We start from the raw sequence: 55,758 nt of genomic DNA on the forward strand, positions 1-55,758 counted from the left end.
CTTTAATGAGGGAGTTTGATTAAAACTCACTTAGAATTCTTTAATCGAAAAGGAATAAAACGTTGTCACTTTTTTTTGCAAACGGTATAACTTTCTTTAAACCGGTACATCTTTTTTATAAACAGTACGACTTTATTTCAAAGCTACAGGAAGTTAAGTTAAACCTTACATATGACTATAACGAGTAGCAATTTAAATATCTCCTTCGTAATTACAATCTTACCATGCAGTTTTATATTGGTATGTCAACACGAAACTAGACAATTTTTTTAAGGTGTTCCTGTCTGTACTGAACAGGACTCAAATAGCCCAGTGTTCCATGGATTCTAATATTGTTAAACCAGTTTACGTAGTCGTTTAATTCTAAGGTCAATTCTTCTAAACTTGCGAAATGACGATCACGAGCGAACTCTGTTTTAAAGATTTTGTAGGTTGCTTCCGCTACTGCATTATCGTATGGACAGCCTTTCGCACTTAATGACCGCTTGATTTTGAAGGTCTCTAACGTGTCATGAATCAGCTTGTTTTTGAACTCATTTCCTCGATCTGTATGAAATAAGATAATCCGATTCAGGTTTGTTTTCACCGTTGCGAAAGCTTGTGAAACAAGTTCGGCATCTTTCTTTTTGCCTACGCTATGTCCTATGATTTCTCGATTAAAGAGATCAACTAATAAACATACGTAATTCCACTTTTTGTTCACACGGACGTATGTTAAATCACTTACGACTACAGCCAGCTCTTCTTTTTGGTTGAACTGACGATTGAATTTGTTTGAAATGTTTTCTTCGTTACAGCTAACTCTCTTCGGCTTAAATTGTGCAATTGTATAGTTAGATACTAAACCTTGGTTCTTCATGATTCGTCCAATACGGTGACGTGAAATCACATATCCTAACTTTTTTAGTTCTACTTTTATCTTTCGTGTTCCGTAGTTCTGACGGCTCTCTCGGAAGATTTCTTTCACGAGTGGTGACAATTCATCTACTGTCTCTTGTGCTTGTTTGGCTCCATGATAATACGTTGCTCTTGATAATTGTAGGACATTGCACATTGCTGATATCGAGTATTTATGTAGGTTATTCTTCACTACTTTTACTTTCGTCCTAGTATCAGCGCTGCTTGCTTTAAAATATCATTTTCCATAAGAAGTTGTTGGTTTTGTTTTCTCAACGCTTCCAATTCTAGTTGTTCAGCGGTCTTATTATCTTTCTCTTTAAACGAGCCAGACGTATGATTTTGATTGATCCACCGATCCAATGATGATGGTGTTAATCCATATTCCCTAATGATGTCTTTCCTTGGTTTACCATTTTGGTACAGTTGAACCATTTGGTGCTTAAATTCCGCTGTAAAGGTTCTTCTTTCTCTTTTATTTTTCGTCATAGTAGATTCTCCTCAAATATATTAGTTGTAGTCTACTTGACCTTAATTTTTTTGTCTAGTTCAGTGTAGCCTATACACTATTTTCTTATGATAAGCAAGAAACATAAAAAAAGACTCCTTTTTGTAGGGGCCTTTTTTCTATGTATGCCAATGCTCCAAAATAGTCTAAAGAGTTACTGCTCGAAAGCGTACCCACATTAAAAAAAGAGATGCATTGGCATTATTATATTTCATATTGTATTTTATCGTCTAATAGTTTTCTAGATAGTTGATTATTCTTATTTTCAAGGTCCTCGATGCTTTACATCTGTGGATACGCCTCCCGCTATGGGCTATGTCCTCCTCCAAAACCAGTTAACCCCTTCTATAATTCCTCTGTTTCATACTCTTTCGCGTATAGTATGTAGTCTTTTATTTTTAACTAATTTATTCTGAAAAGACTACGGAAATAGTCTAATACTTTATTCTATAGTCTAAAACATTTTTTTAATAAAACAATAAAAGAAATTAATAATCTATAAAACAAAAAAGTGAGATAAAATATTTGTTTTGGGGGTACTTCAAAATCTTAGCTTGATGGGCATGTATGGTGACCCCTAATAGCGCATTTCACCGTGCTTATTTTTGTCCATATCCCACTCTACCTTACCCTCAAAGTGAAATTGTGCCATTAAAAATGAAAAGTAAACAAAAAAAAGACCAATGCACCCATTGGTCTTCCCTTACTTCCCTATTCACAAACAAGAATTTGCCGAGAAAAGTTTCCTTTTCTTGTTACACAGCGGTCTGTAATTTCAAATCCAATTTCTTCGATCATGTGATCCATTGTTTCGCTTGTTACAACTACTACTTTTTTTGCAATACGGCGCGCATGTTTTAAAATCGAGAATTGATCTTCTGGTGTTGCGCACGTAAATAGATTGTACGGCATATCGATAATTGCTACATCGTAGTTTGTCTGAATGTCTTCGATAGGTCCTACCGTTACGTCTCCTTCAAAACCAAAATGCGCGATGTTTTCTCTTGATCCGATTACGACAAGCGGGTTAATATCACGGCCAACGATGTCAATGCCCATAGAGAGTGCTTCTACCACTACCGTTCCAATACCACAGCATGGATCGATCGCTTTGACTCCATCAGGATTTGGCACAGCGATATTCGCAACAGCTCTCGCTACACGTGTGCTTAGTGACGTAGAATAGCTGCGTGGTTTTTTCACATGATGGAACCAAACAGCCTCGCTTTCCATATATGTTCCGAAGTACCAACGTCCACCAATGATTACAATGCCAAATACACGCTCTGGATGATGCACATCGGCTTCACCTTCAATATGCATGCCGATATCTCGCTCAATAAGGCGGCGTTCTCCGTATTCTATTTTTTTCGATTTATCAAGATCATTAATTTTAACGAAGATGACTTTGAACGTGGATCCAGACAAATCAATCTGTTCGACCTGCTTCAAAATATCTGGCAGTTCATCTCCTTCATACATTACGTCAATCCGTTCTTTAATAAACGGGCTTCGGCTCGGATCAATTTTGATTGTGCTTTTCAATATATTAGAGTGCGATTCCGTTCCAAAAAGTGAGCGCATCTCCATATAACATAAAGAACGTTCCTCTTCGCGAAATGCATACGTATATATATACGCCGGTGTTTGGCTATGATTATCCAATCTATTCCCATCCTTTATCGTATCAAATTGTTCTTTCTCTCAAATGATATCCGTATCATTGTGCAACGTAACGTTGCAAGCGGTAAAAAAGGACTAATAAGCCGAGGCAAAGTTGTCTCATTTTATTAGTCCTTTTTATGAGCTTTTACTTATTTAAAGAACACTTTGTCTACATTATATTTCGACTTTTGTTTATTAGCGATATATGTTTCATAAATTTCTCTTTCCATCGCGTTTTCTACAAGACAAACATCAATTTTGATTACTTCACCTCTATGGTCTTTGATTACTGATACAGTATCTTCAAAATGTTTTTTTATTCTTGGTCTTAACTTTCTTGCCTTACCAACAAACATTAGTTCATTCTTGTTGTTATAAAACATAAAGATTCCATCTTTATCTCTAGGAATTAAGTGAAAATCAGTAAACTCATACATATTACTTAGTTCCGGATCTTTCTGTTTCGTAATTATAATATCGGGTCTAGGCGCTTTAATTGTAATCACGATTGCTCACGCCCTCTTTCTATATAAAGTTAAATGATATCACAGGCTTCAAGTAAAATCTATTGTAGCTTCCCTCTTCATTGTTGGCATGTTATTTCAAACTAAAACTTATGTATCGATACACTTGGCATGGGGCAGGAAAAGAATCTGACCGCTTCTATGGCCTGATGACAGGGTTCTTGTCACTAACCGCAAAGTAATGGTTTATAAAGTATTACTTTGCGACTCTTTATGGATGTAGATCGCAAGAACATGGTAATGGCTACTTGTTTTTGAACCAATTTTATTGTAATCATGGGTACCAAAAACGACCGTTTATGGGACTTTACTTATTCCTACCCAAATAGAGAAAAATACTATTCAAATTCAGTTTCAAAACTCATTAACAAAAATAAAAGCTCCTAACATATTAGTCATATATAATATGTTAGGAGCTTGATATTTTAAGTGTTTTTTGGATTTAGGTCTTGATAACTGGTGTGTAGTAAGGCTCTTTAAAGTTGTTTAATTTCTATCCATTTAAATCTGTTTGCACTCAAAAATCAATAATAAAGTTGTTTAATCCTTATTCGACTAAAGCACCTAATAAATAGTTTAAATACATTTATTCACAAAAAGACTATTACAATTGCATATTTTTATAATCACTTTTAAGTATTGCCATTATAATTTCATCCGAGTACGCATCATTATAATATAAGGATTGGCGTAAGGTTCCTTCTTTTACAAACCCAACCTTTTCATACGCTCTAATTCCACGTAAATTATGACTAAACACTTCTAACTGTAAACGGTTTAATTTGAGTTGTTCAAAAACAAAACTTTGAACTATTTTAATCGCTTCAGTCCCGTATCCTTTTCCTGTTAATGAAATGGAAGCCATCGATATTCTGAATCCTGCTCTTTGATTATCCTCATCGATATCAAGAATCGATAGCTCTCCAATCATTTCGTCAGTGCCTTTTAAACAAATAGCGAAATCATAGCGACTTGAATCATTATTTATATTATCTATATGTGTCTTAATTTGCTCCAATGAAAAATTAGGCTTGGTTCCAGTCATATAACGTATTTCTTCATCCATTGTGAATTCCAATATAATGGGTGCATCTAACTCACAAAGAAATCTTAAATAAATCCTCTCACTCTCTAATCTCATTTTACCCCCCTTTAATCCCAGTAATAAGATTTATAAATATTCTTTTATTCTTAATGGAATAAAAGCTCTATTTCACTACATCTTTTTTATAACCAGTTAAACTTTCTTCGATTAAAGGTACGACTTTTTAAAGCAGTTCAATTTTGTGTTACAGCAACACGTAAGTATACAGCCCCTCCTTTAATCATATAAAAACCCCTCCAAATTGTTGTTTTATGTTTGTTTAAAATATATGAACCTTACTTCGATATTACATGAACCTTATAATGCTATGATATACCTAAAACAAATAATAAAAGTTTTATACATAACAAAATGCACCACCAAATTTCTTGTTAATGCTATTAATAATTTGCTTTGAATATACATTTTCTCAATTTATGCTGTGTTATTATTGCTTTTCATTCTACATTTAAATGAACATGAATTTTGTATATATGTTCTAAGCAAAAAAAGCATTTTCAACTAACCTGCACCGTAGTCCAATAAGAATTAAACAACTTTATTATTTTTTAAAGGATTTTATTGTAAGTTAAATAACCTTATACTCACTTTACACTTATGGGGGCACCCCACATTAATTAAAGATACCGATTCATACAATCTATAAAAATACTAAAAACGGCAATGTACGAACAGTCGTTCATACATTGCCGTTTTTTATTTTTTCGGGAGCAATACAATACCTATACTAATCACAACAAAAATAAGTAACTGCTGCAGAGACAGACCAAATAATAACGGAACTTGCTCAATTATAAGTGAAATGAATATATGCGCAATCCCTTCTACAATTAGAAAATAACTCATGTATTTTCTAGTTCCTAATCTCTCATTTTTTATCCACAGCCATCCCATTATGCAGATTGCTATCATAATTTCATACATATATATAGGATGATAGGAAAATTTCGAATCATACAGTTTCATTCCACACGGCATTGTTGTGTTCATGCCAACATGCTGATGGAATAGATAATAAAAAATAATAATGCTTCCGATTGCAAAAGGAAGTACATCTAGTAAAATCCAAAGTGAAAAATTAGCCTTTTTACTTTTCCATATAGCATATCCGCTAGCAGTGAAACAGCCAATTATAATGTGATTTATATCTCCAACAGCCAATAATGCTTGCCAAGGTGCATGAACAGCCCACTCCGGATTTAAAAGTGCTGGTGCAAATTTCCATACTAACATAATAATAAAGAAGCCATTTGTTATCGTATCCATAATTCCCTCATATGGGATACATTGTTTCTTTAACTTCAATTTCACCAAAACCAATCCAATTAAAACTCCTAATACAGGGGAAATCGGCTGTACTCTCACCATCCATTCCATCATCATTATGATATCCCCTTTTACTTCTCAATTAATTGTTTAAATTTCTGCTCTAATTGATCTGGAGGCAATACTCCACGCGCTTGATCTACAATAATCCCATCTTTATCAACAAAGAATGTTGTTGGCAGTGAAACAATTTTATAATCAAGTCCTGCCACTCCATCTATATCTAGCAAAACTGGAAACTTAAATCCAAAACGCTCTGCAAACGCCTCCGCTTCTTGCACTGGATCTCCAATCGTTGCATTCACCGCAAAAATTTCGATTTCTCCTTTATATTTCTCATAAAGACGTACTAAGTCTGGTGCTTCCATTTCACATGGCTTACACCATGATGCCCAGAAGTTGATAATATACGGCTTTCCTTTTGCATCATTTAATGAATAAAGCTTTCCATCAAGTCCTTTTAGTGTGATTTTTGGAGCTTTAAATCCTGGCTGTGGTAATACTTCTTTCTCTTGCAGTGCTGCTTGTTTTGCTTTCCGTTCTTTTTCTTCTTGCTTAGAATTATAAAAGTTAACTCCAGCCCAAATAAGCGCTCCAGCTAGTATAATTGCAATTAATTTTTTCACTATTTTCCCTCCTATTTTTTAAAACCCTGTAAATCCATCAAATAATCTGATGAAGAATGCAGTTATTTTAGTCATTTGATTCGTATAAAGTAAAACACCAGTCAAAATCATCATCCCTCCGCCAATTTTCATCATGACACCCGCATATATCACAATCCATTTTACTTTCCCTATACAAAATGCCATGACAAAGAATGGAACTGCAAAACCAAGCGTATACGCTGTAATATAAAGAAGTGCCTCATCTGGATTTGTCGCACCAAGCATTAACACCGCAGAGAATATCGGACCCACGCATGGTGTCCAGCCAGCTGCATATGTCATACCAACAAAAATAGAACGTATATATCCAGTCGATCTACCCTTATAATGAATTTTCTTTTCTGACATAAGCCATTTCGGTTGAAATAGTCCTGTCATAAATAAACCCATGATGATAATAAAGATTCCACCAATTTGTTGAATCAGCCTTTGATTAGAGGTAAAGGTTACACCAATCCAACTTACAGATAAACCTAGTGCATAAAAAATAATGGAAAAACCGATTATGAAAAACAACGTGTGCATCAGTGCTGACTTTTGCATCATACCACGGTTTTCTTTTAGATCTTGAATGGAAACACCTGTAATATACGATAAATAAGATGGGTATAGCGGAAACGAACATGGCGATACAAACGAAAGTATCCCTGCTCCTACCACAAGCCATATCGTTAAATCTGCTGCGTTCATTTTCCTCCTCCTACATAACACTACACGAGGTAGTGTTAGATGTTAAAAAAAGAGGCTATATGCACTCTCCAATAATTAGTACAAACGAAATAAGAAATAGCCCCATAGTCACGTAAACTGAATTTGTATGTAACGGTATGCTTAGCTTTATAGGTGATGGACTAACAATTTGCTCAATGCGCAAATTGATTGCCGTCTTCGCAAACGACGCTGTTATAAACGGCGTAGATGCTGTTTTTATTTTAATTAATTTTAATAATGCACTACCTAACGCAAAAGATGATTTCATTTGATTCATCGCGTATTTATCTGCCAATAACTCCTGATACATATGATAACGCTGTAACATCCCTTTCAATACTGGAACATACATCATCCCTTCTGCTAACACCGTAAAGAGAAACAATTTTAAAGGATCGCGATTCTTTTGATGATATTCTTCATGCAATACAATCGCATCCATTTCTTCTTCTGAAAAAGATTGAAATACACCTTCTGAAAGAACGATTTTCGGATGAATAACCCCGATAGTAAACGCTGTAACTTCTAAAGATGGTAGCAAATACAGTTGTTTTTCTTTCCGAATAATCCCAACCAAGTTTCTCTGTAATTTCCGGCTATAGAAAAACTGTTTCCACACTCTTTTACATACAACCAATAAGGTGAATAACAACAATCCACCCATTATGATGCGAATGATCGATAATTCTCTCATGTGTTTTTGCAATTCAAAGAGACAAAACTGTGATAAAAAAAGTGTTTTATTTTCAAAGAGAAATGGATATGTAACGTAGTACACTAACATACCGAAAAAGAGAATACTAATGATGCATGCTAACAATACCATTTTTCGTATTTGCCACTTCATCATACTAGTCCTCTTTTTTCAATTGATTTAGTTTTGCTTCTAACTTCTTTATTAAAGCTGGATCAGCTTGGTCTAGTTCATCTAACATGTGATTCACAACGAGATCACCAAACTCCCCCATTAATTCTTGTGTCATTTTCTTTGTTTGATTTGATAAAAAGGACTCTTTCGTTTGTACAGCACGATATACACCGCTTCTTTTTACTGTTTGTTTTTGTAAGTGTCCTTTTTCTACTAACCGATTCATCACAGTCATTACTGTATTAAAATTTACAGGAGATTCTTCACTTAAATTTTGTTGGACTTCTTTAATTGTAATACCTGGAGTGTTCCAAACAATCTCCATAATCTTCGCTTCGAGCGGTCCAAAAAAATGGTTTAATCCTTGCTCATTTAACTTATAGTTTTGTGTGAACATATACTACCTCCCATCACACTACGAATTGTAGTGTGAAATAAATAAAATGTCAAATATAGAAATTACTCAAAAAACATTTCCTTTATTCATTTACGCTTTTTACTTTTCATATTTTGTTACAGCAGGAATGAAACTCTTTTACAGCGAAATTCTACACATAACAAAAATCTATTAGGTGGTGCTTCATTATGAAGTTAGCTGTAATTGGTGGCGGTTACTTTGAACAAACAGATCATTTCCATATAAATCAACGACTTATAGAGTTAACTGGAAAACAATTTCCTAGGGTACTGTTTATCCCAACGGCAAGCAATGATGATGAAGGTTATATAAAAGAATTTAGAGAAACATTTGAAACACAATTAGGGTGTGATGTTCACATCCTACGCTGTATAAAAGAAAGCATGAGCGAAGATAAAATAAGTGAAATGATTCATTTTGCTGATTTCATCTATCTAGGTGGAGGAAATTATATCAATATGCTTGAAAAGTGGAAGGAAAACAAAATAGATGAAAAATTAATAGTAGCCCTAAACAATGGAACATTCATTGTAGGATGTAGCGCTGGTGCTATGTGCTGGTTTACAACCGGACTTCGTTCTAATTATATAGGAGATGGCTATATAGAAAGCAATGGCTGGAATATGGTAACCAAACACTTCTGTCCCCATTACAATCAACCGGATAGAGCAACCGCTTTCCATTTATTCTTACAAAATCATGCATGTAATATAGATGGAATTGCTTTAGAGGATAATTGCGCTTTATATATAACAGAAAATTCCTTTGAGATTATCGGAGATCCAGAGAAAGCCTGGGAATTCTATATGCACGATGGAAAACTCATGAGACACCATTTTGATGTAACTTTGAAAAGTTATCTATAGGTTCTTTATACTCAAACAAAATAAAAATGTCCCCATATTTCAACACTGAGGACATTTTTATTTTAACTAACAAGTCGTGTAATGCGTTTCTTCTGCCATGAAAGTTTATAATAGCCGTATTGTAAAAGTAAGCTCACAATAAATGCTGCTGGATATCCAATCCATATCCCTTTTATACCAAGACTTGTGTGATACGACAGAAAATAAGCAACAGGTACCTCCACAAGCCAAATTGATACGACACCAATGACAGTCGGCCATAGTACAGTTCCACTTGCCCGCATTGTCGCACCAATAATTTGTGCGTGACCGAAAATCAAATAACTCCACAGTGTAATCATAACTAAACTATGTGCAATTTCAATTGTATTCGGACTCGTTAAGAATAACGATAGAATTTCTCTTGAGAACAAGTAAATAAGAGTAATTAATACGCCCCCAATTATATAGTTCATCACAATTCCTGCCCGAACAACTTTCTGCAATCGATCAAATTGATTCGCACCAATCGATTGTGCAGCAAAAATTGACACGGTAATCCCAAGGCTAACCGCTGGCATTTGCACATAACTTGCAACCTGGTTCACAACTCCGTATGCTGCAGTCGCATCAGAACCAAAGCGATTCACAAATGCAATTACCGCAATCTCTGATAGCGAAACTAATATCATGTTAATACTCGCTGGAATACCAAGGCGTAATAATAATTTTAATAGATCCCAATCCATACGAAGATACTTTCGTACTGTGGCATCTAACTGTAATGGATGATTCTTTTTCTTTAAATAAATAAGCATAACAATGAACGTTACAATTGTTGAGATAACAGAAGCATAAGCCGCTCCATAAACATCAAGTTTCGGAAGTCCTAACCAACCAAAGATAAGAACAGGTAATAATATCATGTTTAATGCTGTACTAACAATTAGGAAGTAAAATGGCGTTTTGGAATCTCCTGTACCGCGCATAAATGTTGTATATGCAAAATATAAGAATAAAACTGGCATGGAAATAAATAAAATACGTGCATAATGTACACTTATATCAATGATGTTTTCTGGTGTTCCCATAAGGCGCATAATATCCATTGCAAATATACTTCCCACTACGGCCAAAATGGCTCCTATTATAAAGGTAAAGGTAAGCGTAGTACCAACGATTGCTTTTAAGCGATCTTCATTACGAGCACCAAACGCCTGACCGATTAAAATAGAACTACCCGATCCAATTCCAATTACGAACGAAACAAGCAGAAAAAACAATGGAAAAAATGCAGAAATAGCAGCTAAATCATTCACACCAAGCCATCGTCCTACCACTACCATACCAAACAATTGTCCAACTGATTGTAATACATTACTTAAAAGTAAAGGAACTAAAAACATGGACATCGATTTCCATATCGGTTTCCTTTCCTTCTCTTGATTCTGTGATTCGACACCTTCTTGGTTGTTATCTGTAGGTGATTTCAAAATTCATTTCTCCTTTTCATTTTCCTTATAACTTAACCCAATATTTACTTCCATCAGGCGTGCGATCTAGAAAACCATATTCAATTAAATATCTTCTCAATGTGACAAAATCCGGATATACATTTCCTAAGATTTCATTAACTTCTTTTTCTGTATACTTCTGAGTGCTATCAAACTTTTTCACTAGATGCTTCAATATGATAAGTTTGCGCTTTTGTTTCTTCGGAAAATTAACAAGTGGTCCATCTAATCCTTCTGTAAAATGCAATTTCAACACTTCATCATTTTCATCTTCTGTAATATTGTACCGGTTATCTACCATTGTAGCTGTGCGGTGAATCGGTAAAAATTTAGACTGTCCTTTTGATTTTTCTTCTGACAATTCCATTAGTGCTAAAAATACCTTCGCCTGCTTCATTTTCTCACGCAATGTAAATCGATGATTACGAATTGTCGATGTACTTCCTCCATCCATCTCTTTCACAATTTCTTTATCATTTAAACCCATATGAAAAAACTGAATCATTTTCTTTTGTAAATCTGTTAAACCCGTAAACTTTTTATCAAGATTTAATAAATATTCGAACATAGATGTATGTTCTTTTTCAATATGCAACTGCGTAAATTTCTCTGCTTCATACAAAATATTGTCGTCTTGATAAATAACACCTTTTATAAAAGTTTCTCCGCAAGCTAAACAAATGTATTCTTCTGTCCCCTCTTCAAATACATATCCTTTTTTCAATTCTTCAACGGAAGCATCCCAAAACTTCTCTGAAATATCACTCATACTAAACAATCCTCCAAACCGTTTATTAAAATTGTAAACAAATTACGATATCGTTTATTTATGCTTCATCATCTTATCACAAACAGATTAAACTTTTCAAGGTATTGTTTACTCATTTTATAAACATTATTAAAAAACGTTTACCTTTAATCATAATAAAAAAATTATTTCTAAAGGTATTCTCAACAACTGCGGAGAAATAACTCTTAATCAATGGAATTCTCATTTAGCTTCTTCGCTTTCACTACATGTTGCAATGAGGAGATTATTAGAATTTATAACGGGGTGTAAAAAATGATGGTCACAATTCAAGATTCTTGGTTTACTGTACAACAAATCGATACAAAAACATTTGCCATTAGTGAATATGGGCATTGGGAGAAAGTCCACTCATTCTTACTATTAGGAGACAACAAAGCAATTCTTATTGATACTGGATTAGGCATCGACAATATAAAACGAATTACTGATCAACTAACAAATTTACCAATCATCGTGATAACAACACATGTTCACTGGGATCACATCGGGAGTCACGCGGTGTTCGAAGAGATATACGTACATATATTAGAAGAAGATTGGTTAGTTAATGGAATTAAAGGCTTATCTATCGACCAGATTCGAAAAGATATCGCTCGTGACATTACCTTACCTATCCCTAAGGCATTTCATCCCGAAACTTTCAAACCATTTCAAGGAAGACCAACTAGATTACTACAAGATGGTGATATGATTGATATTGGAAATAGAAGCGTGAAAATTATACATACCCCAGGCCATTCGCCAGGACATATATGTGTACAAGATTATGAGACTGGATATTTATTTACAGGAGATTTGTTTTACGAAGGAACCATTTTCGCTTTTTATCCAACAACAGATCCACATGACTTAATTCATTCCCTAGACAAAATCGCAAGCCTTTCACACATTAAACAAATTTACGGGTCACACCATACCCTTGGTCTTCCGCCTACTATTTTGGAAGAAGTGAAATATGCTGTTCAATTTTTAAATGAAAAAGATTTAGTTAAGCACGGTACCGGTACTCATTCATTTCGTCAATTCAGCATTCAATTTTAATTTTTTAATATACAAATCGCTACTATGCATGGCCAAATGCTCTCGTCCCCCTAAAAAGAAAGGGATTTTCATGTCGGTTTTTCAACTTGTATTTATATATATGATAAAAATGCAACTCCAAATTCATTAATTAACATGTTCATTGCATGTAATACAAAAAAGCCAAGACTCTCAAACGAGGATCTTGGCTTTCTATCATTCATTCAAATTATTCTTTTGGTGCGATCATTTTCTTCGGATCTACAATTTCATCGAACTGTTCTTCTGTTAATAATCCTGATTGTAATGCTGCTTCTTTTAAAGTTAATCCTTCTTTGTGAGCATGTTTCGCAATTTTTGCTGCATTTTCATATCCGATATGTGGATTTAATGCTGTCACAAGCATTAAAGAACGATTTACATTTTGATTAATCACTTCTTCATTCGCCTCAATACCAACTGCACATTTATCATTGAATGAAACAGTCGCATCTGCTAATAATTGAGCGGATTGTAAGAAGTTATACGCAATGACTGGTTTAAATACATTTAACTCAAAGTTACCTTGGCTCGCAGCAAATCCAATTGTCGCATCATTTCCCATAACTTGAGCTACCACCATCGTTAAAGCTTCACTTTGTGTTGGGTTTACTTTACCTGGCATAATTGAGCTACCTGGCTCATTGGCAGGAATAATAATTTCACCAAGACCGCTACGTGGACCACTTGCAAGCCAGCGCACATCATTCGCAATCTTCATTAAATCAGCAGCTAACGCTTTTAATGCTCCATGTGCAAAAACAACTTCGTCATGGCTTGTTAACGCATGAAACTTATTTGGTGCTGACACGAATTGTTTCCCTGTAAACTGGCTAATCTCTTCTGCTACCATCGCACCAAATTTAGGGTGGGCATTAATTCCTGTTCCAACTGCAGTACCACCAATTGCAAGTTCTTTCATATACTTATTGCTATCTGTAATCATACGCTCTGTTTTTTCAAGCATGCGGTGCCAACCGCTAATTTCTTGACCTAATGTTAGAGGCGTTGCATCTTGCAGGTGCGTGCGCCCAATTTTAATAATATGTTGAAAAGCAGTTACTTTTTCTTGTAATGTTTCTTTAAATTTCGTAATTGCTGGCAGTACTTGATTTTCCACCGCAATGACACAAGCAACGTGAAGCGCTGTTGGGAATGTATCATTTGAACTTTGAGACATGTTCACATCATCATTTGGATGAATATGTACATCAAGTCCTTTTTCTTTTAAAATTTGATTCCCCCGGTTTGCAATTACTTCATTTACATTCATATTCGATTGTGTACCGCTGCCTGTTTGCCATACAACAAGCGGGAAATGCTCATTCCATTTTCCTGCCAAGATTTCATCAGCTGCTTCTACAATTGCCTGAGCTTTTTCTTCTGACAACTTCCCTAATTTTTGATTACTAATCGCGGCACTTTTCTTTAAAATTGCAAATGCCTGTATAATTTCAAGCGGCATATGCTCCGTTCCAATTGGAAAGTTTTCTTTACTGCGCTGCGTTTGTGCTGCCCATAATTTATCAGCTGGAACTTTCATTTCTCCTAATGTATCTCTTTCAATTCTGTACTCCATTTTTTCATCCCCTTAAAAATAAAATACCTACATTCTTATTGTAACAGACTTTCATTAGAATGATAAAGATTCTCACTTACGTTAAGATAATTTCATCCTCCTGTCAAAATAGCAAAATATGTACTTAAAAAAATAAAAAAGGCCACCCTTTGCTTTTCGCAAAAGATGACCTCTTTGTTACTATGATACTTGCTTCCCTTTTTCAGTATCATCCACATACCACATGAACTTACCTGTATATCCGTAAATTACTGCAAGAATCAATGATACAAAGCTTAACCACATAAATGGGACGTATGATAATGTTGACACACCTAGAATACCAGCCATAAAGATCCCGTTATCAGACCATGGAACCATACCTGAAGTTAACGTTCCGCCTACTTCTGAGTTACGGGCTAACACACGGCGATCTAATTTCAATTTATCATAGCTTTCTTGCATAATTTTTGGTGTTAAAATAAGTGATACATACATTGCACACCCAAATACATTTGCTAAGAATGCAACAATTAATGTGGAAAGTGTTACATTTCCTGCAGAGTTTAGTTTCTTCTCAAATTTTGAAACGATTACTTTTAAAACACCTAGTTTTTCAAGTAATCCACCAAATCCTAATCCGAAAATAATCACTGCTACTGAACCAAGCATACCGTTGATCCCGCCGCGATTTAGCAGCTTATCAATGAAATCTACACCTGATTGAATAGAGAAACCATTATACGCCGTTCCAATTGCATCCCCAAAGTGCATGCCCTGGAAAAGAGTTGCCCAAATCGCACCGAGAAGCGCTCCCATTGCAATCGTTGGCATTGATGGTTTTTTCATTGCTAATAGTGCAATAACAATAACCGCTGGAACAAGCATCCATATTTTAATATCAAAGTGCTTTAATAAAGATTCTTTTAAAAACTCCACTTTTTGTAAATCAACATTATCTCCGCCATACATCCATCCGGCAACTGTAAACATAATACCGGTAATAATGTATGCTGGAACATCTAATACAAGCATAGCTCGAACGTGCGCAATAACATCTACTTTTGCCATTGAAGCAGCAAGTACTGTACTATCAGAAAGTGGCGATAATTTATCTCCAAAATAAGCGCCTGAAAGAACGGCACCAGCAACCAGCGGCAATGGCAAACCAAGTCCTTCACCGATTGCCATCATAGCAATACCTGCTGTACCAACTGTTCCCCATGATGTACCTGTTGCGATAGAAGTAATGGAACAAATTATTAATGTTGCTAATAAGAATATACTCGGATGAATGAATTCTAACCCGTAGTAAATTAATGTCGGTACAACACCGCCAGCAATCCATGTTCCAATTAGTGCTCCTACAGCAACTAAAATAAGAATGGCTTCTAATCCATTGGTAATTCCTTTCGTAATTGCCTCTTGCAATTCTTGATAACGAAACCCTAACCTTAATCCAAGCGCAATAACTAAAAACCATGAAATAAATAGCGCTAATTGAATTGGGAGATTAAAAATCGTTTGAAAAGAAAAGACGACAGCAAGAAACAGTAATAATAGAATGATGATTTCCGGAATCGATGGTAATCTTACACTTTTCATTTGTTTCTCTCCTTACAAGTCGATAACATGATGTGTGTCGTCTCACGTGTATACTACATACAAAAGACAAAACGCAATTTTCACATTATTTCGATTTATTTTTCCAGTATAATATATACAACCCTTTCTATTGTAAAAGTAGATTGTGCTTTTCGCAATGAAAATTATAAAAAATATTGCATTTTTATTTATAATTTCCGAAAATACATACTCATCCATTACGAAAAGCAAGTCAAAAAACGAAATTTTAAAATAACAATACATGTAATCAAAAACATTTTTTAACTAAAAGTTAATTGTATAATAAAACATCAACTAAAATTCAATTTGCTTAGCTGTTTTAACATTAGCGAACCACTGAGCAAATATTTCGTTATGATGATCAATAATTTGTGACGCAGATAAAATTTTAGAATCATATGTACTATGTCCATCCTCTACAAGCGTAAGCTCATATCCAAGACTATAAGCACGCCTGCATGTTGCATCCACACAAATCTCCGTTTGAATTCCCGCGATTACAATTTGTTTTATATTTCGTTCATCTAGTTTCTGTTGCAAGTTCGTTCTATGAAATGAATCTGGATGATTTTTTTCAATAATAATGTCTTCCGTTAACGGGGCTATAGATGTATGAATTCCCCACCCAGGAGTCTCTCTTTCAAGTAAAGAACCAGCCTTTCCATTGTACTTCATATAAAAAATAGGTACTTTAGCAAAGCGAGCCTTTGAAATTAATAACTTGATATTTCCTAATAATTCCTCTCCCCTATATAGTGGTTGCTCCTCCTGAAAAGACCCTGTCTGCACATCAATAATAAGTAATGCGGCACAATTTCTTATCATAAAAAATCCCTCCAAAACATTTTTTCAGCCCAATCCCTAAACATGTTCACTTGAAAATTCACCTTTTTAATGTGTCCAAAATACGTTATCAAATTACGTATAATGATTGAAATGACTCATATATTCAACTATAGAGTGGAGCATTTCTTCAACGCATGCTGATTATGAATTGAGACCATTGAACTTTCTATCAAAATGAAATAATACAAGGATGAAAAAGAAGAAGCTGTCTCCAAAAGGTCGTTTTTTCTCAACCTTTTGGAGCAGCTTCTTCTTTATCCAACTTCACGATCTTCTTGTTGATTATGCACTTCTTTTTCTTCTTTCATTAACGCATACGGTGTACACATATATGTTTTAGCAATTTCATCGTATGTAACACGAGCTTTTACACCAAATACATTTTCGAACAATTCATCATTTAAAATTTCTTTCGGTGCACCTTCCATTACTTTATTCCCATCTTTTATAGCAACAAGATGATGTGCATATTTCGCCGCATGATTTAAGTCATGTACAACCATAATGACTGTCCGATTCTCTTCTTCATTTAACTTCTTTAATAGTTCGAGTACTTCAAGCTGATGTGCCATATCTAAATATGTTGTTGGTTCATCTAATAATAACAATTCTGTATCTTGTGCAAGTGCCATTGCAATCCAAACTCGTTGCCTTTGTCCACCAGATAGTTCATCTAATGTACGAGTTTTAAACTCAGTCATTCCCGTTACTTGCAGTGCCCAATTGACCATATCATAGTCTTGATCACTCCGTTTTCCAAGTAAACGTTGATGTGGATATCGTCCATGCCACACAAGCCCCTCAACTGTAAGTCCTTCAGGTGCTGTCGGAGATTGAGGCAAAATAGCTAGTTTTTTCGCTACTTCTTTCGTTGGCATTGTTTGAATAGCCTTACCATCTAAATAAACATTCCCTTTTGTTGGTTGCAGAAGACGTGCTAATGATTTTAAAATTGTCGATTTCCCGCAACCATTTCTCCCTACTAGAGCTGTAATCTTCCCATTTGGAATATGTAATTCTAAATTATGAATAATAGTATTCTCTCCGTAGGTAAGTTCAAGATGCTCTGTATATAAACTCGTCATCTTGTTCACTCCTTATTATATATCATTTATTTTATGCTGCTTTTCTCTTAACAATTAGGTAAATAAAATAAGGTGCTCCAATAAGTGCTGTAATGATTCCGGCTGGTATTTCAATAGGTGGGATTATAATTCTTCCCACCATATCTGCGCCGACTACAAGTAATGCACCAAGTAAAGCCGAAACTGGCAAAAACACTCTACTATCTGAACCAACTAACAAACGTGCTGCATGTGGAATAACAAGACCAACAAAGCCAATTGTTCCTGCAACCGCTACAGAACTAGCAGCTAATCCAACCGCTGTACCAATTAGTATGAAACGGACAATATTTAAGCGCATACCGAGTCCTCTTACTGTTTCTTCATTCAATAAGAGAAGGTTAATTTGTTTATAACTTAAAAACACAATCACAGATCCAACAACGGTCCATGGCCATAGCATTTCAACGTGTTGCATAGACCGTGCATATAAACTTCCTTTTAACCAAACAAGTGCCTGTGAGGAATCGAGCGCAAACTTTACAATAATAAATGTAATTAAAGCCTGTAAGCCAGCAGATATTGCGACTCCGCATAACGCAAGACTTTCTGGTTTTAACCCGCCTTTTTGGTACGATAACACATAAACAAGTATACTTGCGAGCAGTGCACCCAAAAACGCGGCAACAGGAAGCATCATCGGCGGTGCACTCGGGAACACTAAAAGCATCACAACAGCAACAAGTCCTCCTCCAGCAGAAATCCCAATAATATCAGGAGCAGCAAGCGGATTTCTCGTAATGCTTTGTAAAATAGATCCTGATAGTGCCATATTAATACCTACTAACGCCGCGATTACCAGACGTGGCACACGATATTTTAAAACGACTCCTTTCCCTGTTGTTATTTCTTCCACGATTTGCGAAAACGGTGTTGGAACTGCACCTAACCTTAAGCTAAGCACTGCAAAGAGAATTAATAATAGAACGCCTACTATCATAATCATTGTGAATCGCCCAAATTTCTTCATCACATAGCACCCCTCTTTCTTCTCATTAAGTAAACAAAGAATGGTGTGCCAAGCAATGCGGTAATAACGCCCACAGGTGTATCTGCTGGATAGGAAACCCACTGCGCTACAAAATCAGCAAAGACAAGTAAGTTCGCTCCAAGTAATGCTGAAAATGGTATAATGATTCGATAATCTTCACCGACGATTTTCCTTGCAATATGCGGAACCATCAAACCTACAAATCCAATTGGGCCTGCCACTGCAACCCCGCTTCCAACTAATAGAACAATGATAAGTGCAAAGATGCGGCGTATACGAAGGACATTGATCCCTAATCCCCGCGCTGTTTCTTCACCAAGAGCGAGAATATTCAGCTGATTTGCTAGTAAAGCCGTAATAATGATAACTGGGCCTGCTGTTACTAATGTTAGCTTTATATCAAGCCAATTTGCCCCAGATAATTTACCAGCCATCCAGTATAAAATTTCATTTAGTTGTGTTTCATATAATAAAATAGATCCTGTTGTTACAGAACCAAGAAAGAAACTAACCGCAATCCCAGCCAATACAAGACGCGACGGTGTATACTCTCCGCGAAACGCCAATGAATAAACAACACTGCCACCAACTGCAGCACCAACAAAAGCTGCTATTAAAATAACAAAGCTCGCATCCTTATCACCAAAAATTAAAAGAGCTAACACGACAAAGCAAGAAGCACCTTGGTTTACCCCCATAATTTCTGGATCTGACAACGGATTACGTGTAATTCCTTGTAATAAGCACCCCGCAACTGCTAGCGCAGCACCAATTAATATTGCGAGTAAAACACGCGGCATACGTACATGCCACACTGTATAATAAATTAAGTTTTTCGTATCCGCTGAAAATACTTCATGCAGATTAGATAGTGTAAGGCCTTTCACACGAAATAAAACAGAAATACTAGCGATTACTAGTAATAATAGAAAGAAAAAAATAAATTTAAAAACAGAAGGAGCATACGGAAAAAGTTCCCGTTTGCTCTCTAATTGTTCCTCCTTCAAAGCAGTCCACTCCCTACTTAGCTGACTGACCAGTGAAAGCTGGAATGGCTTCATCTAAAATTTTTGATGCTGCAATTGGCCCGCGGCCACGCGCCCATAGGTTACGATCCACATCAATTACATGTTTTTCTTTTACAGCTTTTAAGTTATTATATAGTGGGTTTTCTTTAAATTTCTCAACTTTTTCACCATATAAGAATATGTAATCCGGATTAATTTCATTTAAGCGTTCCATAGTGATTTTTGCGATTTCCGCCTTACCTTCTGTTTGCTCTTTTTTACCTTCAAATGCATATTTCACACCAATGTCTGTCATTAATGTTCCAATAAAGGAATCTTTAATCCAAACAGAAAATTCACCATCAAACGCACCAATTACAACTGCAGTTGGTTCACCTTTTATTTGTTCTTTTGTTTTGGCAATCTTATCTGTTAACTCTTTCTTTATCTCTTTTGCCTTATCTTCTTTACCAACAGCTTTTGCAATGGTATCAACATTTTCTAATACTTCTTGATAGCTATTATCGTCTAAAGCAATCGTTGGTGCGATATCTTGTAATTCTTTCTTCACCATATTATGACGATCCTTACTCGCAATAATTAAATCTGGCGTTGCTGATTGAATTACCTCTAAGTTTGGTGCTTTCCTCTCACCTACATCCGTTGTTTGTTTCACTTTATCTTGTAAGTATTCTGGAACTTTTGTTTTTCCTATCCCTGCAGTTGCAACTGGTGTCACTCCTAAAGCTGTTAATGTATCAGTAAATGAGAAGTCCAGTGCTACCACTCGTTTTGGAGTTTCCTTCAACTCTGTTTCTCCCCACGCGTTCTTAATTTTTACTACTCCAGTTTGTTTTGTTGCTTCTGCTTTATCTTCTTTCTTCACCGTCTCTTTTGATTCCGCTCCACATCCGGAAAGAGCACCCACCGCTAACGAAAATGCTAATGCGGCAATACCAATTTTCTGTCTTTTCATTATGTAATCCCCCATCCACTAATATTGATAATCATTTTCATTTAATATAATAACATAATTTTGATAATTGTCTATACTTTTACAAATTATGCACCTTTTGTATGACATCATCGAATACATATTGTTTACGTACAAATGAAGAAGACATCCCACTTTGCATCCCGCTATATACTGGAACAAACTGAATTTTGTCACCGACACGATATGTTATACTATCTGTTATATCAATAATTAAATGATCACTACTTCCGCCAAGAATTTCGATATGCTCATCAAGTGGATATAATCCGCTAATATCCAAATCTTGTCGACCAATCGCAACGATAGCCCGCAATCGTTCTCCTTTCTCTTCAAAACATGGAACTTGACCAAAAGCGTTTTTTCCAATCACTCCTTTAGGCATCGAGGGCTTTCTTTTCATCTCAATAATCTCAGCTTCCACCAAAAATATATCTTGGTACATAAAAGGAATGTTCTTCCCATATGCTGTTTCTTTCCCGAGGAAAATAGCTTCGCCAATCCGAAGAGAATTGACACGCCCTATGTCTTTCCTCTGTAAGATAAGAGGTAAAGAACTAGAATTTCCGCCCGAAATAATTGAAAGTGGCTGTGCGATTTTTCTTTCCACTAACTCAGCTAATTGTGTTAACTCTCGTAAAGAAGACTCAGTTGGAATCACACCGCTAAAACAAGTGAAATTAGCTCCAATACCAAAAAGTTCTATTCCTTGCACTTCAACTACCCTTTGTGCAGTCTCTACCGTTTGTTCAGGCAGTATCCCTTCACGAAGATCTCCTAAATCTACCATTAAAATAACCTTATGTATTTTTCCGCATCGTACTGCCGCCCTTCCTAACGCTTCAATCACACAAAATTCAGAATTCAAACTAATATCTACAGTCTGAACCGTCTCCTCCACTTCTGATAAGGCTGGTGTACGAATTAAAAGCAATTCTACACCGCTTCCCATCAGCGAACGGATTTTTTGGAGATGTTGTAATCTTGAATCCGCAAACCTTGTAAATCCAACTTCGCTTAAAATTTCAATTACTTTTGTTGCAGCCCCCACTCCTTTAGTTACAGGAAAACACATAATATTTGCACGCTCGCACAGTTGTTTCATCATAAGAGCATTATGTTTTAATTTTGAAAGGTGTATTTTCATAATGGGTAGCATGTTGCATCCCTCCTACATACAAAGCGGATTTGCAAAATTTGTATATAAATACGATTTTGCCTGATCATGTATTCTCATCGAAAAAAGTGCCTTTGTTTCAATGAAAGGAGCAAATATTGCTGCTTTTTGCTCTTTTGTTGCCCCTGCCATAAAATCTTCCACAACATTTGTAACAATTCTCCATAACTCTTTTTCTTGTATATCATCAATCGTTCTCGCTATTGTAAATAACAAATCTCCAAAATGATTTTGTAAAACAGAATGAATGAATTTGTTATACACCTCGTTCATATCATCCGTAAACAACGCAGCTTCTTGCATGCTATCAAGATTTATCCATTTTGCTAATTTCTCTTTATGAATTCTCACCCCACCAAGATCACGAACAAGAATACGAGTTACTTCACCATCTTTTGTAGCAATAATCGAATTTTGCATATGTCCCTCTAAGGCTATCCCATACTGTAAAACAAGCTCCAATAATGGAAGCATCACTTTTTCAGTATAATGAGAGATATAATAAAATACATCTTCTTTACCAATGTCTTCCTTTCCGAAATATGTACGCATGATATCTAAAATGACCGGTTCATTTTCTTTTAATGGATTACTTGCTGTTAAACTAGCACCGACCCATAGTAATTCTCCTTCTCTTCTATATTGATTTGGGTCTTCTCGTAAAATAAATGCTAGATTACGTCCTAAATCTCTATTATTCTGTTTAGAAAAGTAAGCTCCTACCCGCTCTCTTATAACAACGACAGATTGCTCTAACTGTTGCTCCTTTTTATATATGCTATCTAGTACTTCGGATAATAACGGGCCATTTACTGTAATTTCTGGCGATACAGTACGAACAGCACTCGTTGCTTGTGCCCGTACTGGAAGTTTCACATGATATGGTAGTTCTAATATATTCATTGTTCGAAATGATAGTGTTGCACGTGAAGACAATTGATATGGAATTGGAATAATCCATCCTTCTTCCAATTCTGGACCGTATTCTTCTTGTAATACATGCTCATATTGCCATGGATGAATAAGAAATGGATAATAATCTTCCATTCTTTTCTCTTTATTTATAAGTAATGTATATACTGCTTCATATAAATCTGATGAACTTTCGTATATGAGTGGTTTTTTTATATGATCTCCTGTTACTTCAGCTACATCTTTATGAACAAGCAAAACGTTTAATGGAACAACATGTTCAAATTCTGGTGCATACAACTTTACTTCTTCTTTTAATAAACCAAGTTTCGTTTTCGTAGATGGATGAAGCGGATGGCCTTCAATAACGAGTGATTCCGTATAAATAAACTCATCAAATGGTAGGCATATTTTTAAAGTTTTTAAAAATTGATATAGATTATTTGGCCTTGTTTTTGTTACAAACATAACGTTTGTCTCTAACTGTTGTTTCACCCATTCTTGTTTTCGATCCCACGCCTCATACGCTAACTCTAAATTGGTTACACTGTTTTCCAATTCTTCTTGTAAAGATTGTGAAATATGAATACGCAAAAATGGAGCTACTTCTTCCAAAAACATTGACAATGACTCAATCCATCTTATATGTCCACGAACTTTAAAACGAATTGGGAATATGAACTCGTATCGTTCAAATGCGCCTTCTTGCTTTACTTCTAACAATAATTCCACATCGTTTAAGCTATCTACAACTTCTATAGCCTGCTCGTGTTTGCATATCGTACAACTCTCTTGTAACACCTTCTCTCGAATAAGTGCATTACAAAAACGATTTAAAATACTCCGTTCTGCTTTTACTCTATTAACTCGTTTGCTTTGAATGGACAAACTCGCTCCCCCTCTTCTTTTGTTGTTTCAGACTGATAAATTGAAATAAAAGTGGAATCATACATACAATCCCCATCAAAATAAATGTTTCGACAATCCCAACATATTCAAGAGAATAACTAACTAAAATTGACCCGAGTGGAATCATCCCTCGATCCATCAGCACTACGCTAAGCATTAGTCCTCGCTCTTCCTCACGGACATGATGCTGAAAATAAACACGATTACTTGATCGTAATAGCTGACCAAATAAACCAATAGAGAATAAGAGAATAAAAAATACATATGTATTACTAATAATCAGTAGCGCTAAAGAAATGGAAAATAGAATTAAGCTAGTATAATACAGACGCACTTCTGAAATATAGCACAGTGCTTTCGGCAGAATTATAGTAGCTATAATTGCACCAATTGCAGCTGATGACATAGCAATTCCAAACACTTCTGCTTTTCCCGTAAATTGTTTTGAAACAAGCGCTGGCAAGACAGACGTATAGGAAAAACCGAAAGCCATTGTAATAAGTGATGTCACAAAGATATTTCTTCCCATTTTGTCATAAGAGAAATACGCAATAATCTGTTTCCAACTCGCTTTTCTCTTTTCTTTTCGTTTTTTCATCGGTTGATCTTTCATTGATAAAACAAGAACCCAGGCAATAAGTGAACAAACGGCCTGCATCATAAATGTTAATGTAATATGCCCTGCTGCGATAAGAAATCCTGCTAATGCCGGGCCTGTTGATCGACAAACATTCATAACAAATGAATGCATGGAAATCAGTTTGCTAATTTGATTATTTGTATCAATATCTGAAAGAAGTGTATTCCGATTTGGTGTCTCTAATGCACTAATTACCCCTCGTATAAATGAAAAAAGTAAAAAAACAAAATATGAAGGAGTAACGAAAGCAGCATAAATCGCAAGTAAAGTTGTCAATACAAATCCCCAAAAAGAATATGATTTCATTAATTTGACACGCGGATATAAATCACACAGTTTTCCTGCATACACACTAAATAATGCAATAGGAATAAGTCGTACAAAGTTTAACCACCCTAAATAAGTTGCACTATGGTACAAATCATAAACGTACCAATTGATAGCGGTCATTCCGAGCCAATTCCCCATAAACAAAAAAAATGAACTAATAAAAAAAGGTTTTCGAATAAGAATCACCCCCAATTTTTTGTTGCAATTTTAAATAGACTCTTTATAATTGAAAATGATTATCAATGTCGCTATAGGAACAATATAAAATATTCTCTCTTTTTTGTAAAGATTAAAAATTAAGAAAGGTGGTTCCTATGCAATTAAATAGCATTCATTCATTTGATATAGAAGAACAAACACTATTTTCTTTTTTACAGCAAAATCATCCACCGTTACATGAAACATATAAACAAAATCTATCTAAAGGGCGGGAGGGTATATTAGAACGCCTCCTCTCTTCTGTCATTCGAGAAAATATAAGCAATCTAATGGATACTGCGGTAACGTTTCAAAAATCATATGAAACATTTATTTCTATTTCAACAGACGATTGTCCAGATTATTTACTAGACTATGTACATGCACACCAGAAGTTATTTGAAAAATCTTCTCTGATACAAGCTTTATATTTTAAGAAACAAGACTGTTACTTACTTGTACCAATTCAACAAATATATGCTTTTGATCGTCCAATTGTACATGGTCCATATATACATATATCACCATCTACACAAAAAGAAATTACGCATCCAAACGAAGTATTAGCTTTAATTTTCCAAGAAGATTGGGAGGGACCTTCTTCCTATTTTCATATGTTTGAAGAAGATTTGGCTAACAGTGCTGCTAATTTATCCTTGGCCTATACATTTCATGAACAATCTAATGCAGTTTCAACATTAGCTGCAGCGGCCCAAACAGATGATCATTATACTTTTTTTGAACAACTTGTTATCGAAGGACACCCTTGCCATCCGGGAGCAAAAATGAGAAAAGGCTTAAATCCTGAAGAAACAATCGCTTATTCAGCAGAATTTAAAAATATGATTCCACTCCGGTTTGTAGCCGTTCATAAACAAAATGTAAGTACCGCATTTATGAACTCACAAGATTGGAATCCTATCATTTTTTCTTTTGAACCTATATTAAAAATCGAAGCAAAGATACGATTGGGCGATAAAATAAATGATTATTTTTTATTACCTATCCATCCTTGGCAAACGATTCATACATTGCAAGAATTATATAAAGCGGAAGTTCAACAGGAAAAAATGATTATTTTTGATTATGACGCACCATATGTAGCTGGCATGTCATTTCGTACCATCTTCCCGGCAAATTATGAAACAAGAAGACCTCATTATAAATTAACAACAAATGTTCATTTAACGGGGGAAGTGCGGACATTATCAGAACAGACAATTCATAACGGTCCTCTGATGAGTAACATATTACAAAAAATTATGAAAGAAGATACAAGTATCGATGAGACAACATTTATTCCGATTATGGAACGTGCTGGTGCACATTTCCTCGATATAAATGACTCTAATATAGATTGGCAAACACTGAGAAGCGAAAATCTCGCATGTGTCATTCGTGATAATGTTCACTCCTATATTCATAAAGACGAATGGGCTATTGTAGGTTCTGCTCTCGTTGCATCAGTACATGGAGCAAATCAACCTCTTATCACTGAACTTATCGAACTGTATAAATCAAAACATCACCTAACATTACATGATGCAATCGTTATATTTATTGAGAAATATGTAACTAATGCTTTAACTGGATTCATTCCACTCATGGTGAAATATGGAATTGGTCTGGAAGGTCATCTACAAAATACAGTGCCTGTCTTTAAAAAAGATGGTACACCAGATCGACTTCTTGTACGTGATTGGGAAGGCATCCGAGTTCATCGTGGTCGCTTACAGCAAGCAGGAATTGACATTACAAACTTCCATCACAAATCTCGAATTTTAGTTGATGATGAAAAGAGTGTACGAAATAAAGTATTTTACTCAGTAATGCAAAATCACTTTGGAGAATTATTTATTCATGTCAGCCGTTTCTATAAAATTGATGAACAACTGCTTTGGAATATTGTAAAACGAGTTACACAAAATATTTTTATGGATTTACGCCAAGACATGCGCTATATACAAAATGCAGCTGCGGATTATGATGTTTTCTTTGCAGAAAAGGTAGACTATAAGGCTTTAACGCTCATGCGGATGATGGGTGAAGCACATTCCTACTTTTATGTAAAAGTTGATAATCCATTGTATAAATGATAAAACATCCTTCTTTTCTCATTAGAGTGAAGAAGGATGTTTTACATTCATTTTCCTTTATACATGTTCTGTATACACGTATCTCGATCTACATTACTCTAATCCATTACTGCGGCAGAGCATCATACACATACGGATCGTTTGGCTTTTCAATTTTTTCGACTTTACTTACTTTCACAAGTAGAAATAGCGTTCCTTTATATGTCGTTTCATCTAATAATCCAGTTACTTGTACCCACGTCTCTTCCGGAAATTTTTTTATTTCTTTTCCAGATACAATCATCCCCCACACAGAGGCATCTGCAATACAACATGTAATACCATACCTAGCAACTACTGTTTTATTCCCTTTCACCTCTTTATCGTTATAAACAAACCTTGTAAATGTAATTTCCTTTTCCTTAAATCCAAGAACATCTTGGCCAATTATATTCATTGTTTGTGTGATTTGAACCATAACTTTGCCGTTCCGGCAAGGTTATGGTTCTTTTTGTTTGCGGCAAACTTATGCTTCCAGGATTTGAATAATATTTTTAATGTCGTTTTTAAAAAGCCACGATGTTTATAAAAAAGTTGCAATGTTTTTGCCTTTTAATTAAAGAGTTCTAAATGAATTTTGATCCACCCTTTTCAAAGTATATTCATTTTATTTATTATAAAATATAAGTTTGTAAAGTAGTTCTGACTATACTTTATTTTAAAGCTACAATAATTCCTTGATAAATAAATAGAATTATTGTAAAGTAATGATAATTAAATTATATATTATTTGAAAGTGATGAAAGGAAGTAGTAACAGGTATTTTTTCTTTTAGAGAGTCGGTGGGTGGTGTAAACCGATAGAAAGAGCTTGTGAATCCGTCCTTGAGCGAAATGTGGAACACTTCAATGTGAGGTTAGTAATCGTTTCCGGTTAAAAACCGTTAATTTTTTAAGTTGAAAGCTTATATTTTCTATGCTTTCAACTAGGGTGGCAACGCGGGTTAACTCTCGTCCCTTTTATAGGGACGGGAGTTTTTTGTGTTTTTTTAGTGAAATTCCCTACCTTAAAAGTTTAACGTGAACGGAGAAGATGGCATTAGTCACTTATTAAAGGAGAGATAAGATATGTTAGATGTAAAAGTATTACGTGTTAATTTTGAAGAAGTAAAGAAAAAATTGATTAATCGCGGTGGAGAGTTTTTTGAATTAGATAAATTTGAAGAATTAGACCAAAAGCGTCGCGAATTGTTAGTAAGAGTAGAAGAATTAAAAAGTAAACGTAATGAAGTATCTGAGCTTATTTCGAAGTTAAAGCGTGAAAAACAAGATGCTGATGAACTTATAATCGAAATGCGTGAAGTAGGAGACAATATTAAAGCGTTAGATGATGAGTTACGTAATGTAGAAGAGGAATTGAATTCTATATTATTGGCATTGCCAAATATACCTAATGAAACAGTGCCTATTGGAGCAACAGAAGATGATAATGTTGAAATACGTAAGTGGGGAGAAATAAACGAATTTTCATTTGAAGCAAAACCACATTGGGAAGTTGCTGAGAAATTAGGATTACTAGATTTTGAGCGTGCAGCAAAAGTAACAGGAAGTCGCTTCGTATATTACAATGGCTTGGGAGCACGTTTAGAGAGAGCAGTAGCTAATTTTATGTTGGATTTACATGTTGAAGAACATGGATATACGGAAGTGATTCCACCGTTTATCGTAAATAGCGATAGTTTATTAGGAACAGGACAATTCCCAAAATTTAAGGAAGATGTATTTATATTAAAAGATACAGATTACGCTTTAATTCCAACAGCGGAGGTACCATTAGCGAACTATTATCGTGATGAAATATTAAATGGTGTAGAATTACCTATTAATTTTACAGCACATACTCCATGTTTCCGTTCTGAAGCTGGTAGTGCAGGACGTGATACGAGAGGACTTATTCGTCAGCACCAATTTAGCAAAGTTGAAATGGTTAAATATACTAAGCCAGAAGAATCATACGATGAGTTAGAAAAATTAACAGCGAATGCTGAAAGAGTACTACAATTGTTACAATTACCTTATCGAGTAATCGTATTATGTACAGCTGATATAGCATTTCCAGCTGCTAAAACATATGACATTGAAGTGTGGTTACCTAGCTATGGAATTTATCGTGAAATTTCTTCTTGCTCAAACTGTGAAGATTTCCAAGCACGTCGTGCAAGCATACGTTTCCGTCGTACACAAGGCGCAAAACCAGAATTTGTACACACATTAAATGGTTCTGGGTTAGCTATAGGGCGTACAGTAGCAGCTATTTTAGAGAACTACCAACAAGAAGACGGCTCAGTTATAATCCCAGAAGTATTGCGTCCATATATGGGGGGAGTAGAGGTTATTAAATAAGAAAGATGTTGATTTGAGATAAAGTTTAACGATTTATAAAAAGTATGGGTGTTTACAAAAAGTCGTACCGTTGTGCATAGAAATTTTTTATTAATTCCTATTAAATTAACATACGCTTCTGGTTTTGATTAAACTTTTTATAAAAACATATCTACTAACAACAAACAACCCAAGCATTTTACCTCATCTTTTTTTCAAAATGTTTGGGTTTCTTCTGATAAAAAATCAAATTTTGTATCATGCTTTTGATCAAACTTTATTACAAACCAACAGCATTCACGGCAAGTTCATGAGTTAAAAAAAGATTTATGGCAATGTTATGCTTCAAATATTACAAGAATGTTCTCTAAAAACTATGCTTTCTGGCAATATTATGGTTCAAATTGTGGCGGATTTATGATTCAAATCACAGTTTGAATATAATTTTTGTCCTCTATTTGTATCTTCTTTTGATTCATTATCGTTTTTTTAAATCGGAATCATTATGATTTATCGTTGCATTTTGCCTTCTCATCATTTATTATAAAACGTAATGATTACGATTTAATAGGAGGAATATACAATGAAAAGAGTACCCATTACTGTATTAAGTGGTTTTTTAGGATCCGGAAAAACTACTTTATTAAATCATATTTTGGCAAATAAAGAAGGATTAAAAGTAGCAGTCATTGTAAATGACATGAGCGAAGTAAATATTGACGCTGCTCTTGTAAAACAAGGAGGTTTTTCTCGTACTGAAGAAAAATTAGTAGAAATTCAAAACGGTTGCATTTGTTGTACACTTCGAGAAGATTTAATCATTGAAGTAAACCGTCTTGTAGAAGCAGGAGATATCGACTACATCGTTATCGAATCTTCCGGTATTAGTGAACCCATTCCAGTCGCACAAACATTTACGTATATGGACGAAGAACTTAGCATTGACTTAACGAGTAAATGTCGCCTTGATACAATGGTTACTGTAGTTGATGCAAATCGATATTGGGATGATTTTGCCGCTGGCGAAAGTTTACTAGATCGAAAACAAGCAATTGATGAAACCGATACAAGAGAAGTTATCGATCTATTAATTGATCAGATTGAATTTGCAAATGTGATTCTTTTGAACAAAGCGGATTTACTAGAGAAAGAAGATGTGATGGAACTTCATCGCCTCTTACAAAAATTGAATCCTGGGGCAAAAATTATTGAATCTTCATTTAGTGTAGTTCCACTAAATGAAATTTTAAATACAAATTTATTTAACTATGATGAAGCAAGCCAATCAGCTGGTTGGATTCAGGAGTTAAATACCGAACACCATACGCCCGAAACAGAAGAATACGGCATCGGTTCCTTTGTTTATCGCCGCAAACGTCCGTTTCATCCTGTACGCCTTATGAAATGGTTACAAAACTGGCCATTAGATGTAGTAAGAGCGAAAGGTTTTTTCTGGCTTGCATCTCGTAATCATATGATGGGGCTTCTTTCTCAAGCTGGTTCTTCGATTACCATTCAAGGTGCTGGTGAATGGATTGCCGCATTACCTGAAGGTGAGCAGCAGCAAATACTTACAGAAGAACCAGAAATCTTAAAAAATTGGGATAAACAATACGGGGATCGTATTACAGAACTTGTCTTTATTGGAATTGAAATGGAACAGTCTACAATTGAACAATCTTTAGATGCATGTCTACTAACTGATGAAGAAATGGAACAGAAATGGGATAATTTTGTTGATCCAATTCCTTCGTTTACCGTTGTATCATGATACAACGAAAAAAAACAAGATGGTTTCCTCAAAAGGTGACCACCTTGTTTTTATTTATGATTTAGATTTGTTAGGCTTATTGATTATATTCCCCCATATAACAAGTATAATTGTAGCAATTGCTAAAAATACATATATCGAGCCTTTCTTAGCAAACATTCAGCTTCATGTATTGCGCCTCGAATATCTATTCTTTCAAAACTTCATTTCTGCACGTAAATCTATTGAAGAGCACAATTTAATCATTGAAGCATTAAGGAACAAAGATGCAGCACAAATAGAGCAAATAATGTCTCAAAACTGGTTGCGACCAATGAAAGAAATACAAAAAATAATTTCTCTGCAATAAGAAAAAGAGCCGTTTATATTGTAGAAAACATAAACGGCTCTCCCTTCACACTTCTCTATGATTATGCGCGAATCTCGGCATATTTCTCAATGTCCCTAAACTCTTTTTCTAGTTCTTCTAAGGAAAGCTCGTATAATTGTCGGTCGAGAACTTTAAACACACCTGCCCCAATTAACTGATCAATTAAATACCTCTTACGATTTTCAACAGCAAAACGGAGTTGGCTACCCATCTAAAAACTCCTTCCTACAACAACTGAAAATGATAATCTTTATTAATTACCACTTTGATTGTAAAAGATGATGTTTTATAAGTAAAGTAATTTCATGAAATATTTACCTTACAAACTGTTTGTGGCCACATTATATATATGTATGTTACGCAAAGAATGTTATGACACTTTTTATCATCTTTTTTCTTTCATACTTCGCAAGTTGTCTCAATATGATTAAATTCTCCCTCTATTTCCAAATGAATCGTGACATGTTCTACATGAAATTTTTCTTTCGTACATTCGTTGCTTCTTTTAATACCATTTGTATATCTTTGTCTTTTTCAATAATAAGATGACAAGTTTCTACTTGATAATCTGATGTGGAGCATATAGGTAAATCATGTACTTCTTTTTCTTTTACAATCGTAATATGTAATAATGTATGTTTCACTTTATCCTATTTCGTTACGTCACGAGTCACCTCTTCACTTATACAATCTTCGTTACTTTTTATATAAGTCCTTTTTTCTCAACAAAAAACTAGACTACTTCTTTTTCTCTTTCATATTGTTTAATAATAAACAAAAATTCAAGGAGGTTATAGTTTTGAAACGGTTATTTCTCTGTATGGAACGAGAACTTGTTGTCTTAGAAGAAAAAAACGAAGAGTATCAAATTCAATATCATTTACAAAATATGCAACCTACTTGTATTGCAGTAGACCCATTTCAATCCAACCGTATATATTGCGGTACGTTTGGCCGGGGGTTATGGTTAAGTGACGATAGTGGGGATTCTTGGAGACCGATTGGCGATTCTTACCGTTACTTTGATTTCCCTAAAGAAGACGGTATTTCACATTCTTCTATTACTGCAATAACTGTAAGCTCCAATAAGAAAGTTAATGACTATGGCGTCGTTTATGTTGGCACAGAACCTAGTGCCTTATTTTACTCAGAAAATGGTGGTGAAACGTGGAATGAATGTAAAAATATGAAATCATTACTTTCTTCATATACGTGGGCATTTCCCCCTCGTCCTTTCACGCATCATGTACGATGGATTACAGTTGATCCAAATAAACAAGATACTTTGCATGTATCAATTGAAGCCGGGGCCGTTATTCAAAGTAACGATAATGGACAAACTTGGACCGATAAAAAATTCGGTGCTCCTATCGATGCCCATCAATTGCTTATGCACCCCGATGCTCCTAATCGTCTTTATGCATCATGCGGTGATGGGTTTATGAGTGGTCCTGATCGTGCCTATCTCGAAAGTTATAATGGAGGAAGTAGCTGGACTTCATGCAGTGAAGGATTAGAACATCACTATTTATACAGTATGGCTATCGATCCTGCTGATTGTGATACGATCCTCGTTTCTGCTGCGCCAAGTGCTGATCTAGCTCACCACCGTATTCCTTATGAATCTTATATTTATCGAAAAACGAAAGATACACCTTTTGAGCAGGTACATCAAGGACTACCATCTGCAATCGGTACAGTTATTTCCATGCTTGCAACAAATCCAGCCGAGCCTCATACGTTTTACACGTTAAATAATAATGGTGTCTTTCAATCTTTAGATGCTGGACAAACGTGGGGACAATTAAACATTCCGTGGAAGGAAGAATATAAAACACAACACCCTCATGCTTTACTAATCACTACTTCTTAACGAAAAGAAAAGGACTACCTATTTATCAAGGCAGTCCTTTTCTCTTTTATTTCTTTACATCAATTACAATATCATCTAACACAATATTTTTACTTTTCGCTTCTTTTTTAGGCACTTCAATTTTCTTCTCTTTTCCACCACTCATTTCTACTCCGCCATGATTTTCAGGGGTATGAACTCGTAAGTTAACATGAGGAGTAACAATCAATTTTGTTGCATTTTCATTGAGTTTTTGGAATGTAGCACTCCAATGACTTTTATTTGGTTCTGCCGCTGTACTTTTCCCTCCATTACCTTCACCTGCATATTGATTTCCTAAATCATCTTTAATTTCTAATTCAACATCCGCATCATCCCATTGACTTAGTAACTCCTTAGAATCCTCTTGATTGTAAAAAATGATGAATGACATCGGGGTCACTTCCATTTTTTCCATACTTACTTTTACTCCTTCTTTTTCCGAACTTCCATGAAGCTTTATCTCTTTACTGTCCATTGCCTTTAAAGTAAGCGCAAAATTCCAGTTCCCTTTTATTGCTTTCTTTTCCTCCATATCTGTTTGTTCTATATTCCATCTAATATTTGCAACATCTTTTCTTTTACTACCATGATCAGTTGCTGTTATCATACCTACATACTTTTTATCCCCCACTTTAGTAGTCTGAGAGCTACCTCCCATTCCATCCGAATCCCTTATATCTAAGTGACCAAATATACTTGGCTTCTCACCTAAATCTTTCTCACTTTCTATAGAATACGTTATTGATACCGTTCTTCCATCAAAAACAGCATCATTAATCGTTATTTTAACTCCATTACTTTCTCGCGTCATATTTAACTCAGTAGAAAATTCTTTATAATTTTCATAAAGACCTGTTCTACCGTTATCTAAAAAGCGAAAAATATCACCTACAATCGGAAGCCCTCCAGCATAAGTCGGAAACCCGATTCCCAGTGTTACAACTGACAAACCTACTAAAATAGATGCAGCAGCGACACCCTTTTTCCAGTTCTTCATTTTTTTCTTTTTACGCATACCTTGTTTTAGATTCCGTTTCACTTTTTCCTTTTCAAATTCAGAAGCTTCTATTTCCTCAAATTCTTTTTCATCTATTTCGATATCATTTAATAACTCATAAACGTCTTTCATATTACACTACCTCCTAAACGAAGATTTGTAGCATTTTGTTGTAGTTTCTTTTTCCCACGATAAATTCGATTATCTATTGCTGCCCGAGTTAAACCTAATTTCTCTCCTATCTCTTCTGTCTTTAAACCGAGAAGAAATTTCATGATGAACACCTTTTGGTCTACAGGTTCTAATTGGTTAATGAGTTGTATTAGTTCCTCCCTATTTTCCATAACAATCAATTCATCTTCTATCGATTTTTCTGTACTTAAATTGAATTCATCTGAAATGACTTCCACTTTCTTGTTGGCTTTTCGGTAATAATCAATTGCTTTAAACTTAGCAATCGCCGCAATCCATTTCTTAAAATCGTTTGAATCCCCGTAAAATTTATTTGCGTTATTCCAAACAGAAAGAAAAATATCATTGATGCATTCTTCTATAAGCCCATCGTTTTGAATGGGAACAAGAACTTTATGCGTTATCCCTTTTACTAATGGCAAATATGTATCGACAACGAATTCTAGCGCATCTTCTTTTTGCCGTTGCAACCTTTTTATAAAATTTTTATCATTTGATTTCATGTAGCGATTCCCCTTATTTTTTTGTAAAAGCTTTTACACCTTATATAACGTACAGGAAAATTTTTTCTCTTATAATTACCATTATTCTTTCATTTCATAAAGTGAGATTCTCATCTAAGACATTCCAGAGCATACAACTTCACATATTCTATCTAACAAGATACAGTAAAAAGACAATGAATTGCTAACAAAACAGGCAATTGATGATTTGCAAGCCGAAAGTGCAATGGAATATACGCTACAGTGAATGAATGGTTAAAAGCTTACCATATTCATATTGCTTAAAAATAAAGGGAGTTCAAGACGTATATGCCCTGAACTCCCTTTTACATTTCTTAATTTGCACGTTTTCTATTTTCTGTATCAATGGACCATCCAATAATCGTAGCGCAGTCCCTTCCTTTCCATTCAAGGACATTCGCTAAAGCAGGCTCAATTTGTAGAAATTCGCCATCATGTAGTGCATCAAATAAAGTTTGATCATCCTCAAATGTTTGCTTATTACACTCTAAAATTCCATCTGTTGCCATAACAATGTGATTCATACCTCTTTCTAACCCTCGAACCCCTGAAGTAAAGCAAGGTGTATTCGCCGCAAAAATATTTCTTCTTCCTATACATTCATAGTATTTCCGCTGATTTAGTCTTCCTTTTCCATTCTTTCCTCGTTCAGGATGAAATAAATAAGCAAAACAATCACCAACTGATAACCAATATAAAAACTCACCTTTTCGTAAACAAATTAAACACGCAAGTTCTCCATTCTCTTGTTCACATTTCTCAATAAATAACTCATCTGTAAACAATGCTAATAAATACATATGTGTATGATGAAATGCTAGATGAATGGGGTATGAGAATAATTCTTGTAACTTTTCTTTTCTTGCAGAAATTGCTTCTATTATATAATGTATATTTTTCGTTTTATGATGAGCATCAAAGATCATAACAAATTCGAATTCTAATTGTGGGTCCCACCAAGCCAGTACTGCATCTCCTCTTTCATACGCATCACTCTCTTGATTCCCGCCATATACGCCAACTGAAAGAGGACCACATTTTTCAACATGTATTTGATCTAGATACATCTTTTCATGACTAATCCATTTAAATGTATTCACTTCTATCATCCTCTCTCTTGCTATGTGTATGCCCTTACACTAAGAGTACCGTATATTTCAAGAAAAATAAACTTTTTCAATAATTTTTATACAAATAAAAGGATTTTACATCTTATAAAACGAATATATCTTACTATACGATATAAAAACCGGAGGCATATCATTATGAAAAACATCAATCAAAGTTGGGAAACCATTTACTATCATTTAAGATATGAATATGAAGATAATCTTTCTCACCAAGCAATTCGAATTCTACAAATCATTTCCCGAGAAAAGGAGACTACAATTGGCAAGGTCGCTTCTGAATTAGGTTTATCTCATAATACAGCATCAGAGCATGTCAAACGTCTTATTCAAAAAGGATTCGTTATGAAGGAGCGAAATAAACAAGATGAACGCGTCGTTAATCTAACATTGACTACAGAGGGAAATCAAGCTTTAACAAAGCATACATTATTGGATGAAGAAAAACTAAAAGTATTAGAATCTCAATTTTCAAAAGAAGAGCAGCAATTACTCGAACAGGCTTTTTCATTATTAGCAAAGGAGGCAAAATATGCATTTCCTCGTTAAAATTATCGTCTCGGCCCTTATCATTGGTGGTGTAACTGAGTTTGCCAAACATTATAGTACCATTGGCGGCTTTATTGCTGCTCTTCCACTTATCAGTTTACTTAGCTTATTTTGGATTTCTGTTGAGGGCGGAAGTAAAAAAGAATTAAGTCAATTTGCTATAGGAGTATTATATGGTTTTCCTGCATCAGCATTACTATTATTTATTGTCTATATTGGGTTAAAAAATTCTTTTTCATTAAGTACATCTGTATTATTCGGTATAGGTATTTGGTGTATTTTATTAGCTTGTCAAAGAATCTATCAAGCATAGAGGGGGATTAAAATGACATTAGAAACAATGAGCATCCCACAAATAAATAAGCATGCAAAGAAGCTCTATAAAGATATAGATGCTTCATCAATCTTTACATATGCAACAAATCTTTATAAAGACTCAAAACATTCTTCTGGAACCTATTTAGCTATCTTTCTCCTTGGAGAAATTGCTGCAACACAAATACAAGCACTTACATTTTTAAAAGATGAAGTAAGTATTCATGAAGACTGGCGGGCACAGGAAGTACTAGCAAAAGCCTTTGATACGTATTGTAAAGAAACTGGGTATGAAGCTTCTCTTCCTGTTATAAAAGAATGGTTGTCTGCATTCCATCCTAACGTACGCCGCGCTGTAGTTGAAGGGTTACGTGTATGGACAAAGAAAATTTATTTTCGTGATCACCCCGAGATAGCATTACAATTATTATCTCAATTAAAAGATGATGAAAGTGAGTATGTCCGAAAATCTGTCGGAAATGCAATTAGTGATATTTCTAAGGTACACCAAAATCTTGTGATAACAGAGCTAAAAACATGGGATTGTAGTAATCCTTACATTGCATTTGTGTATAAAAAAGCTAGTAGACACCTCAATTAACGCTCAATAAAGAAAGATATTTCTCTAGCTTCTTGATACACAAAAAGGAAGCAGCTTACACTGCTTCCTCTCTTATCTATTCATAATCTTCCTCATCTTCATCATCATCATAATACGCGTTCCCATTGTTCACATATATAGGACCATTCGCAACATCAACACGAAGTACCCATGCCCATGGTACAGCTAAACGTTTGTGTAACGCGCGCCAAAATTCCATTGACTTTCTTTCGTACCTTTGGAACTCCTGAAGTATATCTTTGTAGGAGGAACCGTCTAACTGAATATTTGCTTCTAATAAACGAGAATAGGCATAGTGCTGTAATTCTAGTTCAGCAGCAACTTCCATTTCTTCTGGCGTTGCCATACCAATAATTGTTCCGTCAGGTGGGACAATTTCGTATACATTATGAACTTCAATAAGCCCTTCCGATGGATCTGCCAACCGCTTCTCTTTCTCAAACATGTAAACAGCCTCCTTTATCACACATTTTTTATGGTACAAAAGCATACTTCTCTAACAACTTTGTTTTTTCCTGCTTTCTCGATAAAATTTTACAAATTATTCACTAGATGACCTGTTTGTCGTTTCCTATCACCTGTTTCTATCCTTACAGCAGAAATTAATTTCTCCTCATTAAATGTGCATTTATATATATCAGGCATTTTAAGTGTTTTCCAAAAGTGAAAATCATATTTAGAATCAAAATAGTTCATCATTAACACCATAATATTTCCATGGGTTCCTATTACAATATTTTTCTCTTTATATTGCTTTAATATATTTTGAATACATCTAACACCACGCTTTTGTGCTATATCATTTGATTCTCCACCTTCAAAAGAGAAAGCTGGATCCTCCCATATTTTCATAATCGCTTTCTCAAAATCTACTACTGGTTCTTTACTTAATAATCTTTCACGTAAATCTTCTTCCATTTGCACTGGTAATTCAAATTGATTTGCAACTCCTTGAACAGTTTGTATTGCTCGTTTGTATGGACTAGAGATTACAACATCGATTTGTTCCCCTTTTAATAAATCTGTCACGGTTTGCGCATCATTCCGTCCTTTTTCAGATAATGGACGTTCTCTTTCTTCTGGTGTATAAATAGAATGTGCATGACGAACAAAATAGATATGAGTCATGAAAAGCCCCCTCCTTTATTACCTCTTCAATTAATACTTCTACCCAATTGATTCAATTAAGTAGCGATTAATTCCTTTCCGTTTTTCCTTGTACAATAAACAAAAGGTGCTCTATCAAAAGACACCTTTTGTTTACATAATAAAATTATATAGTTATAACTTCTTTCTAAATTCTTCACTCGTTACTACGTCTTGAATGAAATAATCTATATTATTTGTCAGTTTTTTGAGCGTCATATCATCTAAGTCGTTAGACATGAAAACAATTTCAACCTTGTTTCCTTCTTTATCTGTACCATAAAAGCTTTTTGTTAATACAAATGGTGTTGAGCCGCCTTTCTGGCCTGCATGTTCATATATGCTATCTTCAACAGTCCCCTTGAAAATCTGCTCGATCTCATCTTGCATTGGTTTAGGAAATTCAGTTCTATTATTAATTTTTCCTATTAAACTCATATAGTCTTTTGCCGCTGCATTTACTAGCCTGTCAGACCAAATACGTTGAAATTCCATGTCATTTTTTAATGGTATATTGTGTTTTTTCCATTCCACTTCGTCTTGCATCCATTCATGTATTTGCAAAGCGTGCTTTCTATATTCATCCATGGACATTTTACGTAACACTTCTAAAGATTGATCTTCAGGTACATGGAGTTCGGTTTCTACATAGCCTCTCATATACAAAGAAGATGTATAAGGATAAAATACATCATGACTATTTAGTCCTAACTCTTTTAAGCTTTCATTCACTCTTTCAAGTCCTAATCTCTCTAATAAATATGTTGTATTTGCATTGGAGCTAAAATGAATCATTCCTCTAGCTACTTCTTCTAACGAAAGCTTGTCGTTTTGTACAGCATTTCTTATCTTTGCATTCTCTAACCACGCAGGATGCGCTCCACCATCTGTATTTGGTACATAATATTTGTCTAAATCTTGTACTGGAATTTGTTCCTGTGGATTTATTTTTCCTTCTGCAACTTGTTTTGCAAATTCCACTGCCACTACTATTTTTGCCATACTTGCTAATGGTAATTTTTTATTCTCATTCACAGCAGCTAGAATTTCCCCATTTCTTTTAATCATCAGTGAACATGTTTGATCATTCTTATGTTCTTTTATGTAATCTAACACGTAGTTTGGATCTTTTTTTGAATAGTAATATTCCATGATAACTAAAAATGTTATGATGATTGCTATAATAGTAAAAATACTCCACCCTACAACCTTTGACACTCTCACTATATTGCCTCCCCTAATAAAATACCAATTATCACTATATTCATTATATCAAATATATGAGGAGGTTTTATAAAAAATAGTAACCGATTCATTCTATCCCTCTTTTCCACTTCCTAACATTCCGTACTTCAGTGTATCGTATGAAACAGATATGCAACTATATCGTTTTTACTATTCTTTACATAACAAAAAAACATGCTCCACAATGCTAGCATGTTTTGTGATATTCTTCACATTATCTAATTAAAAAAGAAACCTCTTTACTTACCATGATGTAACATTAAATCGCCAAACTCTTCCTCAATATGATTTAACTTTGCAATACCTTCTTTCCATTTATGAATATAAAGTGAGACCCCAATAACAAATAAGCAAATAATAGTAGAAAGAATAATACCATATACGATAGTTACGGTACTCATAGTTACACTTCCTTGTAATAGGTTATAACTTTATTATAATCCTTTTTCTCGTGAAATATCGGAAATTCGACTTATTGTAACAAAATTAATTTTTCTGACTATAAGAACCAATTTAGGAGCGTATATATATCTATGTTAATTTTTCGACATCTAAATCCCTGCTATACAGAATAAAAAGTAACCTACACTCGTTTGCTCTTTCTGTTTTTACTTCGCATGTGGTAGAAAGAGGTCCTGACCGCTTCTATGCATGGCCAGATGCTCTCTTCCATTTAAAAAGAGGGGTTTTATGTCGATTTTTTAATTGAGGTATATAATAGAGAAGAAATCTTCTACCTGTTAAGATTTCTCCTCTATGTGAAATATTATTCTACACCAACAGAAACAGTTTCCGGCAATGTGCTTCCGCCATCAATTACAATGTGTGTACCTGTTATGTAACTTGATTCATCAGATGCAAGAAAACCCGCCAATTGTCCTACTTCTTCAATTTTTCCTAATCGCCCTAACGGAACACCTGAAGCGATTCCATCGATAACAGTGTCTGGCGCATTTGGATCAGATTCATTAGCAATTTGCTCTGCCATTGGCGTCATAATATACCCTGGACATATCGCATTTACAGTAATATGATGCTTGGCCACTTCACGTGCTAGTGCTTTTGTAAATCCCCAAATAGCCGCCTTTGTAGTCGCATAAGCAGTTTCTCCTTCATCTGCAACTAACGTCCCTGTTACAGAGGACATATTCACGATTTTTCCGTAATTTTTCTCAATCATATATGGCAGCACTGCTTTAGAAAAATTCCATACACCATTAATATTTACTTGAAATTGAAAATCACGCATTTCATCTGACATATCTAAAAAATTAGCAAGGCGAATCACCCCTGCGTTATTCACTAATATATCGACTTTTCCATATTTTTCGTATGCATCTTTTGCAATTTCTTTTACAGCTGCAAAATCAGTTACATCTACCTCATAACTTGCTGCTTCAAGCCCCTTACTCACAATTTCTTTTGCTGTTTCATGAACTTTTTCAGAAATATCAACAAGTAACACTTTCGCTCCCAATTCCGCAAATACATGGGCAATTCCAGCACCATTACCCATTGCAGCTCCAGTAACAAAAGCAACTTTTCCATCTAATTTTCCCATTTCATAGCCCCCTTATGATTTGTAGAAAACTTTTTCAACAACTTCATCATACCAAATATTCCCTTTGAAATTCGAAACATCTCAATTTGTTGAAAAAAGTTCAAAAAAAGTGGATTATTCCTTTTTATGTCACAAAATGTACAAATTTCAACTATTTTCCCTATTGTAATATGAGTTATATTAATTTATAATACAAAGGAGATGGTAAAATATGACGACTTGGTTTATAGTTACGCTAGTTATTTTAGGTGCTTTAAAAATAGCAGTAGCTAGCATTCCAAATTCTGTTGTAGAGTCGTTTATCAGCAAATTTGAATTACATCCAAAACTTAATGAAGCGGCTGTTACCGTAACTATTGACAGAAAGCGCTTACAAGAAGAGGATAAAACTCAAATTATTGATCATTTTAACCAAGCGATATTTCTAGAGCGATATTATTTTCCTCCACAGAGCAGTGGGACCCCATTGGTCATTAATACGAAGAGGGGAAAAAACGATGTTACATTTTCTGTGTACAGTTACAACGATCACGTTGATGTATTCAAACAATACAAGAAGAAAATAGTCGCGTATAGTCTGCGTTCAGATAGTCTTCAAAAGCGTTCTATGTTAGTAACAGGAGATCTAGCTTAAAAGAATTTTCAAAGAAACGGCCTTTTTTTAATCTCATTAATAAATTAATTTGAAAATAATTCCTAAGTAAAAAAGGCTGTCGAAAAAAAACGACAGCCTCATACATAACTTTCAAAATATCACTCTATTGATTTTTCTTCGCTTCTATTTTGTCTTTTTCTGTTTCAGCCTTATCTAATGATTCTCCGATCTTTTTCTGCTTTTCTCTTGCTTCATCAACACTATCTACAGCTTTAATGACTTTATCAATACCCTCTTCATCAGCCTTCTTTTGCTTCTCTACTCTCGTTTTTTCTTTCTCTTCAATATCTTTTGCCTTCTGCAACATCTCTTCTGCATTTGACTTTACAGCTTTCTCAAGGGACGCATCTTTTTTCTTTTGCAACACTTGATTTGCATCGTCTTTTACTTCTAAATATTTACCATCTTTTAACGCTGATGCACCGTGATCCATCAGCTTGGCAACTTCCTTATATGATTTCGCTTCTTCCGTAGATTTTTCTTTTTCTGCTTTTTCGAACCACATAATGGCATCACTATATTTTCCATCTTTTAATGCCTGCATGCCTGTTTCCATTTGGATATCATAATTACTACTACATCCAGCCATTACAAAAAACAAACAAAGCATAGCAAAACTTATTTTTCTCATGATGTTTTTCTCCTCTTTCTTTGTTACACATCTTACTCATTTAATCGAATTTGCTTCTATACATACTTTATTAAATGTATCACACCTAAAAAATACTTTCAAAAAGAAAAAATCATCCAGTAATTTTAATACAACAAAGAAAACTGGATGATAAATAGATGATGAGATTACAAATTTCCTTTTATCCCGCTATTTGCGGGCAGTAAGACCCCCGCCTCAAAATTCAGCAAAAGCAAAGAAGTTAGGTGGGGGATCAACTGCCCGTAAAAGCCCGATTCGTTCAACTAATAATGAGTGGAGGATGAAGAAAACCCCCACTCATTAAAGTTTCACCTTATACCTTACTTCAAAACGCCCTATATATGTTTTTCGTCTTCAGATTTACAGCATACCACCCCCATGTAGCTGTATGGCTTTCTTCTCCATTTGTTACAACTTCATACACGTGGATAACATAATCACCTTGCTCCTTACGCTGACACATCTACTTGTTTCTTCATACTCCATTGTCTTGTTCCTACTAATACAACGAAAAGCAATCCAGCCCCTGATGTTAACATGACAATACTAGTTGGAATCATATCTAATAAAAATCCGTACAGCATCATTCCAAGCGGTTGAATTGCTGTAGCAATGGTTTCAAGAAGCCCAAAAACGCGTCCTAAATACCCTGGATCTGTTGTTTTTTGCATATGTACTTGAAGAGGGACATTTATTGAAATCATTGTTGCCCCGCAAAGAAACATGAAAATGATATAGTAAATAAAACTTACTATCTTTGGAAGGGTAAATAATAATGGAAAAGCAGTACATAAAATTAACCCTGCAAATACAAACAAACCAATGCGAATAGAGCGGAACATATCATTCATTTCCTTACGAATGGATAAAATAATTGACGCTGCTAATACACCAACTGATAACATCCCTTCTACGATGCCAAGTTGCCTAGAAGATAAGTGTAAACTTTGAATAATAATATATGGAAGTGAAACAGAAAGTGCACTTAAGAAAAAGTTAATCCAAAAAGCCATCTTCAATAGCCCATAAATATCATGTTGCTGTTTCACATATAAGAAACCTTCTTTTACACTTGTTAAAAAATGCGTCTTCCCCTGTTCTGCCTCTACTTTGTACAAATCAAATACAATAAATAACTGCACGATTACAGCTAAGAAAAACGCAATCCCATTTAAGAGAAAAAAGAATGTAATTGAAAAGAAACCAAATACCATCCCACCAATAATCGGCGCTAAAATCGTCGATAAGGAAGCTGCTGTTTGATTTAAAGCACTTGCTTTTTGAATCCGCATATCATCAACTAAAGTTGGAATAGAAGCAGTGAAAGCAACCGAATAGAAACTCGCACAAATTGCTAACAGCGCTGCAGATATATAAATAAATAGAAGTGAAGGTCCAAATGTAGTAGAAAGAACAAACATTGTAAACATCGTTACACTACTTAATAAATCAGTGCCAATGACAAGCCATCTTCGGTTTACACGATCGGCTATTACCCCAGCAATTGGCCCGCATACCATTCTTGGAATTGAACCACAAATGAGCGTAGTCGCAAATCCGATACCTGATCCTGTTATTTTTAAAACATATAACCCCATTGCAAATGTATAAATTCCTGCACCTAATAAAGAAGTCATTTTTCCAATCATCATCAAAATGATATTTCTCGTTGCAATTTTGATTCTTGGATCATTTTGACTGATACTTACGTCTCCCATTATGTCACTCTCCCCTTAAAAGTTAAATTGTGTTAAACTTATTATATAATCATTTTTTAAAATTTGACAACAAAAAGTTTAACTGTATTTAACTTTTTTATAATAAAGGAGCAATTATATGGCTACTCTTGGTGAAAAAATTAAAGCACTGCGAAAAGAAAAGCGGCTTACTCAAACAGAATTAGCTGGTACAGAGTTAACGAAAAGTATGCTAAGTCAAATCGAAAATGGGAAAGCAACACCTTCCATGAAAACATTACAGTATCTTGCTGGTAAGCTTGAATGTGAAGCGAGTTTTTTACTAGAGGAAGACAACGAAGAAGTGACAGAGCTTATTCCAAAGATGGAACAAGCTATAAAAAATAATCAATTTGAAGAAGTGTATCGTACACTATTGCCTATTGTTCAAAAAGAACTACCACCTACTTTAAGTACAGCTCGTTTATATAAACAATTTATAAGCGTTGCATTTAATATGAAAGATTACAATATATATTCCTATATTGAAAAAGCTATTCCGATTTTCCAAAAATATACCTTATATCGTGAAAGTACACAAACCAAATTAATGCTTTATTATATATTATTTGTTGAAAAAAAATATGAAGAGTGCTTACAGCTTATCGCATCTATTCGAAAAGAATATGAAACGAAACAATTAGAAATGGATCTTATCATGCAAATACAGCTTTTCTTAAATGAAGCTATCGTCTTACTTGCATACGGTGATTATGAAGGGTGTGAAAAAATCATCTTACAAGCGCTTGATTTCTCTAAAAAAAATCAAGTGTATTATAAAACAGATGAATTTTATCGCATTCTCTCTTATCAAAAAGTAATCATAGCTGATGAAAACAAATACTTACACTATATAAAAAAATCTGAGCAATTTGCTATTTTCACAGAAGATTCTTTATCCATCGCGATTGTAGATATATTAAAAGCTTATTACTATAACACAATCACACATGAGTATACATTAGCCTTGCAGCACCTAGAGTTGTTTAAAGAAAAAATGCAAAACGAGCCAACCTTTGAAGATGACGGCATTTATTATCTTGAAAAAGGAAAAGCTTTATATGGTCTTAAGCAATATAAAGCGGCGTTAGAAATATTAGAACGAGCAACCATTCCAGATTATATGTTCCATCCATTGGATCAAGCATGGACGATAACAGCGGGGGCTTACCGCGCACTTTGCTATATGGAGCTCCAAAATAAACAAAAGGCGCTTCAAGAGGCAACAGAGGCCTTTCATGCTATACAAGAATTTCCTAATTCAACATTTACTTCGTTTATTAAAGAAACATTACAAATAATACAAAAACTTTAAATTCACTCCAAAATGGTATATTACTCCTCCTTTTTAGCAAAAATAATAAAGATGGGAGGAATGTAAGAATGAATGTACAACGTGCAAAAGAAATTTCCGAGTCATCAGAAGAAACTCATGTCAGCTTTCAAGGCATGCCAGTTATGATTCAACATGTTGATGAAAGCAATGAAACCGCCCGAATATACGATGCTACAAATCCAGATCGTGAATTAACTGTTCCAGTCAATAGCCTAGAAGAAATATAAGAAATCCCACTTCAGTTTTATTTGAAGTGGGTTTTTTCTTATTTTTGTTTCGTTTCATATGAAATGAAAGGCCACCAATTTGCCTCTCCAAATATTTTGACCATCACCGGCACAAATAGTGTCAACATGACAAAGGCGTAAAGCAGTAAACCACATAATATTCGGTAGTTACCTCTAGCATTGTTAACACACCCGATGGATATAAAGCCGCGAATGTACCGCTTAAATACAAATTCACCAGCCTTACCCCAAAATTGATTTTCTTTATGCTCTGCCGATGACTTAGAAGGCCAAAACAACTTATGCCCAAGGACTGCCATAAAGAATGGGACAAACGTGAGGAGAGCAAGTAGTAATATAGTAACGCCAACTGCTACCCCAACTGCTGATTGATATAGATTAAATTTTGGGAAACCAATCGCTGCGAACCCTACAAGAAACATTTGTGAAAATGTCGAAAGAGGAAAATTCAATTGATCTACTAAAAAAGCAATAATGGATTGTGTACTAATATAGCTAAGTCCCACTGTAACAAGTGGAATAAAAGCCGCAACAATAGAGCGGAATACAATAATAAGCACGACTAAAATGAAAACAACTGTAATCATTTCCGTCTTCTTTAATCCTTGCTCCGCATTTGCTGAAAAATCATTATCAATAAGCCAACTTCCCGTATAATAATGATCTACTTTTATATTATCAATTACTTTATATAACTGCTTACTAATTTCTTTTCCCTCACTATTTTTATATGCAATAGTTTCAGTTCTATATTAACAAAAGAAATACTTCATAAATACAAGTTGAATCCCCGCTGCTTTTTGGCAGAGGTATTACTGTCTGCCAATAGTCGAAACAACAAATTTCATCTAAAATCGGCAAGGATACTTGGTATGGTACAAAATCATAAGATTTTGTACCATACCAAGTATCTGAAACTTCCACCTTGCCTCCTCCTTTCTCAGTTTAGGTTATTTACTTTCACTAAAAATTTGTTGTAATTTAGTTAGTGAAAGGCGGTGAAAATAATGTCTACAATTACTGCAAAAATACAAATCTATGTTTCCGATAATCAAACTGAAAGTCTAAAGACAACAACTAACGCTTACCGCAAGGCTTGTAATTGGTTATCAAAACACATATTCGAAACAAAAAACCTTAATCAAGTAAACCTCAATAACTTATATTATTCTGATTTACGAAATCAATTTGGGTTAAAAAGTCAAATGGCTCAATCTGTGATGAAAACCGTAATCGCTCGTTACAAGTCGGCTAAATCAAATGGCCATGAATGGTCTTTGATTAAATTCAAACTTGCAGAATATGATTTAGTCTGGAATCGAGATTACTCACTAACCCAAAACCAATTTAGTGTAAACACACTTGACGGTCGCCTAAAACTAAATTTTGAGCGTAAGGCTATGAAGAAATACTTTGATGGCACTTGGAAACTTGGTACTGCCAAATTAGTGCATAATTACAAGAAGTGATTCTTACACATCCCGATGACAAAAGAGTACCAAGAATTAGATTTCGCAAATGTAAGCAATATCGTTGGTGTTGATTTAGGAATCAACTTTCTTGCTACCACTTATGATAGTCAAGGGGAAACTACTTTCTATAACGGAAATGTTGTTAAGCATAAGCGTGGTAAATTTAAAGCTACTCGTAAACAATTGCAAACGCGACAAACACCATCTTCTCGCAAGAAATTAAAACAAATTGGTTCAAGAGAAAACCGTTATGTAACTGATGTAAACCATCAAATTACAAAGGCACTCGTTGATAAATACCCTAGAGGTACTATGTTTGTTTTAGAAGACTTAAAAGGTGTTCGTTCTTCAACAGAAAAAGTACGAGTGAAAAACCGATATGTTTCTGTTTCTTGGGCTTTCTATCAATTCCGTCAAATGCTTGAATATAAAGCTGAAATGAATGGTCAAAAAGTAATTACAGTAGACCCAAAATATACCTCTCAAACTTGCCCAAAGTGCGGTCATATCGAGAAAGCTAATCGAAATAAAAAACTACACAGCTTTAAATGTAAAAACTGCCAATACCAATCAAATGATGACCGTATTGGTACAATGAACCTACACCGTAAAGGAATTGAACATATTGGTGTAGTTACCACAAGGGTATAACCCTTATGGTAGGGGCGAAGTCAACCGTCCTTATGTTCCACCACACTAAGGTAGGAGAGCATTGCTCGTTCGCACTACTGGATAGGAACAAGCGTAGTTGTTCTCTACGAGGGTAGGGGCACTGTCAAACTCCGACAGACGCAAGCCCCCACTTCAAACAGACCGCAAGGTCGTTAAGTGGTGGGTAGTTGACGATAAAATACAGTTCATATATATTGGAAGGGATATATTATGGATACGAAAAGACAAAGCAACGACACTTATTACGCAGTCATATTCACTTCTAAACTTTCAAAAGACACCACTGATTATAATGATGTTGCCGAAGAAATGGAGAAGCTTGCTAGAAAACAACCAGGGTTTATAGACGTGGAAAGTGTAAGAGATACATCAGGATTAGGCATTACTATTTCCTATTGGGAATCACTAGAAGCCATTCAGCATTGGAGAGACAACATAGTACATACTGCAGCAAGAAAAAGAGGCCGTGAGCAATGGTATGAAAGTTTTCATATGAAAATATGTGTTGTAGAAAAAGAATATGATTTTCAAAGGGAAGGTTTATAATCGATGCAAAATACAATAGCTCTTATTATTGTTCACGAAATATACGGCGTAAATAATCATATGCAGGATGTAATATCAAGGTTTTCTTCACCACAAATAGATGTCTTCTGTCCGAATTTTTTACAGCTAGATCCTCCTTTTCATTATGATGAGGAAAAAAAGCCTATTCTCATTTTATACAAAACGTTGGCTTCCATTATGGAAAAGAACAAGTTGAAGAAATGGTTACAAAACTTTCAAAAGACTATGAATACATAGGACTCATCGGGTTTAGTATCGGTGCAACAATCGCGTGGCTATGCAGTGACAATCCAAAGGTTCATTTTGTTATTGGCTGCTATGGCTCCCGCATACGAGATTATTTACAGGTTAAACCTACGTGTCCTACTCTTCTTATTTTCCCAGGAACGGAGGCAAGCTTCTCGGTATCTTCCCTTATCACAGTACTACAAAAACAGAACAATCCACTACTACAAATTGAGCAACTTCCCGGTGAACATGGATTTTTAAACTCTTATACTACAAAATATAACGCACCATCTACAAAACAAGCGTATAATAAAATAGACTCATTTCTTCTAGAAAATCTTCCTAAAAACATGTATTAGAGGAGTTTTTATATGTCATTTACACTACTCTTACTTGCTTTCGTTATTCTAGTTGTTATCATAGCGTTTACTTTCATTTTTATAACCATAAAAAAAGGAAAGTATCTACATCGTCCTTATCGACATTCTTTTATCGTTATTTCATTGTTTCTTGGGCATTGGATTTTAGTGTTAACTGGCTTTTACACCATACTCCCTGACTATATTAGTGACTTTATTTTCCTACCAATTTGGTATTTTCTTTGTATTTTAGGGTTTATGGTTTGTTTCAGGGAATGGAAAAATAACCGGATCATTTCTATATCTTTCGGAGCTTTTTCTTTCATTAGCTTACTCTTTGGAGTGCTATTGCAAATAATTTCTAACATGTAAGTGTTTAAAGGAGCTATTTCAAAGTAGCTCCTTTTTTCATTTGTATATATTCAAAAATTTCTACGTTCCATCCAAATCGGAATGAACAGATACAATGCATACGCAAAAACCATCCATATTGTGAAAGAGATTATTTGCTGTGATGAAAGCTGTGGAAAGATACTTGAGGAGTAATACAAGATGAATGCATCTAAAAATAAACCGATTCCAGTGCCGAATATTCCTAGTTTTATAACTGCATAGCGGGAAGAATCTATTTTTTGGTACAGCCACATGACAAGATACAATGCGACTGCCGTACCGATTTCAAGAAAAACAAGAATTTTGAGAAATGAATGTGATGTAATTTCTACTAGCACAACCGAACCAAATAAAAAGAAAAATGTTGCGGCTGCAAACCAAATACCGACAGAAAATAAAATGGTAATCCACAATTTACTGTTCATCCTTTTGCTCTCCCTCTTGTAAGAATACTAACTTTTGCACCAGTACTCGTAATCCATCATATGCTTCTTCTGTAGAAAACACTGGATTACATAATGCTTGCAGCGCTAATCCATCTATTAACGCATTACACATGATAGCCCAAGTTTCAGGTGAGATTCCTTCAACGGGTGATTCTTCCCATACTTCTTGTAATTTTTTATTTTCATAGTTTAGCAATTCACCAATCTTCTCTTTTATTGATTCATTATTCAATCCGCTTGCCACTAATTGAAAAAACAAATGATGATACATCGAATCTTTTGTACATCTACTTTTTGCTGACTGTAAAGCTTTTTCAACATGAAACTCTTTACCCATCTGCTCCCATGATGACTTACAAAATGAATAAAATTTATTATCATCCCTTTAAATATTTTAACATATATTACCTATCCCTTTTGAAATTTTCTAACAATATAAATAACAACCGAAATTGCACTCGAATATACCCAGTGACAATAACTATTGTCATCCTGTTAATCTATATGCTATTTTAATTGTTAATTTACTAAAAAAAGAGTGATAAACCCTCATATAACAACAAAAAATCGAATATAAAACCTTTGCGATCTCATATGCTATTTCTATTGTTTCTTTACGTTATCTGAACTACTTACTATAAAAGAGCTGGCTTTTACATCGTTTACAAAAGTAGTATTTGCTACAAAAATATTCATAAATTCAGCTTTCGAGATTTAAGTTAATATGCATAATTGCATATTTTATCTTTATATTAATATATTGTAATTAACATTTTAACCCTGTAAAATATAGGATGTTAAAATAATTAATATAGGAGATGTAAATATGAAAAAGCTATTTAGTTTACTAGCAATGGTATTTGCCATTGCGCTAACAGCTCTACCAACAAGTTCTCACGCTGCACCAGCACCGCCACTAGAATTTGTACGTATCCAAGCAATTGGTGAGGACCCGAATAACCTTAAGGCAGTTGACATAAATAAAGAAAGTATTAATATGCCTAGGCCACAAGGTGACAAAATGTATGTACAGGTACTTATAAAAGGAACACAATATTCTAGCTACGCAAAGATTATTAGTGGTGGTTTTGACTATATGGAAAATTCCTACAGAGAAGAAGATCGTATGAAAGTATATAAAGATATCTACTTGATGGAGTATGGTTCTACAGTAGGACATCTTATAACTTATGAAATACCTGTTGGTAACTTTGCTTATGGAGGGATGCAAGAGGTAATTTTTAAAGCTAAAGATATCAGAAACACTTCGATTGAGAAATCCCATAAAATTATTGCATGGGTAAAATAACTTTTTATTTTAAGAAGCTAACTTTTAAGCTAGCTTCTTTTTTATTTTACTTCACATACATAGAGTTCGTTTGCTGTTACATAGTATACTTCCCCTTGGTGATTTATTTACACTTATTTAATATACTCATAATACCAATTATTCCCATTTAACCATACCGTGAAGTTATCCATTTCTGGATTCTTCATTTTTTCAGTTAAGAGGTAAGGTGCCGTTCCTGCTCCTTCGAAAATAATTGAACTCTTAATACCTCTGCTGCATAAAACTTCAGACACTTCTTTGATTGCATTGAATCCTAAACCGCCTGTTTTAATCTTTCTTCTTCCGTCTTCATTTGCGACTAAATTCCCTCCTCCACTTTCTATTGATTTCCCAGTAATTGCTTCTACAATACCTGCTGCAACTGCATCGAAGTTATCCATTAGCTTTTTCATATCGGATGGATTATCGATGAAACAAATCTCAATAAGAATTGCTTCTGCTTTTGTAGAGCTGATATAACCAATTGATTTTCCGTCCTTAGGACCACGATCCATAATCCCTAATACACTAGCAATCTTTGCAGAAACTTTTGCTGCTAACCCTTGATTATTGTAATGAAGAACCTCCGTGCCTACCGCATTACTGTTTGCCGCATTTAAGTGAATCGATACAGATAAACCATTCGAACCGATTACGCGGTTGGTATTGCTTGCAGCATTGACTGCAGCTGTACTTCAAGTTTCGCAATACGTTCGTACTCCTTCTGATCCACCGCCATCACTCCTTTGAGCAAAATAAAAAAGGAAGAAAAGCCTACAATTAGCTTTTCTTCCTTCTATTTTTACCTTTATGGGACTGCATAGTTACAGAGTCACAAGGTGTGTAATATATTTGGGGAGTTGCTTTGTTAACAAGCATTGTAAAAGTGATCAAACCGATGAGAAAGAAAATAAACACTGTAAATAAAATAACACCTATCGTTAAAAGAATCATAACACCACCCCTATTATATTCGTGATATTACACTTTTCGATATAATATATGGTGAATCCTTGTTATAAGAACAATCGTAACAAAATAATCACAATCACTCCCGTTAATACTGTTCCTAGTAAACTACGTGTATAGATGGCCACAAGGAATGTTGGAATTGCCGCAATGACATAATCCCATTGCATCGTTTCGTGCATAAATAGGGCTTGTGCAAGAAGGGCCGCGAGTATCGCAATTGGTATATAGCTTAACCACTTTAATCCCCAATCTGGAATTTGTATTTTACTAAACACAACGAGAGGTACTACGCGTGGTATGAAAGTGACAACACCTGCCCCAATTAAAAGTAGCAATACATCTAATCTTACGTCCATTTCTCAATCACCACCCCGATTGTTGCTGCTGCAAGTGTTGCGATAATCACCGCTACGCTTGCTGGCATAAAAAAATGCGCCCCGTAGGCAATTATAATCGCTGCAATTGCGACGCTAAGATGAATCGCCAGTTTCGGTTTACTACTTATTAACTGGAGAACAAATAAGCCAATAAACATAGCAGGTAACGCATAGTCCATACCATATGTGTGAGGATCTGGTATCCACTCACCAAAAAGTCCACCAATAATTGTAGCTATAATCCAATTTACATATGCTGTTACATTTAATCCAAGCATCCAGCTTTCGCCTAAATATCCCTTTCTTGCCGCGTGCTGCACAGCAACACCGAAAGTTTCATCTGTAATTTGCGAACCGATTATCATATTTTTTAAAAAAGGAACTTTCATAAAATAGGGAGCAAGTGCAGCACTCATTAATAGATGGCGTAAATTCACAAAAAATACGGTAAAAATGATTGCGGAAGCAGGTGCTCCAGCTGCGTACATACCTGCTAGTATAAATTGCGCAGAACCGGCATAAATCAAAGTGGACATAAAAGCGATTTCTACAATTGAAAAACCGGCTGTTTTTGCGATAACACCAGCTGCAATACCGATACTTAAATACCCTAGTACCGTTGGCAAGCAGTCTTTCATGCCTTGCCTGAATGTTTCGTCACTATGCAATGTCATTTGTACCTCGGCTCTACTCATCACCCTTCCTCCTTCATTTCTTTCATACTTCGTTTTCCGGTTACAACATGCACTAAATCTATATTGCCTCGCCACAATTTATCTAACTTATCAGGGCCAAACTCCTTTGTAATTTCTTCGACCATAATATCGTGCCGAACATATTCCGTTGCGACAAGGACTAACGCCGGATCATACGTTGTCACAGCCCACGAGGTGCCATGATCTGAGAAATTAGCAATGAGTACTTCTTTGCCATCACGGGCAATCACTGTTAAATGACCACCCATTCGCTCTTTCACAACATCTGGCGTCATATAATTATGGTGAAATGTCGTCCCTATTTTTGTATTAGGTGCACCAAAGAGAATCGAAAATATATGTACGCCTTCTTGCTCTTTTCTCTGAATCGATGACTCTAACTCAGTTACCTGCTGTTCCCATACAGAAATCCATAGTTCTTCTTCAGCTCGCTCAATCATATTACGAATTTCTTTTATAATACGTTCATCTGTGCGAATATGAGAGATCACATCTACTTGGCGTTCTTGCTCTAAACTATTTAACTTCTGATCAAGAAAATCAAATGACTTTTCAAAATCCTTTCTCATTCGGTCCATTAACTCTGTTGCCGATACGGGAACATATTTAACGGGCTCTGATGGTACTAAGTGTACCGCCCCCTTATCCATCAATTTACCAAGTACTTCATAAATCATGGAACGCGGTACACCCGTTTGCTTACTAATCTCATACCCCGTTGCTGGATAATGCTTTAATAAGCCGATATATGCTTTACACTCATATTGAGAAAACCCTAATTTCTGCAATTCTTTCATAACTTCATCCATTGTAATCCCTCGCTTCGTTATTTAAACCGCTCGTACTTCAAAACGACGATTTTATTTTCCTTTATCTCTGTTTGACAGCTTCTTTTATATGCATCTTGTAAAAATAATGCTTCCGTCACGGTCCCACCCCTTTAGTAGTTATTGTTATACCTACTAATATAAAAACAAAATATGAGATAGTCAATAAAATTCTGAATTTTTAACAAAATTAAAAAAAGCCTCTATTAAAGGCTTTTCACACATTATTTCGATTTCCAATATTCTTTTAATGCATTTTGTAATGTTATCGTTAGCGGCGTTGGCAAACTTTCTAACGAAAACCAGCCTATCCGATCAATTGCATGCTCTTCTAAGTTTTCTGCTGTTCCGTTTATTACTTTCGCCATATAGGTCGGACATACCCAGTGCACATTTTTTTCACGCAAAATATGATTCGTTACACATAATAACGATGTAATTTGAATTTCTAATCCTACTTCTTCTTGGATCTCCCTAACGACTGTATCTTCTACTGTTTCCATCCACTCTACTTTTCCGCCAGGTAGGCTCCAATGACCTTGTTCTGGTGCTTTTTTCCTTAGCACGAGAAGCAATTCCTCTCGTTCATTTAAAATAAAGGCCCCGGCGCCAACTCGTGGATACAATTGCTCATCCATTCTTATTACACTCCTTCTTACTTTCCCTTTGTTTACAACATATATATCCATTTTGACTTTCCAACATATAAGTCACGGCTATGAAGAACAAAAGGTGATCGCTACTTATTTTCTCTCTTTGTTTTCACTTGGCA

Annotated in this window: 56 protein-coding genes, 6 pseudogenes and 1 other annotated feature; of the genes and pseudogenes, 18 read left to right on the forward strand and 44 right to left on the reverse strand. The window is 34.9% G+C overall.

Going from position 1 to position 55,758, the window contains the following annotated elements; genetic code table 11:
• Window positions 1-256: 256 nt before the first annotated feature.
• From COO03_RS20075 to COO03_RS20115, 9 genes are all read right to left on the reverse strand, one after another.
• Window positions 257-1,386 (reverse strand): IS3 family transposase gene (locus COO03_RS20075; protein ID WP_097898857.1). Its coding sequence is split into 2 segments (ribosomal slippage): window positions 257-1,131 and window positions 1,131-1,386, totalling 1,131 coding nucleotides; the frame shifts between segments, so codons are not numbered across the junction.
• Between the two features lie 730 nt (window positions 1,387-2,116).
• A complete protein-coding gene (locus COO03_RS20080; RefSeq protein WP_097898858.1) occupies window positions 2,117-3,070 on the reverse strand; it encodes a TRM11 family SAM-dependent methyltransferase in 954 nt (317 codons plus the stop codon).
• A 149-nt stretch (window positions 3,071-3,219) separates the two neighbouring features.
• Window positions 3,220-3,546, reverse strand: coding sequence for a GIY-YIG nuclease family protein (locus tag COO03_RS20085; protein ID WP_373605262.1), 327 nt, complete (start codon window positions 3,544-3,546; stop codon window positions 3,220-3,222).
• 652 nt (window positions 3,547-4,198) lie between these two features.
• On the reverse strand, window positions 4,199-4,735 hold the full coding sequence (locus COO03_RS20090; RefSeq protein WP_097898860.1) for a GNAT family N-acetyltransferase: 537 nt from the start codon (window positions 4,733-4,735) through the stop codon (window positions 4,199-4,201).
• A gap of 660 nt (window positions 4,736-5,395) precedes the next feature.
• Complete coding sequence (locus COO03_RS20095; RefSeq protein WP_141523360.1) at window positions 5,396-6,079, reverse strand: diacylglyceryl transferase; 684 nt, start codon at window positions 6,077-6,079, stop codon at window positions 5,396-5,398.
• 17 nt (window positions 6,080-6,096) lie between these two features.
• Complete coding sequence (locus COO03_RS20100; protein ID WP_097898862.1) at window positions 6,097-6,651, reverse strand: TlpA family protein disulfide reductase; 555 nt, start codon at window positions 6,649-6,651, stop codon at window positions 6,097-6,099.
• Window positions 6,652-6,669: 18 nt separating this feature from the next.
• A complete protein-coding gene (locus tag COO03_RS20105; protein ID WP_097898863.1) occupies window positions 6,670-7,383 on the reverse strand; it encodes a cytochrome c biogenesis CcdA family protein in 714 nt (237 codons plus the stop codon).
• A gap of 55 nt (window positions 7,384-7,438) precedes the next feature.
• Window positions 7,439-8,251: a M56 family metallopeptidase gene (locus tag COO03_RS20110; RefSeq protein ID WP_097898909.1), complete on the reverse strand. Its 813-nt coding sequence runs from the start codon at window positions 8,249-8,251 to the stop codon at window positions 7,439-7,441.
• 4 nt (window positions 8,252-8,255) lie between these two features.
• Window positions 8,256-8,669 (reverse strand): BlaI/MecI/CopY family transcriptional regulator, encoded by a 414-nt coding sequence (locus COO03_RS20115; protein ID WP_097898864.1) that lies wholly within the window; start codon window positions 8,667-8,669, stop codon window positions 8,256-8,258.
• A gap of 188 nt (window positions 8,670-8,857) precedes the next feature.
• Here COO03_RS20115 and COO03_RS20120 point away from each other — a divergent pair, with 188 nt between their 5' ends.
• Entirely contained in the window at window positions 8,858-9,556 is a 699-nt protein-coding gene (locus COO03_RS20120; RefSeq protein WP_097898865.1) for a peptidase E, read from the forward strand.
• 62 nt (window positions 9,557-9,618) lie between these two features.
• Here the strand turns inward: COO03_RS20120 and COO03_RS20125 are convergent, their stop codons facing one another.
• Both COO03_RS20125 and COO03_RS20130 read right to left on the reverse strand, forming a co-directional pair.
• Entirely contained in the window at window positions 9,619-11,028 is a 1,410-nt protein-coding gene (locus tag COO03_RS20125) for an MATE family efflux transporter (RefSeq protein ID WP_097898866.1), read from the reverse strand.
• A 25-nt stretch (window positions 11,029-11,053) separates the two neighbouring features.
• A complete protein-coding gene (locus tag COO03_RS20130) occupies window positions 11,054-11,818 on the reverse strand; it encodes a DUF2087 domain-containing protein (protein ID WP_097898867.1) in 765 nt (254 codons plus the stop codon).
• Window positions 11,819-12,115: 297 nt separating this feature from the next.
• Here COO03_RS20130 and COO03_RS20135 point away from each other — a divergent pair, with 297 nt between their 5' ends.
• On the forward strand, window positions 12,116-12,901 hold the full coding sequence (locus COO03_RS20135; RefSeq protein WP_097898910.1) for an MBL fold metallo-hydrolase: 786 nt from the start codon (window positions 12,116-12,118) through the stop codon (window positions 12,899-12,901).
• Window positions 12,902-13,109: 208 nt separating this feature from the next.
• Here the strand turns inward: COO03_RS20135 and fumC are convergent, their stop codons facing one another.
• From fumC to COO03_RS20185, 10 genes are all read right to left on the reverse strand, one after another.
• Window positions 13,110-14,498 (reverse strand): class II fumarate hydratase, encoded by a 1,389-nt coding sequence (gene fumC, locus COO03_RS20140; protein ID WP_097898868.1) that lies wholly within the window; start codon window positions 14,496-14,498, stop codon window positions 13,110-13,112.
• Window positions 14,499-14,678: 180 nt separating this feature from the next.
• Window positions 14,679-16,082 (reverse strand): Na+/H+ antiporter NhaC, encoded by a 1,404-nt coding sequence (gene nhaC / locus COO03_RS20145; protein WP_097898869.1) that lies wholly within the window; start codon window positions 16,080-16,082, stop codon window positions 14,679-14,681.
• A gap of 315 nt (window positions 16,083-16,397) precedes the next feature.
• Complete coding sequence (locus COO03_RS20150) at window positions 16,398-16,928, reverse strand: cysteine hydrolase family protein (RefSeq protein WP_097898870.1); 531 nt, start codon at window positions 16,926-16,928, stop codon at window positions 16,398-16,400.
• Window positions 16,929-17,203: 275 nt separating this feature from the next.
• Window positions 17,204-18,034, reverse strand: a complete 831-nt coding sequence (locus COO03_RS20155) for an ABC transporter ATP-binding protein (protein WP_097898871.1) — start codon at window positions 18,032-18,034, stop codon at window positions 17,204-17,206.
• Window positions 18,035-18,065: 31 nt separating this feature from the next.
• Entirely contained in the window at window positions 18,066-19,043 is a 978-nt protein-coding gene (locus tag COO03_RS20160; protein WP_097898872.1) for a FecCD family ABC transporter permease, read from the reverse strand.
• Entirely contained in the window at window positions 19,043-20,071 is a 1,029-nt protein-coding gene (locus COO03_RS20165) for a FecCD family ABC transporter permease (protein ID WP_230322455.1), read from the reverse strand. Before COO03_RS20165 ends, COO03_RS20160 begins: the two co-directional genes overlap by 1 nt.
• Before the next feature lie 13 nt (window positions 20,072-20,084).
• Window positions 20,085-21,047: an ABC transporter substrate-binding protein gene (locus tag COO03_RS20170; RefSeq protein ID WP_170958218.1), complete on the reverse strand. Its 963-nt coding sequence runs from the start codon at window positions 21,045-21,047 to the stop codon at window positions 20,085-20,087.
• A 79-nt stretch (window positions 21,048-21,126) separates the two neighbouring features.
• A complete protein-coding gene (locus COO03_RS20175; RefSeq protein ID WP_170958217.1) occupies window positions 21,127-22,224 on the reverse strand; it encodes an alanine/ornithine racemase family PLP-dependent enzyme in 1,098 nt (365 codons plus the stop codon).
• Between the two features lie 12 nt (window positions 22,225-22,236).
• Window positions 22,237-24,042, reverse strand: coding sequence for an IucA/IucC family protein (locus COO03_RS20180; RefSeq protein WP_097898875.1), 1,806 nt, complete (start codon window positions 24,040-24,042; stop codon window positions 22,237-22,239).
• Window positions 24,017-25,219, reverse strand: a complete 1,203-nt coding sequence (locus COO03_RS20185; RefSeq protein ID WP_255257259.1) for an MFS transporter — start codon at window positions 25,217-25,219, stop codon at window positions 24,017-24,019. The genes COO03_RS20180 and COO03_RS20185 overlap by 26 nt, the downstream gene beginning before the upstream one ends.
• Before the next feature lie 128 nt (window positions 25,220-25,347).
• Between COO03_RS20185 and COO03_RS20190 the strand changes: the two genes are divergently transcribed.
• The gene (locus COO03_RS20190; RefSeq protein ID WP_097898876.1) at window positions 25,348-27,327 is read left to right on the forward strand and encodes an IucA/IucC family protein; all 1,980 of its coding nucleotides are present in this window, start codon (window positions 25,348-25,350) and stop codon (window positions 27,325-27,327) included.
• Window positions 27,328-27,433: 106 nt separating this feature from the next.
• On the opposite strand, the pseudogene COO03_RS20195 reads toward COO03_RS20190, so the two are convergent.
• Window positions 27,434-27,769, reverse strand: a pseudogene (locus COO03_RS20195) (TIGR03943 family putative permease subunit); the annotation flags it as partial.
• A gap of 327 nt (window positions 27,770-28,096) precedes the next feature.
• Window positions 28,097-28,327 (forward strand) — a binding site (T-box leader).
• Between the two features lie 106 nt (window positions 28,328-28,433).
• Here COO03_RS20195 and serS point away from each other — a divergent pair.
• The 3 genes and pseudogenes from serS to COO03_RS20210 form a co-directional block, all read left to right on the forward strand.
• Window positions 28,434-29,708: a serine--tRNA ligase gene (gene serS, locus COO03_RS20200; protein WP_097898877.1), complete on the forward strand. Its 1,275-nt coding sequence runs from the start codon at window positions 28,434-28,436 to the stop codon at window positions 29,706-29,708.
• A gap of 562 nt (window positions 29,709-30,270) precedes the next feature.
• Window positions 30,271-31,458: a GTP-binding protein gene (locus COO03_RS20205; protein ID WP_097898878.1), complete on the forward strand. Its 1,188-nt coding sequence runs from the start codon at window positions 30,271-30,273 to the stop codon at window positions 31,456-31,458.
• A 109-nt stretch (window positions 31,459-31,567) separates the two neighbouring features.
• A pseudogene (locus tag COO03_RS20210) lies at window positions 31,568-31,807 on the forward strand (FCD domain-containing protein); the annotation flags it as partial.
• A gap of 61 nt (window positions 31,808-31,868) precedes the next feature.
• Here the strand turns inward: COO03_RS20210 and fbpA are convergent.
• Window positions 31,869-32,039: a Fur-regulated basic protein FbpA gene (fbpA, locus tag COO03_RS20215; protein WP_097898879.1), complete on the reverse strand. Its 171-nt coding sequence runs from the start codon at window positions 32,037-32,039 to the stop codon at window positions 31,869-31,871.
• 188 nt (window positions 32,040-32,227) lie between these two features.
• Window positions 32,228-32,478: pseudogene (locus COO03_RS20220) on the reverse strand (cation diffusion facilitator family transporter); the annotation flags it as partial.
• Window positions 32,479-32,627: 149 nt separating this feature from the next.
• On the opposite strand from COO03_RS20220, the gene COO03_RS20225 reads away from it, so the two are divergent.
• Complete coding sequence (locus tag COO03_RS20225) at window positions 32,628-33,701, forward strand: glycosyl hydrolase (RefSeq protein ID WP_097898880.1); 1,074 nt, start codon at window positions 32,628-32,630, stop codon at window positions 33,699-33,701.
• Window positions 33,702-33,747: 46 nt separating this feature from the next.
• Here COO03_RS20225 and COO03_RS20230 read toward each other — a convergent pair whose 3' ends face one another.
• The 3 genes from COO03_RS20230 to COO03_RS20240 all read right to left on the reverse strand — a co-directional run bounded on the left by COO03_RS20230 (window position 33,748) and on the right by COO03_RS20240 (window position 36,544).
• Entirely contained in the window at window positions 33,748-34,851 is a 1,104-nt protein-coding gene (locus COO03_RS20230) for a DUF4179 domain-containing protein (protein WP_097898881.1), read from the reverse strand.
• Complete coding sequence (locus COO03_RS20235; RefSeq protein ID WP_097898882.1) at window positions 34,848-35,414, reverse strand: sigma-70 family RNA polymerase sigma factor; 567 nt, start codon at window positions 35,412-35,414, stop codon at window positions 34,848-34,850. The genes COO03_RS20230 and COO03_RS20235 overlap by 4 nt, the downstream gene beginning before the upstream one ends.
• Before the next feature lie 335 nt (window positions 35,415-35,749).
• Window positions 35,750-36,544, reverse strand: coding sequence for a protein phosphatase 2C domain-containing protein (locus COO03_RS20240; RefSeq protein WP_097898883.1), 795 nt, complete (start codon window positions 36,542-36,544; stop codon window positions 35,750-35,752).
• 156 nt (window positions 36,545-36,700) lie between these two features.
• On the opposite strand from COO03_RS20240, the gene COO03_RS20245 reads away from it, so the two are divergent.
• From COO03_RS20245 to COO03_RS20255, 3 genes are read left to right on the forward strand one after another with little or no spacing between them, the layout of a single operon-like run.
• Window positions 36,701-37,111, forward strand: coding sequence for a MarR family winged helix-turn-helix transcriptional regulator (locus COO03_RS20245; RefSeq protein WP_097898884.1), 411 nt, complete (start codon window positions 36,701-36,703; stop codon window positions 37,109-37,111).
• The gene (locus tag COO03_RS20250) at window positions 37,095-37,424 is read left to right on the forward strand and encodes a DUF3147 family protein (RefSeq protein WP_097898885.1); all 330 of its coding nucleotides are present in this window, start codon (window positions 37,095-37,097) and stop codon (window positions 37,422-37,424) included. Before COO03_RS20245 ends, COO03_RS20250 begins: the two co-directional genes overlap by 17 nt.
• A gap of 12 nt (window positions 37,425-37,436) precedes the next feature.
• Window positions 37,437-38,027 (forward strand): DNA alkylation repair protein, encoded by a 591-nt coding sequence (locus tag COO03_RS20255; protein ID WP_097898886.1) that lies wholly within the window; start codon window positions 37,437-37,439, stop codon window positions 38,025-38,027.
• 76 nt (window positions 38,028-38,103) lie between these two features.
• Here COO03_RS20255 and COO03_RS20260 read toward each other — a convergent pair whose 3' ends face one another.
• The 5 genes from COO03_RS20260 to ucpA all read right to left on the reverse strand — a co-directional run bounded on the left by COO03_RS20260 (window position 38,104) and on the right by ucpA (window position 42,000).
• Complete coding sequence (locus tag COO03_RS20260) at window positions 38,104-38,493, reverse strand: hypothetical protein (protein WP_097898887.1); 390 nt, start codon at window positions 38,491-38,493, stop codon at window positions 38,104-38,106.
• 89 nt (window positions 38,494-38,582) lie between these two features.
• Window positions 38,583-39,176 (reverse strand): histidine phosphatase family protein, encoded by a 594-nt coding sequence (locus tag COO03_RS20265; protein WP_097898888.1) that lies wholly within the window; start codon window positions 39,174-39,176, stop codon window positions 38,583-38,585.
• Window positions 39,177-39,329: 153 nt separating this feature from the next.
• Window positions 39,330-40,418, reverse strand: a complete 1,089-nt coding sequence (locus COO03_RS20270) for a serine hydrolase (RefSeq protein ID WP_097898889.1) — start codon at window positions 40,416-40,418, stop codon at window positions 39,330-39,332.
• A 260-nt stretch (window positions 40,419-40,678) separates the two neighbouring features.
• On the reverse strand, window positions 40,679-40,840 hold the full coding sequence (locus COO03_RS20275; protein WP_097898890.1) for a peptidase: 162 nt from the start codon (window positions 40,838-40,840) through the stop codon (window positions 40,679-40,681).
• Between the two features lie 365 nt (window positions 40,841-41,205).
• Window positions 41,206-42,000, reverse strand: a complete 795-nt coding sequence (gene ucpA / locus COO03_RS20280; protein WP_097898891.1) for an SDR family oxidoreductase UcpA — start codon at window positions 41,998-42,000, stop codon at window positions 41,206-41,208.
• A gap of 211 nt (window positions 42,001-42,211) precedes the next feature.
• On the opposite strand from ucpA, the gene COO03_RS20285 reads away from it, so the two are divergent.
• Window positions 42,212-42,634, forward strand: coding sequence for a YfmQ family protein (locus tag COO03_RS20285; RefSeq protein ID WP_097898892.1), 423 nt, complete (start codon window positions 42,212-42,214; stop codon window positions 42,632-42,634).
• Window positions 42,635-42,758: 124 nt separating this feature from the next.
• Here the strand turns inward: COO03_RS20285 and COO03_RS20290 are convergent, their stop codons facing one another.
• Complete coding sequence (locus COO03_RS20290; protein WP_097898893.1) at window positions 42,759-43,286, reverse strand: DUF4398 domain-containing protein; 528 nt, start codon at window positions 43,284-43,286, stop codon at window positions 42,759-42,761.
• Window positions 43,287-43,756: 470 nt separating this feature from the next.
• Window positions 43,757-45,025 carry an MFS transporter gene (locus tag COO03_RS20300; protein WP_097898895.1) on the reverse strand — a complete coding sequence of 423 codons (1,269 nt, stop codon included), beginning with the start codon at window positions 45,023-45,025 and terminating at the stop codon, window positions 43,757-43,759.
• 118 nt (window positions 45,026-45,143) lie between these two features.
• Here COO03_RS20300 and COO03_RS20305 point away from each other — a divergent pair, with 118 nt between their 5' ends.
• Together COO03_RS20305 and COO03_RS20310 are read left to right on the forward strand one after the other, a co-directional pair.
• A complete protein-coding gene (locus COO03_RS20305; RefSeq protein ID WP_097898896.1) occupies window positions 45,144-46,358 on the forward strand; it encodes a helix-turn-helix domain-containing protein in 1,215 nt (404 codons plus the stop codon).
• Window positions 46,359-46,426: 68 nt separating this feature from the next.
• A complete protein-coding gene (locus COO03_RS20310) occupies window positions 46,427-46,606 on the forward strand; it encodes an H-type small acid-soluble spore protein (RefSeq protein ID WP_097898897.1) in 180 nt (59 codons plus the stop codon).
• Window positions 46,607-46,791: 185 nt separating this feature from the next.
• On the opposite strand, the pseudogene COO03_RS20315 reads toward COO03_RS20310, so the two are convergent.
• Window positions 46,792-47,340, reverse strand: a pseudogene (locus COO03_RS20315) (MMPL family transporter); the annotation flags it as partial.
• 34 nt (window positions 47,341-47,374) lie between these two features.
• A complete protein-coding gene (locus COO03_RS27180) occupies window positions 47,375-47,551 on the reverse strand; it encodes a hypothetical protein (protein ID WP_179863018.1) in 177 nt (58 codons plus the stop codon).
• Between the two features lie 83 nt (window positions 47,552-47,634).
• Between COO03_RS27180 and COO03_RS20320 the strand changes: the two are divergent.
• The 4 genes and pseudogenes from COO03_RS20320 to COO03_RS27785 all read left to right on the forward strand — a co-directional run bounded on the left by COO03_RS20320 (window position 47,635) and on the right by COO03_RS27785 (window position 50,297).
• A pseudogene (locus COO03_RS20320) lies at window positions 47,635-48,750 on the forward strand (RNA-guided endonuclease InsQ/TnpB family protein).
• Between the two features lie 231 nt (window positions 48,751-48,981).
• A complete protein-coding gene (locus COO03_RS20325) occupies window positions 48,982-49,317 on the forward strand; it encodes an antibiotic biosynthesis monooxygenase family protein (protein ID WP_141523358.1) in 336 nt (111 codons plus the stop codon).
• Window positions 49,318-49,320: 3 nt separating this feature from the next.
• A pseudogene (locus COO03_RS20330) lies at window positions 49,321-49,925 on the forward strand (dienelactone hydrolase family protein).
• Window positions 49,926-49,937: 12 nt separating this feature from the next.
• Window positions 49,938-50,297 (forward strand): hypothetical protein, encoded by a 360-nt coding sequence (locus COO03_RS27785; RefSeq protein ID WP_097898900.1) that lies wholly within the window; start codon window positions 49,938-49,940, stop codon window positions 50,295-50,297.
• Window positions 50,298-50,347: 50 nt separating this feature from the next.
• Here COO03_RS27785 and COO03_RS20340 read toward each other — a convergent pair whose 3' ends face one another.
• Both COO03_RS20340 and COO03_RS20345 read right to left on the reverse strand, forming a co-directional pair.
• Window positions 50,348-50,743, reverse strand: a complete 396-nt coding sequence (locus tag COO03_RS20340) for a DUF5367 family protein (RefSeq protein ID WP_097898901.1) — start codon at window positions 50,741-50,743, stop codon at window positions 50,348-50,350.
• Window positions 50,733-51,101 (reverse strand): hypothetical protein, encoded by a 369-nt coding sequence (locus COO03_RS20345; RefSeq protein WP_373605261.1) that lies wholly within the window; start codon window positions 51,099-51,101, stop codon window positions 50,733-50,735. The genes COO03_RS20340 and COO03_RS20345 overlap by 11 nt, the downstream gene beginning before the upstream one ends.
• Window positions 51,102-51,590: 489 nt before the next feature.
• On the opposite strand from COO03_RS20345, the gene COO03_RS20350 reads away from it, so the two are divergent.
• Window positions 51,591-52,073, forward strand: a complete 483-nt coding sequence (locus COO03_RS20350) for a hypothetical protein (protein WP_097898902.1) — start codon at window positions 51,591-51,593, stop codon at window positions 52,071-52,073.
• 113 nt (window positions 52,074-52,186) lie between these two features.
• Here the strand turns inward: COO03_RS20350 and COO03_RS20355 are convergent, their stop codons facing one another.
• The 6 genes from COO03_RS20355 to COO03_RS20380 all read right to left on the reverse strand — a co-directional run bounded on the left by COO03_RS20355 (window position 52,187) and on the right by COO03_RS20380 (window position 55,624).
• The gene (locus COO03_RS20355) at window positions 52,187-52,747 is read right to left on the reverse strand and encodes an N-acetylmuramoyl-L-alanine amidase (protein WP_097898903.1); all 561 of its coding nucleotides are present in this window, start codon (window positions 52,745-52,747) and stop codon (window positions 52,187-52,189) included.
• A gap of 127 nt (window positions 52,748-52,874) precedes the next feature.
• Window positions 52,875-53,048: a DUF3951 domain-containing protein gene (locus tag COO03_RS20360; RefSeq protein WP_097898904.1), complete on the reverse strand. Its 174-nt coding sequence runs from the start codon at window positions 53,046-53,048 to the stop codon at window positions 52,875-52,877.
• 62 nt (window positions 53,049-53,110) lie between these two features.
• Complete coding sequence (locus COO03_RS20365; RefSeq protein ID WP_097898905.1) at window positions 53,111-53,422, reverse strand: AzlD domain-containing protein; 312 nt, start codon at window positions 53,420-53,422, stop codon at window positions 53,111-53,113.
• Window positions 53,413-54,138, reverse strand: a complete 726-nt coding sequence (locus COO03_RS20370) for an AzlC family ABC transporter permease (RefSeq protein WP_097898906.1) — start codon at window positions 54,136-54,138, stop codon at window positions 53,413-53,415. The genes COO03_RS20365 and COO03_RS20370 overlap by 10 nt, the downstream gene beginning before the upstream one ends.
• Complete coding sequence (locus tag COO03_RS20375; RefSeq protein WP_097898907.1) at window positions 54,138-54,968, reverse strand: TrmB family transcriptional regulator; 831 nt, start codon at window positions 54,966-54,968, stop codon at window positions 54,138-54,140. Before COO03_RS20375 ends, COO03_RS20370 begins: the two co-directional genes overlap by 1 nt.
• A 242-nt stretch (window positions 54,969-55,210) precedes the next feature.
• Window positions 55,211-55,624 carry an NUDIX domain-containing protein gene (locus tag COO03_RS20380; protein ID WP_097898908.1) on the reverse strand — a complete coding sequence of 138 codons (414 nt, stop codon included), beginning with the start codon at window positions 55,622-55,624 and terminating at the stop codon, window positions 55,211-55,213.
• Between the last annotated feature and the right edge of the window lie 134 nt (window positions 55,625-55,758).

It is taken from the genome of Bacillus sp. AFS098217, assembly GCF_002551815.1.
In the GTDB taxonomy this organism is placed as follows: Bacteria; Bacillota; Bacilli; order Bacillales; family Bacillaceae_G; genus Bacillus_A.

Coding starts and splice junctions, on each gene's coding strand:
- COO03_RS20175 (WP_170958217.1), bottom strand. CDS start 22,224: ATGCTACCCATTATGAAAATACACCTTTCAAAATTAAAACATAATGCT.
- COO03_RS20240 (WP_097898883.1), bottom strand. CDS start 36,544: ATGATAGAAGTGAATACATTTAAATGGATTAGTCATGAAAAGATGTAT.
- COO03_RS20130 (WP_097898867.1), bottom strand. CDS start 11,818: ATGAGTGATATTTCAGAGAAGTTTTGGGATGCTTCCGTTGAAGAATTG.
- COO03_RS20340 (WP_097898901.1), bottom strand. CDS start 50,743: ATGAACAGTAAATTGTGGATTACCATTTTATTTTCTGTCGGTATTTGG.
- COO03_RS20095 (WP_141523360.1), bottom strand. CDS start 6,079: ATGATGGAATGGATGGTGAGAGTACAGCCGATTTCCCCTGTATTAGGA.
- COO03_RS20310 (WP_097898897.1), top strand. CDS start 46,427: ATGAATGTACAACGTGCAAAAGAAATTTCCGAGTCATCAGAAGAAACT.
- COO03_RS20360 (WP_097898904.1), bottom strand. CDS start 53,048: ATGATTCTTTTAACGATAGGTGTTATTTTATTTACAGTGTTTATTTTC.
- COO03_RS20230 (WP_097898881.1), bottom strand. CDS start 34,851: ATGAAAGACGTTTATGAGTTATTAAATGATATCGAAATAGATGAAAAA.
- COO03_RS20135 (WP_097898910.1), top strand. CDS start 12,116: ATGGTCACAATTCAAGATTCTTGGTTTACTGTACAACAAATCGATACA.
- COO03_RS20155 (WP_097898871.1), bottom strand. CDS start 18,034: ATGACGAGTTTATATACAGAGCATCTTGAACTTACCTACGGAGAGAAT.
- COO03_RS20365 (WP_097898905.1), bottom strand. CDS start 53,422: ATGGACGTAAGATTAGATGTATTGCTACTTTTAATTGGGGCAGGTGTT.
- COO03_RS20105 (WP_097898863.1), bottom strand. CDS start 7,383: ATGAACGCAGCAGATTTAACGATATGGCTTGTGGTAGGAGCAGGGATA.
- fumC (WP_097898868.1), bottom strand. CDS start 14,498: ATGGAGTACAGAATTGAAAGAGATACATTAGGAGAAATGAAAGTTCCA.
- COO03_RS20190 (WP_097898876.1), top strand. CDS start 25,348: ATGCAATTAAATAGCATTCATTCATTTGATATAGAAGAACAAACACTA.
- COO03_RS20325 (WP_141523358.1), top strand. CDS start 48,982: ATGGATACGAAAAGACAAAGCAACGACACTTATTACGCAGTCATATTC.
- serS (WP_097898877.1), top strand. CDS start 28,434: ATGTTAGATGTAAAAGTATTACGTGTTAATTTTGAAGAAGTAAAGAAA.
- COO03_RS20265 (WP_097898888.1), bottom strand. CDS start 39,176: ATGACTCATATCTATTTTGTTCGTCATGCACATTCTATTTATACACCA.
- COO03_RS20250 (WP_097898885.1), top strand. CDS start 37,095: ATGCATTTCCTCGTTAAAATTATCGTCTCGGCCCTTATCATTGGTGGT.
- COO03_RS20120 (WP_097898865.1), top strand. CDS start 8,858: ATGAAGTTAGCTGTAATTGGTGGCGGTTACTTTGAACAAACAGATCAT.
- COO03_RS20110 (WP_097898909.1), bottom strand. CDS start 8,251: ATGAAGTGGCAAATACGAAAAATGGTATTGTTAGCATGCATCATTAGT.
- COO03_RS20370 (WP_097898906.1), bottom strand. CDS start 54,138: ATGAGTAGAGCCGAGGTACAAATGACATTGCATAGTGACGAAACATTC.
- COO03_RS20170 (WP_170958218.1), bottom strand. CDS start 21,047: ATGAAAAGACAGAAAATTGGTATTGCCGCATTAGCATTTTCGTTAGCG.
- COO03_RS20150 (WP_097898870.1), bottom strand. CDS start 16,928: ATGATAAGAAATTGTGCCGCATTACTTATTATTGATGTGCAGACAGGG.
- COO03_RS20350 (WP_097898902.1), top strand. CDS start 51,591: ATGAAAAAGCTATTTAGTTTACTAGCAATGGTATTTGCCATTGCGCTA.
- COO03_RS20345 (WP_373605261.1), bottom strand. CDS start 51,101: ATGGGTAAAGAGTTTCATGTTGAAAAAGCTTTACAGTCAGCAAAAAGT.
- nhaC (WP_097898869.1), bottom strand. CDS start 16,082: ATGAAAAGTGTAAGATTACCATCGATTCCGGAAATCATCATTCTATTA.
- COO03_RS20285 (WP_097898892.1), top strand. CDS start 42,212: ATGACGACTTGGTTTATAGTTACGCTAGTTATTTTAGGTGCTTTAAAA.
- COO03_RS20300 (WP_097898895.1), bottom strand. CDS start 45,025: ATGGGAGACGTAAGTATCAGTCAAAATGATCCAAGAATCAAAATTGCA.
- COO03_RS20245 (WP_097898884.1), top strand. CDS start 36,701: ATGAAAAACATCAATCAAAGTTGGGAAACCATTTACTATCATTTAAGA.
- COO03_RS20235 (WP_097898882.1), bottom strand. CDS start 35,414: ATGAAATCAAATGATAAAAATTTTATAAAAAGGTTGCAACGGCAAAAA.
- COO03_RS20380 (WP_097898908.1), bottom strand. CDS start 55,624: ATGGATGAGCAATTGTATCCACGAGTTGGCGCCGGGGCCTTTATTTTA.
- COO03_RS20305 (WP_097898896.1), top strand. CDS start 45,144: ATGGCTACTCTTGGTGAAAAAATTAAAGCACTGCGAAAAGAAAAGCGG.
- COO03_RS20275 (WP_097898890.1), bottom strand. CDS start 40,840: ATGAGTACCGTAACTATCGTATATGGTATTATTCTTTCTACTATTATT.
- COO03_RS20205 (WP_097898878.1), top strand. CDS start 30,271: ATGAAAAGAGTACCCATTACTGTATTAAGTGGTTTTTTAGGATCCGGA.
- COO03_RS20115 (WP_097898864.1), bottom strand. CDS start 8,669: ATGTTCACACAAAACTATAAGTTAAATGAGCAAGGATTAAACCATTTT.
- fbpA (WP_097898879.1), bottom strand. CDS start 32,039: ATGGGTAGCCAACTCCGTTTTGCTGTTGAAAATCGTAAGAGGTATTTA.
- COO03_RS20090 (WP_097898860.1), bottom strand. CDS start 4,735: ATGAGATTAGAGAGTGAGAGGATTTATTTAAGATTTCTTTGTGAGTTA.
- COO03_RS20290 (WP_097898893.1), bottom strand. CDS start 43,286: ATGAGAAAAATAAGTTTTGCTATGCTTTGTTTGTTTTTTGTAATGGCT.
- COO03_RS20160 (WP_097898872.1), bottom strand. CDS start 19,043: ATGAAGAAATTTGGGCGATTCACAATGATTATGATAGTAGGCGTTCTA.
- COO03_RS20375 (WP_097898907.1), bottom strand. CDS start 54,968: ATGGATGAAGTTATGAAAGAATTGCAGAAATTAGGGTTTTCTCAATAT.
- COO03_RS20255 (WP_097898886.1), top strand. CDS start 37,437: ATGACATTAGAAACAATGAGCATCCCACAAATAAATAAGCATGCAAAG.
- COO03_RS27785 (WP_097898900.1), top strand. CDS start 49,938: ATGTCATTTACACTACTCTTACTTGCTTTCGTTATTCTAGTTGTTATC.
- COO03_RS20260 (WP_097898887.1), bottom strand. CDS start 38,493: ATGTTTGAGAAAGAGAAGCGGTTGGCAGATCCATCGGAAGGGCTTATT.
- ucpA (WP_097898891.1), bottom strand. CDS start 42,000: ATGGGAAAATTAGATGGAAAAGTTGCTTTTGTTACTGGAGCTGCAATG.